This is a genomic window from Salinarchaeum sp. Harcht-Bsk1 (assembly GCF_000403645.1).
In the GTDB taxonomy this organism is placed as follows: domain Archaea; phylum Halobacteriota; class Halobacteria; order Halobacteriales; family Salinarchaeaceae; genus Salinarchaeum.
This window is the reverse complement of the sequence record NC_021313.1, coordinates 619,950-674,722: the sequence shown is the minus strand read 5'-3', so window position 1 is coordinate 674,722 and position 54,773 is coordinate 619,950. Positions and strand designations below refer to the sequence as shown.

Below are 54,773 nucleotides of genomic sequence, written 5' to 3'. Positions count from 1 at the left end.
TCGAGCAACGGCCCCTCTCCCGCTGCAGCATAGCCGTGACTCCCGACGGGCGTCGCAACGACGACGCCGTCGGCGCGCACGGTGTCGAGGTGACCGCCCCCGGCGCGGGCGATCTCGAACTCCGATATCTTGGCCGGTTCGGCGGTGATCAGCGTGACGTCGCGGTACGCGGTGGTGTGGATCGCGTCGTCGACCGCGACCTCGAGTAGCGGTGCCGCCTCGGTGGTCGCCTCCCCTGCGACGACGGCCTCGATCGCTCGATCGGCTTCGTCGGCGGGGACGCTCCGGAGTCCCGGATCCGCGTCGACCGGGAGGATCGGCACCGACGGTCGACGGGTGGCAGCAGCACGTACTCCGTCGCCGCCGACGGCGACGACGGCATCGACGCCCGACGATTCAGGATCGCTGCTGGCAGCGAGGAAGTCGCCGAGCGCCCCAACACGAGCCTCCGCGCCAGCGGCTTCCACGGCGTCCACGAGGTCCTGCCGGGCAGCCGCCTCCGTCGTCGGCACGCCGATCACGGAGACGGCCTCGTTCATGTCGATCGCTATGCTCCCCCGGGTTATATGCGCCGTGGACCGTGCCCGTCGGGCGAGGAATCGCCAGCAATCGCGGCGAATATCGCCATCGCGGACCCCTGGCCTGTGTCTGAACCTTTTTGCACCTCGCCACTGCACTCACTGGTATGCGGGAGACCCTCGCCGAGTGGCGGTCCGTGGTCGACGAGGCCATCGAGGACGTCCTCCCACGGGAGATCGACGAAGCCTACCTCGAGGAGTACTTCGGCGAGCCCACCTACAGTTACGACGCGCAGGCTATCCAGACCGCGCTCGCCGATCCCATCTGGGATCTCCTCGATCGGGGCGGCAAACGCTGGCGCGCGGTGCTCTTCCTCGTGCTCGTCGACGCCTTCGGCGAGGACCCAGAGGAGTACCTCCCCTACGCGACGATCCCCGAGATCCTCCACAACGGGACGATCATCGTCGACGACGTCGAGGACGGCGCGTCGAAGCGCCGCGGCGAACCCGCGCTCCACCACGAGTTCGGCCAGGACGTCGCACTCAACGCCGGCAACGCGATGTACTTCATCCCGCTGAAGATCATCACGCACGACCCCGGCGACCTCGGCGCCGACACGCGCCTGCGAGCCTACGAGATGCTCATGCACGAACTCAATCGGACCCACCTCGGCCAGGGGATGGACATCTGCTGGCACAACGAGCGGGAGGTACGCATGGACGAGGCAGAGTACCTCGAGATGTGTGCGTGCAAGACTGGCTGTCTCGGTCGCATCGTGGCCCGCCTCGCGGCGATCGTCACCGGCCAGGACGAACAGGTCGAGGAGGCCGTCGCCCGGTACGCGGAGCAGGTCTCGATCGCCTTCCAGATCGGCGACGACATTCTCGACGTCGAGCACTCGCTGGGCGAGGCCGGCGAGTTCGGCAAGGAGTTCGGCAACGACGTCCGCGAGGGCAAGAAGACGCTCATGGCGATCCACGCCATCGAGCACGCGCCGGCCGAGGAGGCGGAGCGACTCGCCGCGATCCTCGCGGCGGACGAGAACTCCGGCGACGAAATTCTCGAGGCGATCGAGATCCTCCAGTCGGCCGACAGCGTCGCTTTCGCTCGCGAGACGGCGCTCGACCTCGCGAGCGACGCCAGGGGGCAACTCGACGACCTCGACCTCGCGGAGGGCCCGGAGGCGGACCTCCGTGCCTTCACGAAGTTCGTCGTCGACAGGGACGTCTGATTTGGCTGCCGTCGCCCGAGGCCACCGAGTTCGCTCGCCGTCGACGGAGACGGATGCGGTTGATCGCCGTCGACGAGGACGGTTGCGTTAGATCGGCGGCGACAGCGACGTCGGATCCCTGGTGCCCGATCGCTCGGAGCCGACGTTTCGAACCGAAACCCACTTTCGGGAACTCGCCGGTGCTACCAGTAGATGCACGGCCGACCGAGTGACCGGTCCGCCCCCAACTGGAGCCACCTCCGGCTCCATGGTGTGACGTGAACGCGGATCGACGCGTGCTCGCCGCCGTCGTCGCGAGCACCTTCTTCGTCGGCTTCGGCGGCGGGGTCGTCTTCCCGATCCTGCCGAACCTCGGCACCGTCCTCGGGATCTCGCCCTTCCTGGTCGGCGTCATCCTCAGCACGAACCGCTTCGTCAGACTCGTCGCCAACGCGCCGGCCGGTGCGCTGGTCGATCGGATCGGCACCCGGACGCCGTTCGTCGCTGGGCTCGCGATCGAGGGCGTCGCGACCACGGGGTACCTCCTCGCACTCTGGATGGACGCGGCTGGCCCCGTGGGCGTCGCCGGCGTCGACGTCACCGCCGCCGAGTGGTGGTTCATCCTGGCGCGCGTGCTCTGGGGCCTCGGTAGCGCACTGGTGTTCGCGACGGCCTACACGATCGCGACCGACGTCTCCTCGGGCGGTTCCAGGGGGATGGACATGGGCATCGTTCGCGGCGGCATCCTGCTCGGTTTTCCCGCAGGGCTCGTGATGGGCGGCGTCGTCAGCGACCTGGCGAGCGTCGAAGCCGCCTTCGGGATCGCCGCGGCCTTCGCGCTGTTCGCGAGCGTCCTCGCCCACGTCTCGGTTCCCGAGACGCACGTCGCGAGCGAGCGATCGTCCGTGAAGCCCTGGGAGGTCGACACGGCGATTCCAACCCTGACCGTCGGCGCGGTGAACTTCGCCGTCCTCTTCGCCTACATCGGGGCGCTGTTCGCGACGCTGGTGCTCTTCCTGGAAGCGATCGACGTCGGCGTCTTCGGCCTGAACGCGCAGGGGTCCTCGGGAGTCTTCATGGCCGTGACAGTCCTCGCCGCTGCAGTGAGCATGCTCGGTGGCGGCAAAGCGAGTGACCTCAGCGACTCCAGGGTGCCGATCCTCCTGGGCTTCCTCGGGGTGTCCGTGATCGGGTTCCTGCTGCTCGCAGCCGTCGACGCAGGGCTCTTCGACGGCGTGGTGGATCCGGCCGTTGCGCTCGTCGTGGGCTGCGTCTTCGTCGGCGCCGGCCAGGGTGGCGTCAGCGGGCCGATGACGGCGCTCCTCGCGGATCTCACGCCCGCCGAACGGACCGGACGCGCGATGGGGACGAACAACGTCTTCGGCGACGTCGGTGGCGGCCTCGGGCCGCTGATTTCGCTCCCGCTGATCGACGTGGTCGGATTCGGTCCGATCTACGCGGCGTGTGCGTTCCTCCCGGCGATCGCTGCCGTCGTCCTCGTCGTGGGCGTCTACGCAGAAACAGGATCGGTCCGCCCTGGAACCGCGTCCGTCGCGACGCCCGGCCCGGCCGCCGAGGAGTAATCCCTGCTGGATGTCGGTACCGTCCAGAAACGGTCGGCTGCCGTCGGCATTTCGCCCACCGATCGCCGTCGATCGAACGCACTCGACCGGCCGCCTCACCCACTTCCCCCGAAGTGATCGACCGTCGCAGTCGGCCCGGATCGGGCTCGACTACGCGGTCTGGTTGCCGTCGTCGCTGGCGTTGTCGTCGTCCGTCGCCGTCGCGTTGCTGTCGTCAGTCGTGCTCGTGTTCCCAGCGTCTCCGTCGCTCGTGTTCTCGCCGTCGGAATCGGTGGTGTTTCCGCCGTCACCGTCCGTCGTATTTCCGTCGTCCGTCGAGCCGTCACTGCTGCCCGACTCGATCTCCTCGTAGCTGACCTCCGTCTCTGAGGCGACCGGCTGGAACAGGAACGAGCCGTTGCCGCGCTTGACCGGCGTGAAGTCCGCGAGGAAGGTAGTGCGGTAGCCCTCGCGCACGTCGAAGGACTCGTTGAACTTCAGGGGTGCGTTGCCGGGCGTCTCGACGCTCGCTTCGCTGCCGTCGGTGAGCGTCCCACGGATCCCGCCGATGTCGAGCTGGAGGAACTGGTAGGTTCCAACCGAGAGTTCGTGCTCGCCGACGAGCTGCTGGGCCTCGCCCTGGAGCTGGGTGAGGTCGGCTTCCTGCGACTCGTCGAACTCGTAGTAGGTCCGGCCGTTGCCGTCCGCTTCACCCGCTTCATCGTCGTCGCCCGCTTCCTCGTCTTCCGCTTCGTCCTCTTCTTCCGCTTCGGCTTCTTCCTCGTCGTCCTCGGTCTCGTTCTCGCCGTCATCGTCATCCTCTGGCGGCTCGGCGTCCGTCACGTTGCCGTCGTCCTCCGTGGTGTTCTCGGTCGTCTCCGTCTCGTCGTCCTGGGACCCGGAGGCCTCGTCGCCGCTCGACTGCTGATCGCTTCCGCCCGGGGAATCCTCGGGCGGCCCGCCATCCTCTTCCCCGGCGTCGGTCTCGTTCTCGCCGTCTTCGACCTCAGTATCGTTCTCCCCATCCTCCACCTCGGTCTCGTTCTCGCCGTCTTCGACCTCGCCGTCGCCATCGGAGCCGCTGACCTCGGGGCCGACCCAGATGCCGTCGATGGTCACGATACAGGACTCGAAGTCGCCGATGTCACCGGGGTTGTCGGAGACAGCCGTGGAGAGCAGTCCCGTCGCGGACGAGTCGCCGGTCCCGCCACCGGAGCCACTCCCGTCTCCGTCGCCGGTGCCGGGAACGCTACTCGAACACCCCGCGAGGCCGGCCGTCGCCGCGGCGGCGAGGCCGCCTGTCAGTCGCATGTATTCGCGTCGGTCGATCAACGGAGGATCTTGCTGTCCCATACCCACTCCCTTGAGCCTCGGGTACATCAACCGGGACGGCCCTCACCCGAAATTCAGCACGCTTAATCCGAATTTCACCCGGTTGAACGGTGCTGAACGGTCGCGAAAACGGTCGGCCGGCTACCTGTATATGAGTATTGTGGCCGACGGGGCGTCTGTGGAGCCGTGAGAATCGGTCGTCCGCGGTCGTTGGCTCAGGCCACGCGCTCGAGCAGGTTCATGATCGCGCCCTTCTGCTGGACGCCGACCATCTGTTCGGCCTGCTCGCCGTCGGCGAAGACGATCAGCGTCGGGACGCTCCGGACGCCGTAGGACTGGGCGACGCGCTGGAGCGCGTCGATGTCGAGCTTCGCGACCGCGGCGTCGCTCTCGGCGGCGACGTCCTCGACGATCGGCTCGAGCATGTCGCAGGGGCCACACCAGTCCGCGTAGAAGTCCACGAGGACGACGTCGTGGGTCTCGAGGAGCTCCTCGAAGTGGGCCTCGTCCTCGACGTGGATCGGCTCGTCCGGGGCGTCGCTGCCCGTCGCGGCCTCGACGAGTTCCTGGCGCTTCTGCTCGCGAATCGCTTCGACCTCGCTGTCCTCGGTGTCACTCATCGACCGGTCGTACGGCCCTGTACGGAAAAACACTGACGCACGGGTGTCGGCGCGATGCACGACCGCCACTGCGTACCACGATTGCGTCGTCCGCATCGACGGGGATGGACTGCACGCACGGTCCGAAACGCTTAGTGGGGCCGCATTCCCATCCCCGGGCATGATCGACCCGCTGTTGCTCGTTTTCGGCTTCGGTCGCGAGGACCTGATCGCGAACGCAGGGATCGCGGGCGGTATCGCGATGTCACTCGCCGTCGTCGCGATGCTCGTCGTCTCCGTGCTCCCCGCCTACTCGGAGTCCTGGGCCGAGCGACTCGGTACGTCGAACACAACGCCCGCCGGCCCGGACCCGAAGGAGGTCATCCCCGGCCGAGACGAACCAATCGAGGCGCCCGGCCAGGCCGACGTCGTAGCCCCCGACGCCGCCGGCGACGACACGCTCGAGAATACGGGTTCCTCGGCGATTCCTGAACCCCAGACCGCGGGCGCGGACGAGGAGTAGCGGTCCGTCCAGTCCGATCCGTCGTCACCTACTTTCTCTCGGTCGGTTCGACCTCTCTCGGCCACTTCGAAATCTCTCGGCCAGTTCGACCACGCTGCGTCAGTTCGGCAACTCTTGGTCAGTTCGGCCCTTGGCCAGGTCGCCCATTTTCGGTCAGTGTGACCGCTGCTGGCGCTCCGCTACGTGGCAGCGCCCTTCGCTCCCAGCAGCCGCTCAACTGAAGAACTGCAGGAGGTCCTCGCGCTTTTGGTCCCGGAGGTGTTCGCCGACGGCCTCGGTCATCGGTTCGATCGAACCGCGCTTGGCCGTGATCGGCGCGATGGTGTCCTGCCACTGCTGCCAGGGCGGGTGGAGCCCCAGTCGCTCGGCGATCGCGTCGAGCGTCTCGTCGCGGTCGTCGGCCTTGTCCATCTTGTTGACGGCGACGACGGTCGGGATGCCCAGTTCCTGGAGGAAGCCGAACAGCTCGACGTCGTGGGGCACCTCGCCGCGATCCGCGTGGCGGTCGATGATCTCGACGGCGCTATTCGCGTCGAGGACGAGGATGCCGACGAGGATCTGATCCGCGTACTCCTCGAGGTACCGAACGATCGCGGTCTTGATCTCCTCGCGACGGTCGGCCTCGACGCCCTCCATGAACCCGAACCCGGGCAGGTCGGTCAACACGAAGTCCGGGCCGGTCCAGTCGTAGTGGTTCGCCGCCTGCGTGACGCCCGGCCGCCGGCCGGTGTCGAAGCTGTGGCCGGTCAGTTCCCGCATCAGCGTCGACTTGCCGACGTTCGAGCGTCCGAGCAGGACCACTTCGGTGGATCGATCCGGACGCTCTTCGATCATGGACCGTTTTGGTACCCGTCCGGGATAGGCGACGCGGTTCGACTCCGGCGTAGCGGTGCCGTCCTGACGGAACGGCGTATCGGACTGCGTTGCGTGGCCGCACGAGGGGTCGGCCGAAACGATTACCGCCCGGAGCGTCGAGTCGGCCACCATGAACGGCACCTCCTCACGATCCATCGGCCACGTCGTCGGGCGAGCGCTGCTCGCATTTCTCGATGCGCTCGTGGCTGGTTCCGCCGCGGCGCTCGCTGCGTGGTTCGCCGTCCCCGTGGTGTGGGTGAGTACCCGCCTCGAACTCGTTGCGCTCGTCGGGGGCCTCGTCACTGGGGTCGTGCTCGCGGTCGCGCTGGCACTCGCTGGCCGCGGACAGCGGCCCTTCCCTGCGACGCGGCTCGCGAAGGGTGCGCTCGATCGCGTCCCACTCTGGATCTGATCCCCGCCTGGCACTGGCACCGTCCCGGGGCTGCCAGCCAACCACAGCTATATCAGGACACCGGGCCACGCATCCCTCGTGCGACTCGTCCAGGTAACGATCCCGACCGGCAAGCGGCAGGCGGTCACCGACGCGCTCGAGGACGAGGGCGTCGACTTCGTCCTCTCCGACGAGACGAGCGGCCGGGAGTACGCCGCCGTGGCGCACTTCCCGCTGCCCGCCAACGCGGTCGAGCCGATCCTGGAACGACTGCGCGAGGCCGGCCTCGACGAGGATGCCTACACGATCGTCGTCGACGCGAACACGGTGATCTCCCGCCGGTTCGAGGAGTTGGAGACGGAGTACGCCGAGGACGCCGACGAGGATCGGATCGCGCGGGAGGAGTTGGAGTCGGCCGCGGACGGCCTGATGCCGACGTCGCGGAACTACTACGTGCTCACCGTCGTCAGCGCGATCGTCGCGACGGCTGGCCTCCTGCTGGATTCGCCTGCGACCGTCGTCGGGTCGATGGTCATCGCGCCGCTCGTCGGCCCGGCCCTGGCGGCGAGCGTGGGGACGGTGATCGACGACCACGAGCTCAGGGTGCGGGGCGTGGCCCTGCAGGCGTCGGGGATCGCCGCGGCGATCCTCAGCGCGGGGCTGTTCGCTGCTCTCGTCCAGGCGGCGAATCTGGTCCCGCCGGGGCTCGACGTCCTCGCGATCGACCAGATCCGCGAGCGGCTCGCCCCGGATTTCCTCTCCCTCGCGATCGCTCTCGGTGCGGGAGTCGCCGGCGCGCTCTCCCTCTCGACGGGCGTCTCGGCGGCGCTCGTCGGCGTCATGATCGCGGTCGCGTTGATCCCGCCCGCTGCGGTCGTCGGGATCGGCGTCGCCTGGGGTGAACCGGCGCTCGCGACGGGCTCGGCGGTGCTCGTCCTCGTCAACGTCCTCTCGATCAACCTCTCGGCGCTCGCGGTGCTCTGGTACCAGGGGTACCGGCCGGAGTACTGGTTCCGGGAGGACGACGTGCGAACGAAGACGCTCACGCGCATCGGGGTGCTCGCCGCCGTGATCCTCGTCCTGTCGGTGTTCCTGGGCGGGGTGACCTACGCTGGCTACCAGGGCGCCGTGGCCGAGGAACAGATCAGGGAGGAGTCGGCGTCCGTCGTCGCCGAGCACGACGGACTGCGGGTGCTCGATGTGACGGTCGAGGAGGACTCGAACCCGCTCACTGGCAGGCCGGACGGGGTCGTGATCACCGTCGGAAAACCCGCGAGCACGGAGCCACCGCCGATCGCCGCGACGCTGGAGCGTCGGATCAGCGATCGGGTCGGCAGGAACGTCGACGTCGAGGTCCGGTTCGTGGACGTGCAGACCCCGCCGTGAGCGACCGTCCGGTGAGATGAGCGTCGTACAGTGGAATGAGGGATCTTTCGGTGTGACGAGCGACCGTTCGGTTGGATGAGCGACCGTTCGGTTGGATGAGCGACCGTTCGGTTGCATGAGCGATCGCCCGACAAGCTGCATCGTCGGCCGAGAGGCTGCCTGCTCGTTCGACAGGCTTCGTGATTGTTCGATAGGCTGCCTGATCGGCCGACGTACTCGGCGAACTGCCGGCTCCCGTTCGAAGCGCGCACTGCGTCGGGCTCGGCCCGCGTTCAGCCGTCGTAGGGAAGCTCGGGCTCGAAACCGATCCGCTCGACTGCGTCGTCGAGCAGCTCGTCGAGGCCCTCGTCCCCGGTCACGCTGACGTAGTGGTCGGCCTCGACGTCGGTCGAGAGATCGCTCTTGTTGCAGACGGAGACGACGGGGACCTCGAACTCCTCGGCGACGTCCTCGTAGAGTGCGACTTGGTCCTCGATGGGGTAGCCGGCGGCCTCGGAGGCGTCGAGGAAGACGAGGACGCAGTCCGCGAGGTGCTCCAGCGCGCTGACCGCCTGGGTTTCGATCTCGTTGCGCTCCTCGGCGGGCCGATCGAGAAGACCGGGGGTGTCGACGAGCTGGTAGCGGACGTGGTCGCGCTCGAAGTGACCGACGCCGATGCCGGTCGTCGTGAACGGATAGGCCGCGGTCTCGTTCCGCGCCCGCGTCACGGCGTTGACGAAGGAGGACTTGCCGACGTTGGGATAGCCGGCGACGACGATCGCCGGTTCCTCGGGGTTCAGTTCGGGCAGCGTCCGGAGGTGCTCGCGGGCGTCGCGGATCAGCGTCAGATCGTCGTCGACCTGCTCGACGACGTCGGCGAGCCGTGCGAACGCCTGCTTGCGGTGCTTCCGGGCGGTGTTGCCGCCGCCGTGGACGCGTGGCTGGTACTCGTCGCGAAGCTCGGTGGCCTTCCGGCTTGCCCAGCTCACCTGTGAGAGCGCCTGCCGGAGCGCGTCGATCCCGGTCGTCTCCTCGACGTTGCCCTCGCCGTCCCGCGTCCGGCGGACGACTCCCTCTCCGGCAAGTACGGCGTCGGCGAGTTCGTAGTAGAACGGGTCCATCAGCTCGAAGTCCGGCCAGCCCTTCACCACGTTCTCGAGATTGTCGCCGATCACGTTCGCCGCCGTCTGGAGCATCGAGAGCTGGGCGTCGACGCCCGACTTCGCCCGCCCCGCTCGGGCCGCCCGGGAGAACGCCTGGTCCTCGAGCTCCTCGGCGGTCGGCGTTCCGGGGAGCCCCTCGAATATCATGGCCGTTCGTAGTCAAGCGAGCGACAAAAGGCCACGCATCCGTCCTCGTGGGCGATGGGTATGACACCCGGACTACCGCTGCCGATGCCCAGGCCGCGTTCGAACCTCGGGCTACCCTGCCGGGGTCCAGGTCCCGGAGACCCACTGGCAGGCCGACGGACAGGTTTAGGACCGGTCGACCGATAGGACGCGCCAATGCGACGACGCGACGTGCTCGCTGGACTCGCCGGTGCTGCGGGAGCGATCGGGGTCTACGGCGCTGCCTCGGTACTGACGAGTGGGGATCCTGGCTCGTACGAGCCGCTCGGCTCCGTCGACCTCGAGGGCACGCGGGAGCTGGTGTCGAGCGACGACGGCTCGACGGCCTTCCTCGCCGTTGACGACGGCATCGCGACCGTCGATTGCTCCACGCCCAGTGACCCGACGGTCCTCGCCGAACGCCGCGGCGTCCTCGCCGACGACCCCGACGGGCCGCTCGGCCTCGTCTGGGACGTCTCGCTGTCGGGCGATCGCCTGCTCGCCGCCGGTCCCGCCCAGCCCGTTCCCGGCTCCGCCCTCCAGGCTGCCCTCCTCTTCGACGTCGCGGATCCGGCCGATCCGCAGCTTCTCGACGTCTACAGCACGGAGTTCCCGATCCACAACTGCTATCTCGAGGACGGGTACGCCTACCTCACGGCGTACGACGGGGAGGGGAACCCCCTCGTGATCTGCGATGCCGGGGATGGAGTGCTCACGGAGGTCGGTCGCTGGTCGCTGTTCGACCACGATCCCGCGTGGTCGGACGTCCACACGGCGCTCCGGCAACTCCACGACGTCACCGTCCAGGACGGCGTCGCGTACCTGCCCTACTGGGACGCGGGAACCTACCTCGTTGACGTGAGCGACCCCACCGCACCGAGCTACCTCGGACACACCAGCGTCCGCGGACGCTCGGCGATGACGGACGTCGGACTCGTCGAGATCCAGCGGGGACTCCTCGCGCCGCCGGGGAACAGTCACTTCGTCACCCCAGACGAGTCCGGCGACCTGATCGCCGTCGGTCGGGAGGCCTGGGCGGTTCCACAGGGCGATTGCTCGGTCGGCGGCCCCGCGGGGATCGACCTCTACGACGCGAGCGACCCGACCGAGATCACCCACCACGCGACGATCGACCCGCCCGAGTCCTACGCGAATACGCGGAGCGGCTGGTTCACGACCGCGCACAACGTCGACCTCCGGGACGGCCGGTGCTACTCCTCGTGGTACTTCGGCGGCGTGAAGGTCCACGACGTGAGCAATCCGGGGGCGCCCGAGGAGCTTACCTGGTGGCGAAAGCCCGAGGAAACGTCGTTCTGGACCGCCCAGCACGCCGTCCCCGGCGAGTACTTCCTCGCGAGCAGTGCCGACGACGCCGCCGGCTACGCCGATTCGATCCCCGGCCGCGTCTACGTCTTTCCGGATCGCGAGGGGCGCCAGCCGAACGCGCCCGAACTGACGGCGCCACCGGAGGGCGAGCAGCGACTTCGGGAGTGCTGAGCGCGATCCTCGCCCCCGTTCGACGCGAGCTTACACGATCCGCCGGGTTTCGGGGAATTCGGATACCCACCACGGGTGGGACTGGAAGGGGCCGACCGGTCGACCCGGCCCCGACGACGGAAGCACTGCAGTGAGCGAGCGTAGCGAGCGAACGAAGCGCTCAACGAGTCGCGGCCGGTCGAGCGGGAGGGGGCTTCCAAGCTGTCTGCTGTCGCTGTCACAATGCGGTCCATGCGTGAACAAACGACAGCGTTCGACCCTTTCCCAAACAGAACCTCTTTCCACGCCGACCACCAACCCCGATACATGAGCGAGGTCCGCGACGAGGAACTGGCCGAGCGGGTCGAGGAGTGGCTCACTCGCCAGATGCCGATCATCCAGATGCACGGCGGGACCTCGAACGTGCGAAAGGCCGACCCCGAGACCGGCGAAGTCGTCATCGAACTCGGCGGCGGCTGTGCCGGCTGTGACGTCGGTGACATCACGTCGGGCAACATCGAGCAGGAGCTGATCACCTGGGACGAGATCGAGGAGGTCACCGTCCGTGTCCCCGAGAGTGGCGAGTCCTTCGGCGTCGATCAGGAGGAGTCGATCATGGGTATCGACCGGACCGAGGGCGGCCGCGGCGACGTGAAGGGCAGCCGCTGGTCCTGAACGGGTCGATCGATTTTCGGTGTCGCTACTCGCACCAGAGGTGTCGCCGCTGCGGATCGGACGTCGATTCCAGTAGTCGAAACTGCAGGGAGAACGAGCGAAACAGCTTACCGACTGCCGAGCTTCTCGCGGCTGATCTTCACGCCCGCCGGCGTGACGATCAGCTGGTCGTCGCCCTTCTTGACGATGTCGCCGCCGACCTCGTCGGCGACCTGCCGGAGGTCCTCGACGATGTGCTCGGTCGTCTGGTCCTCGGTGCGCAGGCGGGTGATGTCGGCGACGACGAGGTGGCCGTCGTAGACGGCGTCCTTGATCTCCAGTGCGTCCTGCTGGTCGGCGATCTCCGCGACGTAGACTTGCATGGAGGCGTCCTCGACCGTGGTGTCGACGCCGCCCACGTCGAGCTCGGCGTAGTCGTCGAGCTCCCGGGAGCCCCGGCCGCCGAGGATCTTGCTCATCAGTCCCATAGGCGTCCGGACCGCCGGAACCGGTAAAGGTCTTACGTCAGACGGAGTCTCGCCGTCTCCCGCGCTCTCTCTGCGCGCATCCCTCGTCCAGACCGTGCGATATCTTCGCTCGTCCCAGCGCTCACGGTGCTCCGGTGTGAACGCAATGCTATGACATTCAGTATCTGCGTCCGGGAACCGTACACCGACCCCGACGGCGAGGAGCAGTACCGCTTCGGCGTTGCCGTCACCACCAGGCTCGCCGCGGTCGGAACGCTCTGCCCGTTCGCGAACGAATACGGCGCCGTCGCGACCCAGAGCCTGGTCAACGTCGAACTCGGCGAGCGCGGCATCGAGTACCTCGCCGACGGACTCCACGTCGAGGACGCCCTCGATGCCCTCCTCGCCGCGGACGAGGGTTCGGCTCAGCGCCAGCTCCACGGCGTCGACCGCGACGGCACCTTCACCTTCTCCGGCGAGGAGTGCAAACCCTGGTACGGCCACCGCGAGGAGGACGACTTCACCGTCGCCGGCAACCTGCTCGTCGGCGAGGACACGATCGACGCGACCGCCGAGGCATACGCCGAATCGCGCCACGACGAGCCTGCTGGCCCTGCCCGCCCCGGCACCGACGGTACGGACCCGGCGCCGCTCGCCGAACGACTGATCGACGCCCTCGAAGCAGGCCACGAGGCTGGCGGCGACAAGCGCGAAGAACTCACTGTCCAGTCCGCCGCACTCATCGTCACCCGAACGGAGGACCGCGAGTTCTCGCCCTCCTACGCGGACCTCCGCGTCGACGCCACGGAGACGCCGATCGACGACCTCCGCGAGACCTACGAACTCGCCCACGACAGCTACGTGCAGACCCTGGAACGCTATGGCGACGCCTACGAGGAGGACGATATCGACGCCTCGGGCGAGGAGTGAGGACAGCCGCCGCCACAGCGGGCGCTACCTGCGGTCGCCTACGCGATCCAACGTATCGTAGCTTCCCTCCCTAACCGTCGTCGGGTGAGTCTGGGAAAGGTCCCCGCCGTCTGCTATCGCGGTGTCGCAGCCAGAGAACGATACTACAGCAGCCCTCAGACCACGAACTGGTACAGATCGTCGCCGACGTGGTGGACCGACTTCACCACCTTCCCGCTGTCGCCGACCATGTCCTCGCCGCCGACCATCGCGCGGCCGATGCCGAGCACTTTGCCGTGTGACTCCTCGGCGATCGCGACGAGGTCACCTTCCTCGATCGATTCGTCGGCCTCGACGATCCCCGGCCGCATCACGTCCGCGCCGTCCGAGACGAACGACACAGCGCCGGCGTCGACGGTAACGACGTGGGTCTCGGGCTCGAACCGGTTCGCGCCGCGAACGGTCAGGAACGGTTCGGCCTCGCCGGCCTCGTCCTCGACGTAGAGGACGTCCGGCTCGCCGTCGACGAGCACGAGGTCGAACTCGCTGTCGGCCAGTTCGACGAGTTCGTAGCTGTCGCCGTCGACCTCGACGCCCAGTTGGTCGGCCATCGCGTCCTCGATCGCGGACACCTCGTCGCTGCGCAGGTGGTGGCGCGAGCTGATCTCCATTACCCCAGTGTCGGGCGAGGCTGGTCCTATGCCTTGCGCTTGCAGCCGGCCTGGAGAGCCTGGGAGCCTCGGGAGACAGCGGATCGCCAGGGCACTGGGTCACTCTGCGAGTGGACCGTAGTGCAGGTCGCGGGCGATCCCCGCGCCGATCGCGAGCAGTCCGAGTACCGCAACGACGCCGCCTGCGAGATGCCACCGGCCGACGAACTGTGCGGCTTCGAGTGTCCAGAGGCCGGCGAGCAGCGCGAGTCCCCCCGCGACGATCGACTCGATCGATCGCTCCATACCACGTCGTGCGTGCCCGTCCCCTTCGGTGTTCGGTGCGCTGGGTCGGCCCGGACCACTGTGTACGCTCCGGCCCGTTCCACCGGTCGCGGGCCCTCCGGATCCCGATCAGTCGTCACGTCCCTGGCCATCGGGGGTTCGTCGCCGTAACGGGCATCCGTCTTCCGTCCCAACCCGTCGAGTATGAACCCACCGACGCTGGTCTTCGACGACGACTGTGGCTTCTGTACGTACTGGGTGGAGTTCGTCGCCGAACGCTCCGACGTCACGATCGTGGGATTCTCGGAGCTCTCCGAAGACCTCCGCGAGCGGCTGCCCGAGGACTACGAGGAGTGTGCCCACCTCGTCACCGACGGCGAAATCTACTCCTGTGGCGCCGCGATGGAGCAGGCGTTCCTCATGACTGGCCTGGGCGGGCCGGTCGCCGACGCCGTCCGGTTCGCCAGCGGCTTCGAGGAGTACGACCGCGTTCGCGAGGCGGGCTACCGGTGGGTCGCGGACCACCGCGCCACGCTCGGGAAGTTCGTCTCGCGACCGCCGCCGGCGCGGAGCGGGGACTGAGTCCCGCTCGGTTCGTCGATGCAGCCTGCCTCCCAGCGTCTCACTCAACCGCGCTGGAGCTCCTCGACTGCCACCGGGGGCACGTACGTGTTGACCTGATTTCGCACCCACCAGTCGCCGGTTTCCGCCCGCTCCTCGGGCGTGGTGTACCGGTAGCGATAGCGCTCGACGCGGACGTAGGTCGGTGCATCGCCGTCGAAGGGATCCGTCTCGAGCAGCGCCAGGGTCGCCTCGTCCGCAGCGAGTAGCTTTCCGAGGAACCGGGTGAACCACGGAACCCGGCGTGGCGTCCGGCGCATCGCCGCGAACCAGAGTTGCCAGTCGAGTCGGAGGTGATACGGCGCGACCTGGCGTGGCCGCTGGCTCACGTCCGTCGGCTTGCCCTGGAATTCGTAGGTTTGCCACTCCGTGTCCTCGGTAATCCGCTCGTCGGTCGTCCCCTGGATCACGAGTTCGTGGCGATCGCGCGTGATCGAACCGAACGCGCCGTAGGTGTTCACGAGACTGAGCGGGTCGTAGGCAGTGTTCATCACCTGGCGCTCGGAGAGCATGTTCTGGACGGGCCTGACGCTCAGGAACGCGACCACCAGCGCGAGCGCCACTGCGGCGATCTGGAGGGGAATCAGCGGCGACGGCGCGGCGCCGACGGCACTCGGGCCTGCCGGTAGTGCCGCCGTGATCGTCCCCACCGGAACGAACGCCGCGGCGAGGACGCTGTCAGTGAACGCCGCGACGGCCTGGACGATCGTCAGCGCGTTGAGCCAGGAGAAGTTCCCGGTCAGCATGAGCCAGGCCTGGAAACCGACGATGGCCGCGCCGCCGAGACTCGCGTAGGGCTGGGGCGCGAACAGCAGGAAGGGCACGGCGAGTTCGACGACGTGGTTGCCGAGCACCTCGACGCGGTGGAATCGATCCGGGAGGTGGTGGGCGAACCACGAGACGGGATTCGGGATCGGCTGGGTCTCGTAGTGGTAGTCCATCGCGGTGAGGTCGCGCCAGCACTCGTCGCCGCGGAGTTTGATCAGCCCCGCTCCGAACATGTTGCGGAAGCAGACCCACTTCACGAGCCAGACGACCACGACCGGCGGGCCAGCCGGGCCCGCGCCCAGGAACACCGCGAGGAAGCCGGTTTCCAGCAACATCGACTCCCAGCCGTAGCCATAGAACAACTGCCCGGCGTTGACGAAGGAGAGGTAGAGGCCCCAGAGGAGGAGCCAGAGCGCCATCGACGCCGGAATCGCGGTCCAGCCGGGGAGCCAGACCGCGAGCCAGTACGGCCCCGCGAGCAGCGCGACCGCGGAGAGGGCGACGCCGCTCCAGGCTGCGATCCCGATGGCGCGGTCGCTGGGGACGTAGTAGAACAGGCTCGGGCGCTCGGCGAACTCGGCGTGCTCGACGTAGCGATCGAGGGGCAGGATCCCGTCTTCGCCCGCGAGCGGTCGGAACTGGGTGGCTGCGACGAGGAAGGCCAGCAGGTAGAGGAGTGCCAGCCCGCGCTGGAGGAGGAAGCGAACGAGCCAGTAGTCCTCGGGGCCGGCGAACACGGCCGGAGGGTGCGCCCGCGATCGACGTAAGCGGTGGGGTCGACGGCCACGGATAGATGCAGGAGCCCGCTGTCCATCGCGAGATACAGCCCGATGCCAGGGAGTTATCTGGCGGCGGAGCGATGGTTCGAGCGAGCATGCGATTCGTCGAAGAGATCGTCGTCGACGACTTCCTTCCCACCGTCCGGGCGATGCTCGCCGAACGGCTCCTCGAGGCCGGGCGAACCCAGCGTGAAGTCGCCGAACTCCTCGGAATCTCCCAGAGCGCCGTCTCGAAGTACGCCGGCGGCGGGGTGGAACGCACCGAACGGATCGAGTCGGACCAGCGCGTCCGCGAGACGGTCGACGAACTCGCCGACGGACTCGCGAGCGGCGAGATCACCCGCGTCCAGGCGCTGATCGAACTCGAGGTCCTGATCCGCGAACTCGAGGACGGCGACCTGCTCGCGGCGATGCACGAGGCGGTCGTCCCGGAACTCTCCGAGCACGGGGGCGCTTTCCGCGTCCACGACCCCGACAGCGAACTCCGCACGAGCGAGCGCACGCTCGCCTCGCTCCGACGCGGCCTCCGCACCCTCGAATCGACGTCGGGCTTCGCTGGCCTCCTGCCGAACGTCGGCTCGAACCTCGTGGCCTGCGTCCCGGGTGCGACGACCATCGACGACGTCGCCGCGGTGCCGGGGCGGATCGTCGACGTCAAGGGCAGAGCGACGGGCTCCGGGGATCCGGAGTTCGGCGTCAGCGAGCACGTCGCGGGCGTCCTCCTCGCCGCCAGGGAAGCTGGCAGCGACGCCCGCGCGGCGATCAACGTTCGGTACGACCCCGAGATCGTGGCGACGCTGGAGTCCCTCGGCCACGAGACCATCGAGTTCCCCGCTGAAGAGCCCACCGACGAGGCCGTCGGCGAGGTCGTTGCGTCGAACCCCGACGCGACCGTCGCCTACCAGACCGGCGGGTTCGGCGTCGAACCGAACGTCTACGTGCTCGGACCGGACCCGGAATCGCTCGCGCAGACGATCCGAGAGGTCTGCCGAGCATGAGCGACACGGGCGGTCAGAGCCGTCGTGCCTCTTCTGGGTCGCCCTCGAGGTCTGCCGCCCGATTCCACGGCTCCGATCAGCAGCGTCTCGCGCAGGATGCCGACGACGCGACACGGTTCTACGACCGCTGGGCGAGTCTGTACGATCTGCTCGCGACGTACGCGCCGTTCGTCGGCCGGCTCCGCCGTCGCGCGATCGACGCGCTCTGCCTCGAACGTGGCGACACCGTCCTCGAGATCGGCTGTGGCACCGGTGCGAACCTCCAGCTGCTCGCTCGCGAGGTCGGTCCCCGCGGGACCGTGATCGGGGTCGACCGCTCGCGCGGCGTGCTCGAACGGGCCAGGCGGAACGCGCGGGGGTACCCCCAGGTCGAGGTGCTCCGGGCCGACGGAACGCAACTGCCGCTCGCCGCGCCCGGGTCCGAGACCGGACCGGAGGACCCCGGACTCGACGGCGTGCTCGCGACCTTCGTGGTCGGGATGCTCGAGGAGCCAGCTGCGTCGGTCGACCAGTGGATCGACCACCTCGGGCCCGACGGTCACGTCGCCCTGCTTCACCTCCGGCGGAGTGAGCACGCCTTCGCGCCGCTCGCGAACTCGGCACTGTCCGTGGCGACGATACTCTCGACCCCTCCGACGACGAAGCTTCGCTACGAGCGCGACCTGTCACACGCGCTGGACGCTCGCGTGCGAGCGGCCGGGGACGTCGTCCACGAACGGACCGACCCGACGCTCACTGAGTCACACCTGTTCGATCTCGTCGAGCTTACGGCCGGCCGACGGCGCTGAACGCCACGCCGTGGAACGACTTTTCGGCAGCTACAGCCCCTCGTGTGCTTCGATGCGCGCCCGAACGTCGTCGGGGATCTGCACGGTGGACTCCCCTGCCTGGTCGAGAAACACGAGCGTGGTCTCCGCCGTCGCAGATCGTTCGCCGTCGGCGACGATCTCGTAGCGCATCGGCACGCTGCTCGTCCCGAGTTCCGGCACCTCGGCGGTCACCGTGACCGACCCGTCCGTCTCGATCGGGCGCTCGAAGTCGATCTCGATGTGTGCGATGACGAACGTGTAGTCCTCGAACCCGACGTCGAACACCCGATCGAGATACTCCAGGCGTGCCTCCTCGACGTAGGTCGCGATCACGGCGTTGTTGACGTGGGCGAGGATGTCGAGGTCACGGTAGCGAACGTCGATTTCCGTCGTGATGGCCATGCCTGGAGATCGGCGGGCCGTGGCATCAACCCGGCGGTGGGCGAGGTGCTCGCCGGCGCCAGGGGAGCGGTACAGACGATCTCGAAGCGGGAGTGAGTCAGACGACTTCCAAACGGGACGAGGGCCGACGACTTCGAAACGGGAGGAAAGCCGACGACTTCGAAACGGGAGGAAAGCCGACGACTTCGAAGCGGCGCTACCGGCCGTAGCGTTCGGCGTGCGCATCGCAGAACTCGGGCTCCCGAAGTTGCGCATCGACCAGATCGGCCTGATAATGGGCGTCGAACAGTCGGCAACCCTCGGCGTCGCAGAAAGCCTCGCCGGTATCGAGGAGGTGGAACGCTGCAAGGACGTACCCACACAGCGCCTCGGTCGTCCGTGGGTCGTCCTCGATCAGGAAGTCGCCCTCGACCTGGTTCTCGAGCACTTCCCGGGGCGGCGAATCACCAGAGAGCAGCGCGTGCCGCTGCTTTTCCTTGTAGTAGGCCTCTGGCTTGGCGGGCGCCTCGTAGAGGCCCGGTACGGAGACGATCGCCGGCTGGCCGAGCACGGCGACGCGCTTGTGCCAGCGGCCGTCGTGATCGCCCCAGGTGCCGATCGCACGATCGAGGAGTGCGACGTGGGCGTGTTCGAGTCCGGATTCCGCCGCTGGCACCGCGGCGTTGAGCGCCGACTGGACCTGGGTGCCATCGTAGAGTACGCCGCCCTCGCGTTCGGGGTCCTCGAGTGCGCGTTCCTCGTAGCGCACGATTCCGAGCATCGTGTTCCCGGTGGCGGGGTCGTGGGGATCGGCGACTCTCGCCTCGGCGAAGCGCTCGGGGAGGTCCTCGGTACGGTGCACGTCGAGGAACCGATCGCGGACCGCGACGTCGGCGTCGATGCGCGAGTCTAGCCACTCTGCGATCGGCTCGACTTCAGCGACCGTCGTCGGCGCAGCGTACAGCGACACGCGATCGACCATTACGTGGTAGTACCACCCGAAGGTTTGTGAGCGCACCGCTTCGTCGGACCGGGGTTGCCCGAGCGTCGGGTCCACATTGTTTGAGTCGGCCACGAAACCGACGGGTTCTGGAAGATTCTTACGGGACGGCGACGCAGTCCGACCAGTGCCCGGAGACCCACGACGGAACCTGACCGAGGGCAGCCTCGCGCGGCCGCTGTTCCACCTCGCGTGGCCGATCGTCACGATCCAGCTCCTCCAGGTCACCTACAACCTCGCGGACACGGTGTTCCTGGGGTGGTACGATCCGACGGCGGTCGCCGCGATCAGCCTCGGGTTCCCGATTCTCTTCCTCCTGCTCTCCGTCGCGGGCGGCTTCACGACCGCCGCGGCGATCCTCGTGGCGCAGTACACCGGCGCCGAAGGGAGCGAGGACGCTGGCCGAATCGCCGGCCAGGCGATCGCGTTCGTCGGCCTCCTCTCGATCGGGCTGGGGATCCTCGGCGTGCTGGTAACCGACCCGCTGCTCGGTGCCCTCCCGGCGGACCCGGACACCGGCGCGGAGGTGCTGCCGCTGATGAGCGACTACCTGACGATCGTCTTCCTCGGCACGCCGTTCATCTTCGGTTTCTACGTCTTCACCGCCCTGATGCGGGGCTACGGGGACACCCACACGCCGATGCGGATCATGGCGATCAGCGTCGCGATCAACGTCGTCCTCGACCCGATCGTGATCTTCGGCCTGGGGCCCGCACCGGAACTCGGCATCGAGGGCGCGGCGATGGCGTCGGTGTTCTCCCGGAGCCTCGCGACGGTCGCCGGGATGTACGTCCTCTTCCGGACGAATCGCGGCCCGGACATCGCGCTCGGGGACCTCCGACTCGAACTCCCGACCGTCCGCGAAATCGTCCGCATCGGGACGCCGACCGCGCTCGAGCAGTCGATGGTGGCAGTCGCCATGGTGCTCCTGACTGCGCTGGTCGCGCTGTTCGCACCGCCCGTCGCGGCCGCCTACGGCGTCGTCAATCGGCTCGTCTCGCTGGTCGTCCTCCCGGCGATCGGCGTCGGGCAGGCGACCGAGACCGTCGTCGGGCAGAACCTCGGCGCGGAGAAACCAGATCGAGCGGAGCGGGCAGTCTGGCTCGGGTCGGCGGTCGTCGGCGGGACGATGCTCGTCGTCGCCATCGTCGCGGCGGCGTTCCCCGAACCCATCGTCGCCGCCATCCTCGGTGCCGACTCCGAGCACACCGCCGAGTCGATCCGCCTCGGCAGTCAGTACCTCCGGATCCGCTCGATCGAGTTCGTGTTCATGGGCGTCCTGCAGGTCGTCCTCGGTGGATTCCGCGGTGCGGGCAACACCAAGCACGCCCTCGCGGTCGCACTCCTGATCCTGTGGGTCGCTCGCCTCCCCGCGACCTACGGGCTCGCGATCGTCCTCGACTGGGGATCGCTCGGCATCTGGATCGGCATGTCGGTCGGCGACGTCGTCGGTGCTCTCGTCGCAGTTCCCTGGTTCATGCGGGGCACCTGGCGGGAGTCGGTCGTCGACGCTGGTCTCACGGACTCCCCCGTGGCAATCGACCAGTGAGCCTCGCGTCGGTGTCGCCGTTTCCTCGATCGAGGTGAACCTGCTCGACTCGGCCGTCGCTGGTCAGAAGTCGTAGCTCGTCGCACGCGCCTCGACGCGGACCACGGCACCGTTCGTCTGGACGGTCCGGATTTCGAGGGGACCGACGTCTTCGCCGTGCTCCTCCATCGCGGGACCGACTTCCGCCGAGTAGGTGTTCGCGGCCTCCGCGTCTGGGAAGTGGGCGTGTCCGACGACGTCGAGTGCGTCGCCGTCCGGACTCGTGATGGCCGTCGCGAGTAACTGATAGGGCTCTCCGGAGTGCCTGCTCACGCTGCTCAGGGTTGCCGTGCCCGCATCCCTGAGCGCATCGCTCCACGCGTTGGGCCGTTCGTAGATTCGGTCGACGACGCCCTCTTTCGCGTCGATCACGTCTTCGAACGACGTACTCGAGACGATCGCGTCCTGGGAGATCGCCAACCGGATGCCGAGTACCCTGTACCCTCTGTACGCTTCGTTCTCGAAGGAGCTCTCCAGCCGCGATTGAATCGCGTCGACGTCGAAGGAGCCCGTGATGATCGTGTGGGTGGGTTGCTCCGCTTCTTCGATCTGGACGACGGTATCGAACCGGCTCTCTTCGACGCCGAGCGCCTGGGCGAAGCTCGAAACGTCGCTCCGGAACCGACTGCTGCGGGCGGCCGGAAGTTCTCGTTTGAAGCGATCCACGTCCACGGCGCTCACGCCGTACTCCCAGTTCTCCGTGCGCACCGTCGCTGGCACCCAGTCGGCGTACGCCGGGATCGACCCGCCGCTGTTTCCGCTCCCGTCACCCAGGATCCCGCTACAGCCCGCGAGCGTGGCCGCCCCGAGCCCGCCCACGCCCACGAGGAACTGTCGCCGCTGCGAATCGGTCATGGGCGAAAGTCACCGACGACTGCTCAAAATACGTTTTGGCTGATAGGATGCGAGGAGCTGTTCGACTTGTCCGCGCTGTTGCGTGCAGCGGACGCAGAACCGGATCGCAGCTGGGTACCGCTCTTCGGAGTCCGGCACGTGGATCCGCTCCCACCTTTATCGGCTCGCGGGCGCTGACGCGCCCGCTTCGCCGAAAACGTGGGCGAAAAGCCGCGCTACCCACTGTGAAGAGCAAAGAAGCGAACGCCGCCGGTTATCGCTCTTCGGAGTCCAGCACCCGGATCTGGTCGCCGCGGACGGTGACCGGAATCGGGACGGTCGCCTCGTAGAGTTCGACGGTGACCTGATCCTTGCCCTCGTCGAGGCGCTGGACCTGTGCCTTCTCGCCCTTGAACGGGCCGGCGACGAGTTCGACGATGTCGCCCTCGGCGATGCCCTCGACGTCGGGCTTCGGCGAGAGGAAGTGCTCGACCTCGGAGAACCCGCTGCCGGCTGCCTCGCCGTCGCGCTGGACGACGCCGCGTGCGTGGGGGATCTCGTCGAGGATGCGCTCGAAGACAGCGGCGCTGTCGGCCTCGACCATCACGTAGCTGGTGACCGAGTCGGGCGCGAGGACGGCGTGAATGGTCTCCTCCTCGCGGTTGACGATCATGTCCGCGACGGTCTGCTCCTGGCTGGCCGTGGTTTTGACGTGGAAGATTGGCATGGTCAGGAGGGGAGGAGGCTCATCGCCAGGAAGATCACGAAGCCGAGCATGCCGATCAGCAAGATCCCTGCCCCCGCGATCTTGGCGACCTGGGAGAACTCCTCCCAGGACGGGGTACTCGCCATCCGGAGCACCCGGACGTACGAGCTGAGGTCGGTTGGAACGCGCATGGTCTTGTCTGGGCTACTCCAGCGCGGTTTTTCTATCTGTTGATGTGGGCGGGACGCGGCAACGGCGCAATCCCGCTGCCCTGCAGGCATCCTATCGCGATCGAGTGGCTACTTCGACCGATCCGGGTCGACCAGCAGGGTGTCGATGGCGTCGGGTACGATGAGCACGTCGCTACCGGGTTCGATCGCGTCGGCGACCGTCTCCTCGGCCCGCATGAGGCAATCCTCGACGATCGCCGGCGCCTGGCTGTTCGTCACGTACACGTCGAACTCGCGGAGGACCCGCGCGAGGACGAACGCCCGCTGGGCGCCGGGTTCGTACCCGTTCGCCATCGCCTCGTAGACCGCGTCGGCGCTGGATCCGTTGGAAAGCCACTCCAGGAATCGTCGCTCGCCAGTCCCCTCGCCGGCGCCCTCGGGGAGCGCTGCGGGCACGACGATCCGTCCGCCCTCGCGGAGCGGGTTGCGATCGCCGAGCGCCACGTACGTCGCTGCCCGACTCGCCTGGTAGAGATTCGCGTCCTTCGGCGCGCCGACGCCCGCGACCACGGCGTCGTACGCCCGATCGACCGGCACGGAGAGCGCCTCCCTCGCGGAATCCGCCAGTTCCCGCACGACCGGTCGCGGCGAGCCCGCCGCGACGTCGAGGATCCCGCTCGGGCCGTGGGTCACGTTCAGGCAGAAGTCGGGCCCGGCGAGTTCCCCCGCTCGGTCCAGAAAGTCGCGGAACGGATTCCCCTCGATCCGACCGAGCCGGACGCCGTCCCGGCCGAGCAGCTCCGGCCCGTGCGTGTACCGGATCAGTGGTTCGCCGCCCGCACCGACGACGACGGTCTTCGCTCCGCCGGAGAAGCCCGCGTACTGGTGTGGCTCGACCATCCCCGTCGCGAGCACGAGGTCGGCCGAAGCCACGGCGGGGTTCACCTCGATTGGGACGCCCTGCGCTCCCAGCGCGCCTGCCGATCCTCGCTCGGCCTCGCCCGCGACGGCCGGGTCGATGTGCCCGACGGCAGTCGCTTCGTCTGGATCGTGGTTCACCACGAGGTCGGCGTACTCGCCGTAGGCCTCCGCGATCTCGTCGTCGGTGAGCGGCCGGTGCAGGCCGAGGCCCACGACGATCGTCACGTCCGATCTCTCGACGCCCGCGTTCGTCAGCCGTCCGATCAACGCGTCGAGCAGGACGTCGTCCGGCGTCGCTCGCGTCACGTCGGTCACGACGATCGCGACGTCGTCCCCCGGGAACGCGCGGTTCGCGATCGACGGGCCGAGCGGCCGATCCAGCGCTCGTTCGGCGGCCGCGGGAACGTCGACGGGCTCGCCGCCCGGCGGTTCGGCAACCGTCACGTCGCAGTCGGGCAGGTCGACGTCGATCGTTCCCTCGCCCAGCGGGAGTTCCATGCCGGTGCCTCTGCTCGGCTGCGCCAAAAGGTGTGCGACCCGTGGCGATTCCACCGACTGCTACTGGGGTCGATCAGCCCTGTGCCCACTCGACCATCCGCGCGTACACCGGATCCGACCGGAGCGCGTCGGCGTCGCCGACGAGGACGAGTTGGCGTTTCGCCCGGGTCAACGCGACGTTCACCCGGCGGTAGTCCTCGAAGATGGGGCTGTCGAGGTCGTCCGTCGCGACGAAGGAGACGACGATGACCTCCTTGCTCGAACCCTGGAACCGGTCGACCGTGTCGACGGCGATCGGACTCTCGTCTGCGACGTCGTCGCCGGGGTCGTCAGCGTCGCGGTCGGCCCGGTCGGCGAGCAGGTCCTCGAGCCGGTCGCCGATCGTCGCGACCTGGGCGCGATACGGTGCGATGACGCCGACGTCGCGCGGATCGAGGCCGGCGTCGAGGTAGGTGTCGATCAGGTCGGCGATGCGCTCGGCCTCGACGGCGTCGGTCCGCCCCGCGTCGTCGCCGCCGACGTCGAGGAAACTCACGCGGTCGCCGAGTTCGGCGGGAAGGGCGTCGGCAGCGACGCCGTCGAGGTCCGCCAGCGCGTGTGCGGCGACCTCTCCCGTCGCGGGACGGAGTGCGCCGTCGTAGAACTCCCGGGAGGAGAACGCCTGGATCGCCTGCGCCATCCGGTACTGTTCCTCCAGCGACACGCCGGCCTCGGGGGAGGTCTCGAGGAGGCGCTGGAACAGCGACCGCGAGAGATCGACCTCGAAGGGCGTGCTCGGTGCCTCCTGCGGGCCGGACTCGGCCTGGACGACGGGGGGCAGCTGCTCGTGATCGCCGACGAGGACGAACCGGTCGGCACGTTCGATGGCGGCGAGGGTGCCCGGCTCCGTCAACTGGGAGGCCTCGTCCACGACGGCGACGTCGAACGCCTGCTCGCTCATCACCGTCGAACCACAGGAGGCGGCCGTCGCGGCGACGACCGGTGCTGATTCGAGTGCGTCGACGAGTTCGTCTGGGTCGCCGCGCCGCTCGAGCCTGACGTCCTGCATGTCCTCGCGCACGCCGTTTGCGGAGCCGACTCGGATCGCGTCGTCGAAGCCCTGGTCGTGGAGGGCTTCCAGGGCGTTGTCCACCGCGCGGTTCGTGAACGCCGAGAGGAGCACCCGATCGCCTCGGTCGACGAGCGCGCGGACCAGCCGGGCGATGGTGTAGGTCTTGCCGGTCCCCGGCGGCCCGTGGATCAGGGAGAAGTCCTCCGCGGCGACGGCCCGCTGGACGGCCCCGTTCTGGGCGTCGTTGTTGGGCACGAATTGCGGCCCGTCCTCACCAAGCAGTGCGTCGTCGAACTCCGGATCGGCGCGCTCGAAGAGCACGTCCTTCCGGCGCTGGTCCCCTTTGAGGATCCCGTCCATCAGCGCGGAGAGCATCCGATCGGCCGTGATTTCGGAGGGGTACTGGTCGAGCCGGGTGAGTTCGACCGGCTCGTCTGCAGTCACGACGACCAGTTCGGGATCGAGCCGCTGGATCCGGCAGAACTCGGCGTGCCCTTCGATCGGGTCGCCGTCGCTGGCGAGCGCGAAGTCACCCTCCCGGAGCTTCGAGACGGCGGCGCTGGGCCGTCGAGCAGTGAGGCGCCAGCGCCCGCCGGGGAGCGGCTCCTTCCCCTCGAACTGGAGGTCCACGAGCGCCCGATCGTCGGCCGCTCGCTCGGCGGGAGTTTGCTCCCAGAGCTTCCGGTACTCGTCGTGGATGGCGCGACGTTCGAGTTCGATCGCGCGGTAGAACGCGTCGAAGTAATCGCGCTCGGCGTCGGGGACCTGCCGCCCGATCGCGCCGGCTTTGGACTCCTGGCCGAGGCGGCCCGCGACGACCATGCAGGTGTCCTGGACGAAGCAGCGGTCGCAGTTGGCGTCGGCCTCGTGGCCGGTGGGAACCGAGACGTCGGCCTCCATCGCGGCGAGTTCGTTGCGCGACCGGAGCGCGAAGTCGAGCAGGCCGTCGTTGAGCGCGAACTCCTTGGCCGGCGAGAGGTCCCCACCCGTCTCCGCGCGGTCCAGCGTGGCGTTCTTGGTGTAGAGGAGGATTCCGGTGTCGACCGGCACGCCGCGTTCGCGGAGCATCAGCGCGTAGAGAGCGGCCTGGATCTTGTCGTGGAATCGTGGATCCGAGCGGGTGTTCTTCCCGGTCTTGAGTTCGACTGGCATGCCCCGCCGGACGGCGTCGGCGCGTCCCTTGAGGCCCAGTCGTTCGGAGATCAGCAACTGTTCGGAGCGCCAGTCGTCGCCGTCGGTGAGGGTGCCCTGGTTCAGCCAGCCCTGGATCGCCTCGGCGTGTTTGGTCACGGTATCGGTGACGGCGTCGGGGTCGAGCCCGAGCAGGCCGAGGTTGAGCCCGGCGCCCTCGATCCGATCGTCGACGGCCGCCTCGACGTCGACGCCCCGGAGAAGGTCGCCGAACACCTCGTGGACGATGGTCCCGAGGACGAGCGGTTCGGCGAGTTCCGCGTCGTCGATCTTCGAGAGGTAGTACTGCCGGGGGCACTGGACCCACTCGCGGACGTCGGTCACGTCGACGAGGAAATCGGGCTCGACGACGACCAGGGAGTCCGGCGTCGTCGAGGCCGATTGGACGGTGTCGGTCCCCGGTTCTGCGGTGGTCCCGCCGTCGGGCGTCGGCCCGGATCCGTCGCCGCTCGCGCCCGGTCCACTCGGCACGTTTTCTCCGTCGCTGCCGGCCGATTCCGCCGCGGCGTCGGATTCGTCTGCGATCGGCTCGGGTGGCTCGCCCCAGTCGGGATCGGTCACGCCGAGTTCCATTCCGGGTTCGAGGTAGGCGGCGGTCTCCGTCCAGCGGTTCCAGAGGGTCACGGTAACGGGACCGTACTCGTCGCTGCGGAGCGTCACCTCGACGAGTTCGCTCGTCCCGCGCTGGGTGGTGACCTCCCGGACGTCGCCGATCTCGAGGACCCTGCCGCGAAGCACGGTCGAATCTCGGAGCGGCTTCGGCCTAAACGCTGTCGCACCCCGGCGGTCGACGATGGACGGTTGGCGATTGGCGGTCGACGATGGACGGTTGGCGATTGGCGGTCGACGATGGACGGTTGGCGATTGGCGGTTGGCGATGGCCAACGAGCGATTGCGGGGCAGTGAGCGGCCGGCTGTGGCCGGTCGGCGGTGGGCGGTTGGTGGTGGACGGTTGGCGATCGCTGATCGTCGACGCCCGTCGTCATCGCGCGGAGGATCAGTGCCTGTCCGAATCACTGAAGGCCTAGGCTGTGAGTGAGGAAGGTATGATCCTCTCGGACCGGGACATCCGCCGTCGGCTCAACGACGGCGACCTCTCGATCGAGCCCCTCGACGACCCCGAGATGCAGATTCAGCCGGCGAGCGTCGACATGCGCCTCGGCCGGGAGTTTCTCACCTTCGAGCAGTCGAACATCCCCTGTATCCGCCCGGATCGGGCGGCCGACGCCTCCGAGTACACGACGCGGACGACGATCCCCGATTCGAGCCAGAGCGGCGGCCAGCGGACCCTCCAGGACGTCGCCGACGACGCCGACGAGGAGACCGACACGATCGACGAGGAGTTCATCCTCCACCCCGGCGACTTCGTGCTCGCGACGACGAAGGAGCGCGTCGCCATCCCCGACGACCTCATCGCTCACGTCGAGGGACGCTCGTCGCTAGGCCGACTCGCGATCGTCGTCCACGCGACCGCGGGCATCGTCGACCCCGGCTACGAGGGTCAGATCACGCTCGAACTCTCGAATCTCGGCACTGCACCGGTCGCGCTGAAACCCGATATGCGAATCTCCCAGCTCACCTTCACGAAACTCTCCTCTGCGGCCGAGCGCCCCTACGGAGAGGAGCGCGGCTCGAAGTACCAGGGGCAGACTGGCCCGCAGGCCTCGCGGATCGGCAGCGACCGGGAGTTCGGCGGGGACCAGTAGCGCTTCGCGCGTTTCCCGGATTTTATCGACGGCAAAGGGAGCAGTCCGGGCTACCACCGACCGAGCAACTCGTTCGGTCACCGCAGGAACGACGCTCCGCCGGGATCGTCTCGGGTCAGGCTGCTGCCCGTGCCCGTTCCAGACGGTCCGTGAACGCTTCGCGGACGTTCGCGGCGAGTTCGTCGTTCGGCCGATCCACGTCGGAAGACCAGTCTTCGAAGGCCTGTGGGACGAGCATGTGCGAGATCGCCCGGTAGAGCGGGCGGTTGCGTTCCAGCCCTGTCGGAAGGTCCCCGGCCCGCTCGCGATACCCCTCGTGCAAGGCGGCCTCCAGTTCCCGCCGTTCCTCCTCGCTCACGTCCGGTTGTTCCAGGTGATGGAAGGCGGCCTCGACGAGTCCGAAGGCGGGATCGCCGACCATCGCACGCTCCCAGTCGAGCATCCCCAGTGGCTCGAAGTGGACGTTGATCCGGCTCGGATCGCAGTGCAGCAGCGTCGGCGTCCCCGCGACTGCTGGGTCGAACTCCCGGATCACCGAGACGAGGCGCTCCGGCAGGTCGTCGAAGCGATCCGGGAACCAGTCGTCGGCCCGCCACTCGACCGTTCGACAGAGGACGTCGGCCCAGTCCTCGCCCACCAGGTCGAGGCCGGTCCGGTCGCCGCCCTCGACGACGCCCGATCGATCGAACCTGGCTTCGTGGACGCCAGCGATGGCTCGGCCGACCAGCCGGAGCAGTCGCCCTCGGTCACCGTCGTCGCGCCAGGCGTCGTTGAAGATCGTTCCCGGGAGTGGTTCGGTGGCGAGGTACGGTGGCTCGCCCCCGGCGTCGGCCGCGACGATCGGTGGCGTCTCGACGCCGGAGTGGGCTGCGGCGTAGCGCGTCGCGGCGATCTCCCGTTCGAGTCGCCGACTCGTGTCGGTCGCCGTCTTGACGTAGACGGGGTCGGCGTTCTCGAAGTCGACGCGTGCTGTGTGGTTGCCGGGGCGAACCGTCTGTGGCTCGATGGTCGCGACGGTGCAACTGGGGAGCGCGCTTCCGACCGCGCGTTCGACGGGGTCCGACATGAGGCGACGTCTAGACCGAGTCTGCGACGCACTCGCCCTAAACGCTGTGATGGTGGTAAGCATCGCTGGGTTGGAACCGGTCGATACGGGATCGAACGGGCAGCGCGGTCGTCGGTTCGACAGCGAGAATGCGGGCTACCCTGGCGTCGCGCTCGCGAGCATCCCCGCCACGCCTTCGAGTTCGTCCTCGTTCACGGTGTGGCCCATGCCGGGGTAGAGCTCCACCGTCACGTCTCCACCGAGGGCTTCCAGCGACTCGGCGGTCTCGTGGACGCGCTCCGCTGGGATGTGGGGATCGACGTCGCTGCAGCCCAGGAACGCCGGCGTCCCCTCGAGGTCACGCTCTGCTGTCGCGAGCGTCGCCTCCTCGTCCCACTCGATGCCCTCGGGCCCGATGCGCCCCCCGGAGAGGGCGACCAGGCCGCCGTAGCGAGCCGGATTTCTCGCGACGAATTCGCTGGCGAGGCAGCCGCCCTGGGAGAAGCCCAGGAGGACGACCTGCTCGCGCCCGACGGCCTCGGCTGCCTCCGCGACCGTTCGCTCGACCAGCCCCAACGCACTCGAGAGGTGGGGTTCGTTGGCGTCGATCGGCGCGAGGAAGGAGTTGGGATACCAGGTGTTCCGGTGTGCCTGGGGCGCCCGGATCGCGAGGTCCGACACGTCACGTCGTGCGGCGGCTTGCTCGACGAGATCCACGACGCTCCGGGCGGTCGCGCCACGGCCGTGCATCGCGACGACGGCTGCACTGGCGTCCTCGAGGGCGGCGCCGGCAGTGACGACGGTCGCTTCGCCGTGGGGATCGCTCATACCCGGATCGACGGTCCCCGGAGTAAAATGGCGTCGGGTGGCGGCGAGGTGAGCGGGCTTCGGTCGAGGGCGGGTTACAATCGCGGGAGGATTCGATCACGGACGGGTCAGGATCGCGGGCGGGTTTCGATCGGGGAAGCCAGGATTTCCGCCCGGCGTAGCGACCTCACTCGACGGCGACGGTCCGGCGGTCCTCGATCGGCTGCAGCGGAAGCTCCGGGAAGACGACTTCGACGGCGAGTTCGAGTTCGTCGGCGTCGGCGCCAAAGAGCGCGAGTGGCACCGTCGTCGCGTCCGAGAGGTACGTCTCGTCGGCGGTCATCTCGACGCCGTTGACGGTCACTCGAACGCCGGCCTGGGCGCCATCGCCGCGATTGTGGATCGTCGCCTCCGAAAAGTCGCGGTCGCCGGCCGGAATCGAGTCGGGGAGGTCGCCCCACTCGATTTCGATCCGCGGGAGGTCGGCCGCGGCATCGACGATGCGCTCGGCGACGCCGTCGCCGACCCCCGCCGCGGCCACCGTCGCCGGCGTCGCTGCGGCGATTTCTGCCGGCGATTCGAAGCCGGCTTGGGCCAGGGACCGGGCGCGCCCTTCGCCGACGCCCTCGATCGCGGTGAGCGCGGCGGCGTCGGGGCCGACGCCGTGCTCGATTCTGGCTTCGAGCCGTCGACACTCGTTGGCTGCGGCTGGGCCGGCGAACTCCCCCAGCACGGCGCCGAGCGCGGCGAGCATCCGGAGTGCGTTCTGGCGGATGATCCAGGCGTCCGACCGGAGCGAGTTGGGCGTCGTTCCAGCCACGGCGGCCTGGAGGATCGCGAGCACCTTCCGCTGGCCGTCGGGCAGGTCCGTCGCTCGCTCGCCGAGGACTGCGTCGACGGCGTCGGCCTCGTCGCTCCGGGCGGCCACGTCGTCGAACTCGACGGCGGTCGCGACCGCGCGGAGGATCCCTGCATCGTCGATCTGCTCGCGGGTCGCGAGGTCGTGGAAGCCCCGGGCGGTGTCGAGTCTGAGGTAGAACCTGGAGGCGAGGCGGCCCAGTGCGGTGGGTGCGACGCCGTCGGTCCCGCCCGGCCCGTCGAGATCCAGGAAGCCGTCGCCGGCGAGGGACGCGAGGGTGTCGTCGACGCGGGCCTCGAGTTGCTCGTCGTCGTCGCCCGCCGCGCGCACCGCGTAGAACGTCGTCTGGAGCCAGGCGATCGCGTCGTCGCGGGACTCGATCGTGCCCACGCAACACTCCGCGAGACAGTGCTCGGGCAGGTCGTCCGCGAGATTCGAGTCGATCTCGGTCCCCTCGCGAAGGAGTCGGCGGTAGCGATCGGCGTCGGCGCGGTCGGTGATCACCCAGCCGTAGCCCACGTCGTCGTAGCCCGGCCTGCCTGCGCGGCCGAGCATCTGGAGCACGTCGAGGGGACTCATCTCGACCTCGCCCTCCAGCGGATCGTGGTACTTCGTGTCGCGGATGATCACGCAGCGCGCGGGGAGGTTGACGCCCCAGGCGAGCGTCGAGGTCGAGAAGAGCAGTTCGATCTTCCCCTGCTTGAACCACTCCTCGATCAGGTCGCGATCGTTCTTCGAGAGGCCGGCGTGGTGGAAGGCGACGCCGTCGAGGACGCCCTGTCTGAGTTCGTCGTTCTCCAGGCGCTCGGTCTCGGTGTGGAAGTCGTAGTCGCCGCGGGCGCCGATCCGGATGTCCCGTTCGGCGAGTTCGTCCCTCGTCTTCGCCGCGGCGCGCTGAGTGTCCTGTCGCGATGCGACGAAGACGAGCGCCTGGCCGTCCTCCTCGAGGTGGGGCTGGGCGAGGTCGAGCGCGCGGTAGAGCCGGCGGTACTTGTCGGCGAAGGAGTTCTCGCCGTGGCTGTAGGTCTTGACGTCGGCGTTGAGTTCGACTGGGCGGTGATCGTCGTCGAAGTCGAACGTGGTCGCGTCGGGCGCGTCGAGCCATGCGGCGACCTCCTCCACGTTGGGCATCGTCGCCGAGAGCGCGACGATCCGGGGGTCACAGAGCCGGCGGAGCCGTGAGATCGTGACCTCCAGCGCGGAGCCCCGGCGCTCGGAATCGAGCAGGTGGACCTCGTCGACGACGACGGTGTCGACGTCGGTCACGAAGTCGTAGCGGTGGGTGTCGTGCTTCCGCGTCGCCGAGTCGAGCTTCTCCGGCGTCATCACGAGGATGTCCGCCCTGCGTGCGCGCCGGGGATTCAGGTCCCGCTCGCCCGTGACGACGTACACCGAGTAGCCGAGTTCCTCGAAGCGGTCCCACTCCGCTTCCTTCTCGTTCGTCAGCGCGCGCATCGGCGCGACGAACAGGGCGGTCCCGCTGCGATCGAGGGTCTTGCAGATCGCCAGTTCGGCGATCGCAGTCTTGCCGCTCGCCGTCGGCGCGCTCGCGACCACGTTCTCGTCGGACTCGAGAATCCCCGGGATCGCGGCGCGCTGCATCGCGTTGAACTCGTCGAAGGCGAACGCGTCGGCAAAGGACGGCAGCACTTCGGCGACTTCCATCTACCCCTTTCGGGGACGGGGTCGCTCATAGGCGTTTCCGTCCCTGCACCGTGCGGAGTGAATGTGGAAGTTGAATTCGAGAGTTTTTGTTCCTGTAGCAGCCGCAGCAGCCCCTCACGGAAGCCCCCTCCCGCTCGACCGGCCGCGACTCGCCGAGAGACGTTCCGGGTCACTCGCATCGCTCGTTCCCGGGCTGCGACTCTCGAGCCACTCGCTCGACTTCGTCTCGCGAGGACGCTGCGCGCTTCGTTCGCTCGCTACGCTCGCTCACTGCAGTGCTTACTTCGCCGGGGCCGGATCGACCGGTCGGCCCCTTCCGAAGCCCCGCCCGGTTGGTTCCCGAGATCCGCGAAACCCCGGTGGTCCACGTCGGCGCGCGCTGGCGTGGCGGCGAGCCCCGAAGCGGGCGAGCCGCCGTCGCCAGCCAGCGTGCGAGGGATGAGCAGCGAAGTGGTGAGCGGAGCGAACCCGAGCAGCGCAATCGGTTGGGGAGGACGTGGCTACCGGGTGGGGCTATCGGAAGTCGCAGCAGCTGCTAAGTATCTATCAAAGGCGGAAGCAAAAATATTCAGCCGAGAATTCAGGCGTAGCGCTCGAGGTCGGGGCGGTCGAGCTCCTCCATGACCGCGTCGGCAGTCTCGTCCAGCAGCGCGCTGCCCTCGTCGGAGACGATCCGACCCTCGGAGCCGGCCTGCTCGACGAGGCCCTCCTCCTCGAGGTCCTGCAGGATCGTCCGGATGACGTTCTTGGAGCCGTCCTCGCGGCTCGGCGGCGAGACGACGTAGCGGTTGGAGCCGCGCTTGGTGCCGCCGTAGGCCGTGGAGAGGCGCTCGACGCCGACCGGGCCGTCGGTGGCGACCTTGCGCAGGACGCTGGCGGCGCGGTGGCTCCAGAACTCCTCCTGTTCCGGCGGCAGTTCGTTGTCGGCGCCCGTCTTGGCGAACTGGGCCCACTCCGGTGCCTCGAGTCGGTCCGCGAGTTCCTCGGCGACCGCCTCGTTGAGGTCCTCGGCGGGGACGTCGTAGAGCGTCGTCATGGCGTCTGCTTCCCCGGCGCGGCATTAAAGGGCATCGGATTCGGGGTGGGGAGCAGTCCGCGTGAGATACCACTCACGTCGACCGCGGCTTAAAAACTCCCTCACAGACTGGGGACACCGTTTTGGACGTTCCAGCCGTCGATTCGCGTATCGAGCCATGTCCCAGGACTCTGCCTACTCCCGGTCGAGCACCCTCGGGCACGTCCGTGACGTCTACGCCGACCAGGCGTCGACGTTCGCCCGGTTCGCGTTCCTGAACCGTCTCCTCAGCGGCCGGTATCGCCGGCGGGCGTTCGAATCCGCCGAGGGTGCAGTCCTCGACGTCGCCTGCGGTCTCGGGACGAATCGCGGCTTCGTCCCGAACGCTACGGAGTACACCGGCATCGACGTCAGCCCCGAGATGATCGAGCAGGCCGCGAAGCGCCACGACGACCTCGAACGCGGCGAGGACCTGTACGAGATGGACGCCCAGGACCTCGATTTCCCCGACGACAGCTTCGACACGGTGATCTCCTCGCTCTCGACGTGCACCTTCCCCGACCCCCACGCCGCGCTCTCGGAGATGCACCGCGTCTGTCGGCCCGACGGCCAGGTGCTTCTGCTCGAACACGGCCGGAGCAGCGTCTGGCCGATCGCGAAGTTCCAGGACTGGCGTGCCGAGGCGCACTTCGAGAAGCACGCCTGCCGCTGGACGCAGGAGCCACTGGAAATCGTGGAGGACTCGCCGCTGACGGTGGAATCGCACTGGACGGCGCTCTTCGGGATTCTGACCGGGGTCGAGGCGCGGACCGGGTGACGACGATGGATCGACACGATCCCGCTCCTACCCGGGCCGAACCGTCCGTCTCGGCGGTTCTCGGATCAATCACTCTCGGGCGGGCTCCAGCGCCGAATCGCAGTACGTGCAGTTCGCCCGATTCGACGGGTTTGGCGATCCACAGTCCGGACAGTTGATGGAACGGTCCGTCGCTTGACTCTCGTCGGCGTCCGCCCCGTTCGCTGCGACCTGGTGGTCGTAGAGCACGCCGCAGCCGTCGCAGCGGGCGACGTTTCGACCGCCCCACGTGCTCCCAACCAGCTTGCTGACGTCGCTCTCCTTCGATACGCGGACGTTGATCGTCGAGGTCTCCGTGCTATCACAGACCGGACAGGCCATTGCTATCGGGTGTATCCCACGGAGAGTGGCTTCAGTGTACCGTCGCATTGGACGGGGATCGGACGGAGCCCGCGACCGCACCCTTTTACCAGCCGCCGTCCCCACCACGAACCGAGACACATGGACGAGCGCGCAGCCCTCCGGATGCTCGATACGGCGCTGCCCAGCGCCGGCGACGACGCGGCGGTCGTGGACGGGCAGGTCGTGACGACCGACATGCTCCACGACGCGACGGACTTTCCGGACGGCACCACGCGCTACACCGCCGGCTGGCGATCCGTCGGGGCTTCGCTCTCCGACGTCGCGGCGATGGGCGCGGAGGCCACCTCAGCCGTCGCGGTCTACGCCGCCCCAGAGTTCGACGAGTCCGAACTGCTGGACTTCGTGGCGGGCGCGAGCGACGTCTGCGAGTCCGTCGACGCCGCCTACGTCGGCGGCGACCTCGACCAGCACGTCGAGTTCACCGTCGCGACCACTGCGCTCGGCGAGACCGAGGATCCGGTCCTCCGGAGCGGTGCGGAACCGGGCGACGCCGTCTGCGTCACCGGTGCTCTCGGGCGCTCTGGTGCGGGCTTCCGGTACTTCCAGCGCTGGCAGGACGACGGCGACGAGGCGGCGCTCGAGCGAGCGAACGACCTGTTCCAGTTCCCGCCACGCGTCGCCGCCGGTGGGGCGCTCGCCGAGTACGCCTCCTCGATGATGGATTCCAGCGACGGCCTCGCCCGGTCGCTCCACCAGATCGCAGAAGCGAGCGACTGCGGCGTGGCGATCGATTCCGACCGACTCCCGGTCCACGACGGTATCGAAGCCGTCGCGATGGACGCCGAGGACCGCCTGGAACTGACCACCTTCTTCGGCGAGGACTTCGAACTCGTCCTGACCGTTCCGGCGGCGGATCTGGACGCGGCGCAGGCTGCCTGTCCGATCCCGCTCACGAAGGTCGGCGACGTCACGGAGCCGGGACCCGCCGACGCGACGGAGCAACCGGCGCTGACGATGGACGGTGCGGCGCTTCCGGACCGTGGCTACACCCACGGTGGGGACTGAGCGCTCGACGAGCGACTGCCGCGTCGGGGTCGTCGGCGGCTGCTTCCTCAACTCACGATCGCGATCGGCACCGGCGCGAAACAGGTCATCCCGACGACGAACGTCGCGATACCGACGACCGTCCGTTTCCAGCCGATGTCGGTGCTGTCGTCCGTCGGCGTCGCTGGGCCGACGAACGCCAGTGCGAGTGCGATCGTGCCCCAGACGATCCAGAGCGTGACGTTCCGCGGCGCGAGGTCGCGCACGAGCAGGAGGTACCCCGCCAGCGCGTAGAGCACCCCCGGCACCACCGCTGCGATCGTCGCCTGGTACTCGGGTGCGATCGCGCGGACGACGTGGCCCCCGTCGAGTTGGCCGACGGGAATGAGGTTCAGGAACGTGACGAACATCCCGACCCAGCCGGCGACGACGACCGGGTGGACCGTGGTCAGCGGATCGTCGTAGTACAGTGGCTGCCCGGTGAGCCAGGAGAGGAAGTGCAACAGCGGCGGGAACCCGATCGCGATCTCCTGGGCGTTCTCGGAGGTCGCGAGTTCCGCGGGCGCGGTGACCGGATCGAGGTAGAGCCCGACGACTGTCACCGCGACCGTGGCGATCAGGCCAGCGATCGGCCCAGCGACGCCGATGTCGAACAGGGCCTTCCGATCGGGCATGGACCCTTTCATCCGGATCACCGCACCCATCGTGCCGATGAGCGTCGGGACGGGGATGAAGTAGGGCAGGGTCGCGTCGACGTCGTGGCGGCGCGTCATCACGTAGTGGCCCATCTCGTGCACCCCGAGGACGGTCATGATCCCGACGGAGAAGGGCCATCCCTTCCAGATCTGGGTGGGCTCCTGGATCGGATTGACGAAGAACCACATCGACCCCGCGATCAGCGTCGACCCGATCGTGAGCACGAACAACAGCAGGTGCGTCCAGGGGACGCCGTCGACGCCCGAGGCAGCCGGTCGCGCGACGACGACGTCCTCGCCAGCCCGTTCGACGTGGGAGATGGCGTACCCGGCGTTCCGGAAGGCCGGCGTGATCGCTGCTTCGAGATCGTCGCCGACGAGCGCGTGGCCGAAGTAGTAGACGCGGTCGCCCTCGGTCCGCACCTCCGTCACGTGGAAGGCGTGATCGATCGCAGACGGTGGTGGCGGTCGATTGGCGTCGGTCCCCGGACCACCAGGCTGCTCGGCGTCGAGGGAGCCGGGCCCGAGGTCCGCCGTACCGCCGTTGGCCGACGCCGCTCCCCATCGCGACTGACGCTCCGACCGATCCCGACGGTCCGAGGGCTCTCGATCGCGTTCGGTGCCGTCCCGGCCGTCGCGGTCACGCGGACCGACTCCCCGACCGGGGTCCTCGGAGGGCATCGGTGCCTCGTAGCGGCTCCCGCCTGATAAACCCTGTACGCCTTCCGGAATCCGGGCGAGGGCGATTCCCGGGTGCGCTCGGGAGGGGTGATCAGCCCTCGAGCGTGAACGTCTCGTCGCCGTCGAGGACGTGGACCTCGGCGTCGCTGCCGGTGCCCCGGACCTCGTTGACGAAGTCCTGCACCTCGATCTCGATCGGCGGGAAGGTGTCGTAGTGCATCGGGAACGCGTGATCGACGTCGAGCCAGTCGATCGCGATGGCGGCCTGCTGTGGCCCCATCGTGAAGTGATCGCCGCAGGGGACTGCCGCGGCGTCGGGCTGGAGGTAGGGGCCGAAGACGTCGCGCATCTCGGTCATGAGCGCGGTGTCGCCGGCGTGGTAGAACGTCTCGCTCTCCTCGTCCGCGAGCTGGGTCGGCTTGGTGTCGCTGATCACGTATCCGGCGGGAATCCCGGCGTCCATGCCGTAGCCAGTCTCGATGCCGTTGGTGTGCATCGCCTGAACCATCGTCACGAACGCGTCGCCGGCCTCGACCGTCCCGCCGATGTTCATCCCGATCGTCTCCTGGGTCTCGTGCTCGTCGTCGAGATACCCGGTGATCTCGGGGGTGCCACAGACGACGGCCGAGTCAGCGAACTCGGCGGCGTGAGCGATGTGGTCGGCGTGGCCGTGCGTGAGCAGGAGGTAGTCCGGCGCGTCGAGGTCGTCCGGCGACAGGTCTGTGTGGGGGTTGTCGAAGAACGGGTCGATCAGGATCGACGTGTCGCCGACGGTGACGTGCCAGGTCGAGTGACCGTGCCAGGTGAGCTCCATAGCCACGAGGAAATTCGGCAGAGAGGCCCTTAACCGTGTGTGGTCGTGGCAGGGGGATCGAGTGGGGGACCGTTGCCAGCGACCGACAGCGCCCGCCGCGTCTCTCGACAGTCAGGACAGCTCGGCGCGGATCAGGATCGTCTCGTTCGCCGTTCCGCGCGCCCAGACGACGTCCACGACGCTGCCGGCGTCGGGCGCTTCGCTCGTCTCGAACCGGTCCTCCGACGAGACGGGTCCCTGCCAATCCTCGCGCACCCGCTCGCCATCGACGGTGTAGGCGACGGTGATGCCCTCGACGTCGGGACCGCCCCCGTGGACGACCGCGACCCGGCCGTCGTCGAGCATGGAGAGCTCCCACGCGACTCTCGGTGGTGCGTCCCTGCCGAGTTCCCGGGGATCCACCGGCGTCGGCAAACCGTCGTACGCGGGGACAGGGACGCCGCGACGGAGCAGCTCCGGCGCGTCGGCCAGCGTGGCGGTCGAGACCGACCCCTCGATTCGAACGGAGCGACCGCTGGCGCTGACGGTCCACTCGACGTCAGTGAGGTATCCGGCAGCGACGGCTTCGTCGACCGCAGCGCGGACCGAGTCGACGGACGCGACCCGTCCGCGGCGGTATCGCAGTACTCGCGTGATGGCGGTCGTCTCGTCGCCGACGTTCGCGGACAGGCCCGCGGCCAGCAACGAGGACGCAGTGCCGTCGTAGGCCTCGCTTCCCGTATCGGGACGCTCGGCGACGAGGTCGAAGGCGGTCGCGATCGTTGCACTGCCACTGGGGAGTTCGTCGACCGTCGCCGCGAGGGTGGGCGTGGTCTCAGCAGCGGCGGCCGCGTCGCTCTGTAGCCCCTCGATCGCAGCAGCGGTCACGTCGGCTGCGGAGAGCGAGGTCGCCCGCCGATTCCCGAACGTCATGGCGTCTTCGTCGACGGCGAACCCCTCGACGGTCGCTCCACCGTTGCCGAAGCGCCGATAGCCCCGCGACCGACCGAGGTTCTCGAGTTGCTCGCGCGTGGCGAGCCAGTCGACGGCGCCGTCGACGTCGATCGACCCCTCGGCAACGAGATCCGTTCCGTCCGACGCAACCACGCCCAGGTCGCTCCCCGGGTGGCCGACCTGCCGCACGGTCTGGCCGGAGAGCCGATCGACGTCCTCCACCGCCGTGCCCCGTAGCTGATCGACCACGGTCACGAACTGCCCGGCGAGGCTGGGCATTGCGTCCGTCCCGCCGAGGGTTCGCTGGATCGCTGCCGGGTCGTACCCGTACGCGCAGTGGAAGTTCGGGGCGACCCCCGGTAGCGGATTCGGGAGCGGCGTCAGGAAGGTACTGGACGCAGAGCTACTGGAAGAGCCGACAGTGAAGAAACACCCCGCCGAACTCGCGAGCGTCGCCGTCGTGAGGGCTCCGCCGGCGCGGCGCAGGACCGATCTACGATCGAGCACGCTCGGGAGTCGCGCTCCCCAGGGTAAAACCTCCACCGGCCGGCGGACCGCCGGGCGTACAGGGTGAACGTGGACACGACCCCCACAAATCGGATTTCCACAATCTTGGAACGATGGGACAATACTAATGTGGGGGCTGCGTAGATCCACCTGTGACAATGCCAAGTACCGATATCGATCCGGCGAAAACTGTCGACTCGCGAGGCGCTAGCTGCCCGGGACCGCTCATGGACCTCATCGGGGCGATCCGTGGTCTCGACTCCGGCGCCGTCGTGCGGCTCCTGAGCGACAACGAGCAGTCGCTGACCGACGTGCCCGAGTGGGCCGAGGAGTCGGGCAACGAGGTGCTCGAGGTCGAGGAGACCGAGGACCACTACGCGATCTACGTCCAGAAGGCATGACCGAGCACGTCGTCATCGTCGGCGCGGGGACCGGTGGGACCGTCCTCGCCAACGACCTCGCGGACCGACTGGAACGGGAGATCGACGCGGGTGACATCGAGGTCACCCTCTACAACGACGATCCAGACCACGTCTACAAACCGGTCTGGCTGTACGTTCCCTTCGGACTCCGGGAACCCGAGGACGGCCGCCGGCCCCTCTCGGACCTCGTCGACGACCGGGTCGACCTCCGGATCGATCGGATCACCGATATCGACACCGACGCAAAGGAACTGCGGACCCGCGACGCCGCCGGCACTGTGTCGTACGACCACCTCGTGCTGGCGACCGGTTCCACGCTCGCGCCCGAGGTCGTCCCCGGCCTCGCGGAGGCGGGCCACAACTTCTACAGCCAGGACGGGGCCGAGGCGCTCCGCGAGGACCTCCTCTCCTTCGAGGAGGGGCGGGTCGTCCTCAGCGTCGTCGGAACGCCCCACATGTGCCCCGCGGCGCCCCTGGAGTTCGCGTTCATGGTCGACGACTGGTTCCGCGAGCGCGGGATGCGCGACGACGTCGAGGTCGTCTACACCTACCCGATCCAGCGCGTTCACGGTAACCCCCACATCGCGGAGTGGGCGGAGCCGCTCATGCACGAACGCGACATCGAGGTGCAGACGTTCGTCAACGCCGAGTCCGTCGATCCCGACGCGGAGACGATCGAGACGATGGAGGGCGACTCCATCGACTACGACCTCCTCGTCACGATTCCGCCCCACGAGGGCGTTGACCTGATCACCGAGGCCGGCCTCGGTGACGAGGGGTGGGTCGACGTCGATAGCAATACGCTCGAGGCGACCGAGGCCGAGGACGTCTACGCGCTCGGCGACACCGCAGACACCGGCGTCCCGAAGGCCGGCAGCGTCGCGCACTACCAGGCCGGCGTCGTCGCCCAGCGGATCGCCAGCGAGGTGCGCGGGCGACCGGCGACGGCGACCTACGACGGCAAGACGCTGTGCTTCATCGAGACCGGGATGGACGAGGCCAGCTTCGTCGAGTTCGACTACGAGAACCCGCCGTCGCCCGCGCCGCCGTCCCAGGCGCTGCACTGGTCGAAGCTGTCGTACAACGAGTCCTACTGGCTCACCGCACGGGGGCTGCTCTAAGCATGACCGACGAACCTAGAGCGGCCGACGACCGAGACGCTGTGGAGGAGCAGGCGGCGGACGGCGGGGTCGCCGAGAGCGCCGAGGCCGATCCCCTCGAGGCCGCCATCGAGGAGAACCCCGAGGCGGTCGCCGAGTTCGTCCGCCGACTGGACGCCGTCAACGAACTGCTGGACGTCGTCGCGCTCGGCGAGAGCGCGATGACCGACGAGATGGTCACGGAACTCGCCGGGACGGGGGCCACCCTCGCGGAGTCCGCCGACGGTCTCGCGACCGACGAGACGGTGGCGCTCGCGGAGACCGTCGGTGACAACGGCGAGGAGCTCCAGGCGGCCCTCGAGACGATGCTCGAACTCCAGCGCACCGGAACGCTCGACGACCTCGCGGAGCTGGCGTCGGTCGGCTCGCTGGCCACGGCCGCCCTCGACGACGAGATGGTCCGCTCGCTCGCGGCGATGGGCGGTTCGCTCGGCGAGGTCGCCGACACGGCGGCGGCGCCCGAGACGCGGGACGGCATCGAGACCATGCTCGAGGGGATCGGCGAAGCCCAGCGCGCCGAACCCGAGCCCGTCGGCGCGATCGGGATGGCGAGGGCCATCCGCGACCCCGAAGTGAAGTACGGGCTGGGCTACGTGCTAGCTATGGCACGAGCGATCGGTCGAGCACGAGCCGAGGACGCATCGTCGCAATGACGCCTTCGGACACCAGACACGCCGACGACGCGATGACGCCGCTGGAACTTCGCGCCGACGTGCCCGCCCTGCAGGAGGGCGCGTACTTCAACTTCGGCGCGCACGGCCCCAGTCCGCGGTTCGTCGTCGAGGCCGCCGAGGCGTTCCTCGAGAGTCACGAGTACGAGTCGCCGATCCTCGACGACCCGTACGAAACGGCCTTCGACACGTTCGAGATGGTCCGCGAGGCGGTCGCGGACTTCGTCGGTGCCGAGGCCGAGGAGATCGCGCTCACGGAGAGCACCACCGCCGGTATCAACGCGATCGCCGGGGCGATCGACTGGGAGCCATGGGACGTGGTCGTCCGCACCGACCTCGAACATCCCGCCGGCATCCTCGCCTGGCAGCGCCTCGAACGCGAGGGCGTGGAGGTACGGGTCGTCGAGACCACCGACGGCCGCGTCGATCCAGAGGAGTTCGCCGAGGCCGTCGACGGCGCCGACCTCGCCTGCTTCAGCGCGCTCACCTGGACCCACGGGACCCGCCTGCCGGTCGCCGACCTCGTCGACATCGCCAACGACGCCGGCGCGTTCACGCTGGTCGACGCGGTGCAGATCCCCGGCCAGGCAGAACTGGACGTCTCCGAGTGGGGCGCCGACGCCGTCGCAGCCGCGGGCCACAAGTGGCTCCTCGGGCTCTGGGGCGGCGGCTTCCTCCACGTGGATCGCGAGGCTGCAGAGGAACTCGAACCGCGCACCGTCGGGTATCGGAGCGTCGAGAAACCGACGGCCGACGTGTTCGAATTCGAACCCGGCGCGAAGCGCTTCGAGGTCGGCTCCGCGAACCCGGCGTCCCACGTCGCGCTCGCCGAGGCGATCGAGGCGATTGACGAGGTCGGCGTCGATCGGATGGAGGAGCGCACGCTCGACCTGGCAGGCCGGCTCGCGGGTGGGGTGCCGGAGGAGCGGCTGCTGAGCCCCGCAGAGCCGGAGTCCGGGCTCGTCACGATCGACGTGCCCGATCCCGAAGCGACGGTCGAGCGGCTGCGCGAGGACGGGATCGTCGTTCGGCCGCTGCCGTTCCCGGATGCGATTCGGGCGTCTGTGCACGCGGTGAACACGGCGGAAGAGGTGGATCGGTTGTTGGCTGGGCTCGAAGACGAGTTCTGAGTTTTACGCGTCGTTTTGAGCGACTATATCGAAATTATTGGTTGCTGGCGGTTCTAAGAAGTCGTGCTGCAGAGAAGGCGCATAGTCACCACTCGAAGGAGTCCGTTGTGAGCGATGAAGAATTTGATTGGGTCGTCGAGTCTGGCGTTATGAGCGGCGTCTCGCGTAGAAACCCCGTTTGATCCCTACTCTTACGCCCGCTTCTCGCAGTGAATTGTAGTATTCGTCCGTCTGGCGTAGCGACGACTCGCTCCACGCCTATCTCACCCGGTTGCCTCGATGGCCTGGACCTCGCCAGTCTCGTGGAGGTCTGCAGAGAGCTGCGACAGCTGCCGCCAGATCGACATTTTTCAGTCCCTGTATCCGCCATCAGACGGTGGTTAATTCGGGATGATTGATCCGTTCTATGTCTAGAATTCGACTGACTCTCGGCATCTCGTACTGCCCGTCCAGTAGCCGCCGGTACAGAAGATCGAGATACGTTTTGAGGCCGTCAATCGAGATATAGACTCAGTGGGCATAGCCGCGTTCGTCGCGCCGAAACGCAGGTCTCGAGTTTCCGTCGACGTCTTATTGAGCGAGCGAAATGGACCGACTGGTTAAGCGGGCTAGTTTCGTCTGTACCAACCGTACCCGCCCGCTTCACTTTCTAGTAATTTTGATATTTAGCGACAGCTACTGGGAAGGCGATACATATTCCTGAGTCGTTAAGCAGTCCGGTTTTGACATCTATACGTGCCCGAGTGATGTATATTGATAATATAATATTGGTGTATTACCATTGACACTAGCCAACAATTATTACCATTACTTTCTACTGTGTTCGTATGCCTTAAGACGCAACTAAGGAATCATCATCCGAAAGGAAAGGGAAAGGGAACGTAGACAGGTCAGATGTCGTTGATGGACTCAATCGACGTCATCTGTTGAAATCAGCCGGCGTCGGCGCAGGTCTGAGTACGCTGGGCCAACAGGTAGCTGGATCGTCCCCTGACGATACAGTCCGATTCTCAACCGTTGGACTCGTGTATCGGATTGAGGACGATGTCGAAATCGAAACTGTGACTGACTGTTCAGCCAGAAGCTGGATGCAACGACGTGATGAAGTCTTCCTGTTTCAAAATAACCTCAGTGAGGCAGAACGATCGAGAGTTCGTGAGCGAGAGAATGTGGTTGCTACTGACCGGTTCCACTCGCTACCTGTTCGAGAGCTGAGACTTGCGAACAAGCCATATCTGCCGACTAATCTTGGGAGTGATCTCAGGCCCTCCAAAGGCGTCACTGTCCAGGGCGATCACTCGCAACCGACGGCCCGAGTTGTTACAGCTGGTCGCGACATCAAAATCATCACTTCCGGAAACGTTCGTCGTCTGTCACCCGAATCCGAAATGAGTGTGGAACTGGAACCTCGGTCAGTGACGGTGAAGCGGAGAAAGGTCGTTCCATTGGGCCGAGAAACGAATGGCCCTCGAGAGGGTCAGGAAGCGATGAGAGTTGGGTATGAATCTGAGGAAGTGATAGCTACACCTATAATAGCTGTTCAGAATCGCGGTGAGCTACCGTATCAAATCGTCGAGAACCCAAGTGAGGTGATCTGATATGGGGGCTACTCTCGAAGATGTCCGGCTTGGGGGCGATATGTCCAGCGGCGAATTACTTGTCATCAATATCATGCGTACGCCTAACACGGGTTCCGGCGCCTGGGACATAATGTTTGATTATGTGAGTATTGAGTTGGAGCGCATATATAATAATTCATCAATCGATGGATATATTGCTAGAAAGTATGATACTACTTACGACCCTGGCTGTGCGACACGGGAATTAATGGGAGAAGATGCGTTAAATTGGCTGGACGATGAAAATTTGAATGCGCCAGGAAGCTACGTATTTCTAAATGACGTCTGTACATATGGCGATTCAGACATGTTCGCCTGGGGTGGATCTTCATGGAAAGAACCAACTGTAGCTTTCGTTGCTGAGCACGCTCGCCAACCACACGGCTTAGGTGTACAAGCCATACATGAAGGACTCCATAATTACCTACACACTGACGAGTGTTCCGTTGTGATCAACCAGATATTAGATGGTGACACTGGTTGTTCAAGTTCGGAGGATCACAATCTTGGAACGGCTCATACGAGTTATTGGGGTGACGAAGCGACACCGATGCTGGGGTGGTACGGTCAATGCGAGGCTACAGCCGGAAATTGCAGTGACTGGGCTTGGACCACCGATAAAATTACTGAGTGCTCGTCATGCACAGTCGAGGCGCTGGAAGCCTCTGCAGCCCATGATGCGGGGCAACATTAGGAGTACCACCAACCGATGAATTCGAAGGCACTATTCGGAGGGCTTGTCGCTGTTCTCTTATGTCTGGGACTGGTCATGATGTTTATCGCACCTATATTCGACGACGACGCGGACTGCCGGCGCACAACACATGTCTACGAGGATCCGGACGAGGTCGAAGGTATCTCCTTCTCAAGCGGCCACTCCACTCACTACGACTACGCGAACATGAGTTCCGACGCCCAGTCAATCTTCGATCGTGCGCGAGAGGACGGAGACTATCAATTCTACGATGCAAGTGACGACCCGCCAGAGTTCGAATACAGCGACGAGGTGCAGTTCTATACGGTTTCCTACCGTAATGACACGTATTATCTCTGGACGGGTGGTTGCGGCGCATAGCTGGGCCTACCGGGTCGGTCGACCTCGTTGGATCACGCTGGACGACCACTGGATCACCCCAGGCCGTTGCCTCCTTCTGGCCGTCATCGCACAGCCGGACACGGTAGGACTGGTGCTCGCCAGTCCCCGGGCAACAATTTAGACGCTTGCCCGCCCATCCGGATCATACCATCGCGGACGAACTCGTCGTCAGTTCGTAGCGCGTCGACCTGCATCCCGGCGCAAAGCGCTTCGAGGTCGGCGTCGATCGGATGGAGGAGCGCACGCTCGATCTGGCAGGCCGGCTCGCGGGTGGGGTGCCGGAGGAGCGGCTGCTGAGTCCCAGCGAACCGGAGTCCGGGCTCGTGACGATCGACGTGCCCGATCCCGAGGCGACGGTCGAGCGGCTGCGAGAGGACGGGATCGTCGTCCGGCCGCTGCCCTTCCCGGATGCGATCCGGGCGTCGGTTCACGCTGTTAATACGGCGGAGGAGGTGGATCGGTTGCTGGAGGGGCTGGAAGGCGAGATCTGAGACAGTCTAGTTCCGTCCGAATCGTTCTGTTGGATTTACAGTTTTTGACTACTCTATTCGCCCCTGCTGAATGGAGTGCGCATCCCATCAACACCAACCGAATTACTCGGGTTCTCAATCATTGACTACTGGGCTGGGAGTTAATGGCTGTATTACTAGACATTTCTACGAATACAATGCGTCAATAAGCGACTCAGTTTCATTTGGTCGATCTCTGAAATATTGTTCGGCTTCCTGTTTTTTCTTACTGAACGGCGCTCCATAAGACATGCCCGTAGCCGTTTCCATATCGTTGAAAAATGTGATGACAATGGGCTCATCAAAAATTTCCCCATTGCCCCCCAAAGTACATTCTTTAATTATAAAATCAGAGGTAATGTCTATATGTCTATTTGCGGATAACGAAATTCGGTTCCTCCATTCTTTCCACAAAGAACTGTTCAGGCTATCTAATACATCGCTAAAACTACTATCATCGTCCATGTCGAACATTAGTACCGTTCGTAAGCCTTTTTCGCCAATTGAGGGTCCTTCACGAGCATAAATTTTCTCAACTTCTGACCGTCCTCCCTCACACTTGTATAAATATGTAATCGAAGTCCCTATTCGATGCTGACGTATTCGCTGTGTTTGTGTTTCATCACTTTCTTGATTATTGAACCGGTCACAATATTCTCCCACACCAGATCGAGAGTGAAGCTGCTCAAGAAAGGCCAAGTCATTGATTCCTTCAGTGAGGACAATGGTGTCCCCCTGCATTATGGACCTCTCAAGTCCAAGTTGAGGTTATTCATATCCTCTTTTGCATCCTCGTAGGATAATGACCGGTTGATGGGTTCTGTTAGTTGGAATAGTTGGAACTCCTTTTGCAGATACTCTCCGTGCTGATTCTCAACTTCTTTGGAAATAAATGATTCCAGGAAGTCTGTATTATGTGTTGTGATGAATAATTGCAATTTCTCTTCTTTCGATATTTGTATTAGAACACGTGTTAATTGTTCTATGTATCCGGGATGCATATGCTGCTCCGGCTCTTCGATTAAGAGAACATCACCGTCGTTGGACTCATCAAACAGCTCCCAAAGTATGCCAACTATAGTTTTGAACCCATCTCCCATGAATTCAAAGGGGACATCATATGGTGGCTCCTCATCCTTTTGAAACACAAGGTCTGTGAAGGAGAAATCTTCTAATGGGCCTGCAATATCGTGTTTTTGCAGGTAATTTTCGACCTTATTTACTCTGATTGGATTGTCTTCGAAATCGATTTCCCCTGCCTTTGTGGGAATTTCATCGAGATAATGAATACCACTCACCGTGGTTGGAGATCCGCCAAAAAGCTGTGCTCTTTTTCGACGTTTTGGAGAAAGTACAGACCTGATTAGACGGTGAATGGCTTGCGATTTGGACTCCCTCTTAGATGCTTCACTGATAATTCGATTATCGTCAACTAGCGTCTCTGTGGCACTATCAACAATCTGGAGAATGATTTCCCGATAACCTTCAGTAGAAGAAAAAAGATACAGCTGTTGGTCTTGAACCTTGACAGCCAGAACGTCATCCGATAGAACCTCAATAATATCTTCCTCAGGTATCGATAGTAGTGAATCTGAAAGTGTCTCGTTCAGAATCTTTGCGAGAGCTGCCTCATCTGATTGGTTATTACTACGTTTATCTTGGCGTAGATGCAAATCTCCGCGGTGTAATGGGAATAGGCTTACTTGGGCCGTTTCTTTTGGAATATTTTGATTGAATTTCTGTATTGCAATTTCATATACTTCTTTATCGGTAGCCTGTCGAATCTTGACTGACTTGGTAAGCGGATCGCTTGGGTTTCCTTCTGCATCATATTGTTTAAGTGATAGTTGTTCCCGCCAATATTTGCCATGTAGAGATGTCTCCTCTCTTTGTTTGTTGATGACTGATGTAGCTCGGTCTCCGAAGTCTTCAAGCGTAGTAGGATCAGAAAGCACTGCGATAGCTTCAAGAAGCGATGTTTTCCCTGCGTTATTCCGGCCCGTAATAATATTTAGTTGACCCGGCTCTATCGAGGTTGACTGAATCCCTTTGAACCCCTTGACATCAATATTTGTGAGCCGGACCATTGAGTATAGGCAGTTTCTCCGGCACGGGCTTTATTCCTGTCCCTCCATTCATGCCTTGCAGATTCAACTGGCAGATGACCCAATCAGAATAGTATGGAATAATGGCGTCCGATATGCTAAATCAATCATCGATTATTGGCACCACATCTTTCTTATTTTCTAAGTTATAGAGGGTGATGAATGGCTGTCCATCAATGGGCTACAGCGATCGCACGCCGCTGTTTTTGAGCAGAATACGCGCCACGGCTCAGCGGTCAACTGTTCCTGAGAAGTGAACGGTGGGGCTGGTCAGGCCGGATTTACAGCGCGATTCAGACGAGGAGCTGCACGTCCGACTCGGCCATGTGCTCGAGTGCGGTCGCCGCGCCGACGCCGACGGTGACGTCGTCGTAGAACGCGTCCTCGTCGTAGTCCATCAGCTCGATGGTCATCTGGCAGGCCTGCATCTCGACGCCCTGCTCGAGGGAGACTTCGATGAGTTCCTCGATCGTCGCGGTGTTGTTGTCGTCGATCTTCTTCTCCATCATCTTCGTCGTGACCTTGTCCATGCCCGGGAGCGCGGCGAGCGCGTTCGGAACGGGCATATTCGGGTTGCCGACGGAGGACAGCTGGAGGTTCGAGGACTTCTCCTCGTGGAGGATGTCCAGGCCCCAGAACGTGTGGAAGACCACGACGTCCCAGCCGAAGGCGGCCGCGGTGCTCGCGAGGATCAGCGGCGGGTAGGCCATGTCGAGCGTGCCCTTCGTCGCGATGATCGTCATCTTCTTCGGACCGTCGTCGACCTCGCTCTCGAGCGTCGCGACCGTATCCTCCAGTTCCTCGATGCGGGCCTGTAGCTCCGCCTCGGTCTCTGGGACGTCCGCAGTCGCTGCGGCCTCCTCGTCGGGCGCCTCCTCCGTTTCGGCTGCGTCGGTGCTCATCTATGCGGTCTTCTCCACGTAGTGTTTGTAGAGGTCGCCGTCCTCGATCTGGTCGAGGAGCGAGACGCCGTCCGTCCCGCTCGCCCACCCGTCGATGTCGCTCATGCTGCCGGAGTCCGTCGCGAGTACCTCGAGGACCTCACCTTCGGCGAGGTCGTCGATCGCGGACTTCGTCTTGACGACCGGCATTGGACACGATGCTCCCTTCACGTCGAGCGTCTCCGTAACGTCGATTGCGTCTGTCATCGGTGTATCACTCCGTTGGTTTGTATTGGAGTTAACGCACAATACCAAGGCCGATCACTAAAGGATATCGGTTCTTGTGCGGTCGGTGAATTACTGAGATGTCGCTTGTTTCTATAATTCATACGTATGGGCGTGTTGCTCGGTACTCTCGCGGTTGGCGGCACCTCTGCACGGTGGGTTCCGAACACTGTATTGTGCGATTGACGAACTACTATGCAAACCCTTATGTGCCCGGCTCTGGAAACTGGGGGTACACGACACATGAACGCTGACGACTTCCCCACGCCCGACGTGGCGGTGGAATCGGTCGAACCAGCACAGCTCAAGGAACGCGTCGACGCCGGTGAGGACCTCACCATCCTCGACGCTCGGATGACCTCCGACTACGAGGAGTGGCGCATCGACGGCGAGAACGTCGAATCGATCAACGTTCCGTACTTCGAGTTCCTCGAGGACGAGATCGACGAGGACGTCTTCGAGCAGCTCCCCGAGGACGAGGAGATCGTCGCCCTGTGTGCGAAGGGCGGCGCCAGCGAGTACGTCGCGGGCCGACTCATCGAGGAAGGCTACGACGTCGTTCACCTGGAGGACGGGATGAACGGCTGGGCGCGCATCTACGAGTCCGTCGAGGTCAGCGACTACGACGGCGCCGGCACGCTCTACCAGTACCAGCGGCCCTCCTCGGGCTGTCTCGGTTATCTCCTCGTCGAGGGCGACGAGGCCGCGGTGATCGACCCCCTGCGGGCGTTCACCGATCGGTACCTCGACGACGCCGAGAACTACAGTGCTGAGCTCCAGTATGCGATCGACACCCACATCCACGCCGACCACATTTCCGGCGTTCGCGACCTCGACGCAGCGGGCGTCGAGGGCGTCATTCCCGCCGCAGCGGTCGACCGCGGGGTCACCTACGCCGACGATCTGACGCTCGCCGACGACGGCGACGAGTTCACCGTCGGCGACGCCACGATCGAGACGGTCTACACTCCCGGCCACACGACCGGGATGACCTCGTACCTCGTCGACGACAGTCTGCTTGCTACCGGCGACGGCCTGTTCATCGAGAGCGTCGCGCGCCCCGACCTCGAAGAGGGCGACGACGGCGCACCCGACGCGGCCCGGATGCTCTACGAGTCGCTCCAGGAGCGCGTCCTCACGCTGCCCGACGAGACGCTCGTCGGCGGCGCGCACTTCAGCGACGCGGCAGTTCCGGCCGACGACGACACCTACACGGCGCCGATCGGCGACCTGAAGGAGCGCATGGACGCGCTCTCGATGGAGGAAGCGGACTTCGTCGAGCTGATCCTCTCGGACATGCCGCCCCGCCCGGCGAACTACGAGGACATCATCGCGACGAACCTCGGCCAGAACGCGGTCGACGACGAGGAAGCGTTCACCCTCGAACTCGGCCCGAACAACTGCGCGGCGAGCCAGGAGTCGCTCGCGGGGGACTAAGCGCGTAGCCAATGCTGTCCGACCTCATCACCGTAGCGCTCGCGGCCGACCTGGTCGCCGCCACCAGTGCGGTCGACATCGCGCCCGCCTCGATCGCGTCCGACCCGTTCCCCAACGGGATCAGTCGGTACGCCGTCGGCGGGCTGCTGGTCGGCCTCGGGACCGCGGTGATCTACCTCGGGACCGGCATCAGCGCCGGCGCGAGCACGTTCCTCGAGTCGACGCTGTCCTACGTCTCGGGGCAGTCCCGCTTCCAGCGGTACGTCGCCTCGCGTGACTGGCGGCTCCTGTTCACGGGCAGCATCGTCCTGGGCGCGGCCGTATACGCCGTGACGATCCAGGGCGGCGCGTGGACGACCGACGTCCACCCGTGGCGGCTCCTGGTCGGCGGCATCTTCGTCGGCGTGGGCACCCGCGTCGGCAAGGGCTGTACCTCCGGGCACGGCGTCTGCGGGGTCGGCTCCGCGTCGAAGACGTCGATCGCCGGGGTCGTGACCTTCCTCTTGGTCGCGATCGTGACCGCACAGCTAGTCGCAGCAGCGGGGGTGACGCCGTGATGGCGGGGAGCGCCTCGCAGCGGCACCCGCTGTTCGCGCCGCTGGTGATCCTCGGCGGCCTGATCTTCGGCTTCGGGCTCGCCTACAGCCACATGGCGCGACCGGAGGTCGTGCTCGACTTCCTCCAGTTCGAGGACTTCGGGCTGGTGTTCGTGATGTTCGGTGGCGCGGCCGTCACCGGCGTCACGTACTTCCTGGCGCCGCGACTGCTCGGCCAGGCGGTCCTGTCCGGCGACGACTTCGAGCGCCGGCTCAAGCCCTTCGACCGGAACGTGCTCGTCGGCGGCGCCATCTTCGGCGTCGGCTGGGGGCTCTCCGGCATCTGCCCGGGCGCCGCCTACGCCAGCGTCGGCATCGGTAACTTCACGATCCTCTGGGCGATCGCCGGGATGTTCATCGGCGCCTACGCCCAGGGCGTGTTCCGCAGCCGATCGCCCAGCGACGAGGCCACACCGGCCAGCGCCGACTGACGATTACCCCACCAACGCTGTTTCCCAGTTTCTCCAGCAGGTCACCGCACTTCCACCAGTCATAGATGGATCCCACGATCGTCGCCCTGTTCCTGATCGCGGCCCTCGCCAGCACGTTCATGGCGTGGGTCATCGGCGCGGGATCCAGCGGCGCCACGCCGTTCGCGCCAGCCGTCGGCGCCAACGCCATCTCCACGATGCGTGCCGCGTTCGTCGTCGGCATCTTCGGCTTCGTTGGCGCGATCACGCAGGGCGCGAACGTCTCCGAGACGCTCGGGAGCGGGCTGGTCGGCGGCGTTTCGCTGCCCGCGACGGGCGTGATCGTCGCGCTGGGCATCGGTGCAGGCCTGATGGCTGTCGGGATCAAGACCGGCTATCCGATCGCGACGGCGTTCACGGTCACCGGCGCCGTCGTGGGCGTCGGCCTCGCACTCGGCGGTACGCCCGAATGGGCGACCTACCGGCAGATCGGAGCGGTCTGGTTGCTCACGCCGTTCGTGGGCGGTGGCATCGCGTTCACCATCGCGAGTGTGCTGCCACGATCGGACGTCCCCGAGCGACTGAGCATTCCGTTCCTCGCCGGTCTCGTCGCCGCGGTCGTGGTCAACCTGCAGTTCGCGTTCGTCGGTCCGGGCACGTCCGCCGGCTCGATCGTCGGTGCGATCCAGCGCACCGTCGGGGTCGACGGGGCCGCCCCGTTGCTGGCCGCGACGCTAGCGGCCGCGCTGGCCGTCGCAGCACTCGTTCGCTGGGACGTCGCCCGCGATGAGGCCGGCGGGCTCCGACGAGTGCTGCTCTCGCTGGGCTCGCTCGTCGCGTTTTCCGCGGGTGGTAGCCAGGTCGGCCTCGCGGTCGGACCCTTGCTCCCGTTGCTCGACGAGGTCGGCGCGATATCGCCGATCGTCGTCCTGTTCGGCGGCGGCCTCGGGATGCTCGTGGGCTCCTGGACCGGTGCGCCGCGGATGATCAAGTCGCTCGCGCAGGACTACTCCTCGCTCGGTCCCAGACGATCGATCGCCGCGCTGGTCCCCTCATTCCTGATCGCCCAACTCGCCGTCGTGCTCGGCGTGCCGGTCTCGTTCAACGAGATCGTCGTCAGCGCGATCATCGGGAGCGGCGCCGCGGTCGGCGGCGGCGCCGCGGTCGATCCGCGGAAGATCGGGATGACGCTCGCCGCGTGGGCTGGCTCGTTCGTGCTGGCGTTCGTCGTCGGGTACGTCGCGATCGTGGTGCTCTCGCTGGTCTAACTGCCGATCGCTCCCGGTCGGCCACCGGGCACACGTCCGCACATCTTCGGGACCCGTTTTAAACGACTGCCCCGTTCTCGCGCTGGAGGAACCCGGCTGACTGGTTTTGAAACAGGACGTCCGACCGGGAGGTATGAACCCGGAGGAGGTCTTCGGCCGCGGGGGATTGAACGCGAACGTCGACGCCGACCAGTTGACCGACGACATCGGGCTGGATCGCGACGAGATCGCGTGGCGAAAGGAGTTCATCGGCTTCGATGCCGAGGACGAGCGCCGCCTCGCGTCGATGGAACCCTTGCTCCGCGAGCATCGCGAGGAGATCGCGGAGCGGTTCTACGAGAATCTCACGCAGTACGAGCAGACGACCGACGTGATCGGCCGCTCCGAGAAATCCGTCGAGCAACTCAAGCAGACCCAGCAGGCCTACATGGTGACGCTCGCGACCGGCGAGTACGACGAGGCCTACTTCCGGAATCGGGCGCGGATCGGGAAGCTCCACGAGCTGCTGGACATGCCGCTCAAACACTACATCGGACAGTACGGCGTCTACTACGACCTGCTGTTCGAGCGACTCGACGATCGGATCCAGAATCAGGTGGTCGCGGCCATCGAAGACTGGGCGGTCGAGCGGGCCGAGGCAGAGCGCTCGGACGGGCTCTTCGGGAGCGTTCTGGGGGCGCTCGGCGACGACGCGGACGATCCGGGCGACCTGGACGAGGACTTCGAGTCGACGGTCAGAGACGCGATCCACGACGGCGTCGCGGACCTGCTGGCGCTGCTCCGGATCATCAACCTCGACGTGCAGGTGGCCTGTGACACCTACGTCGACTCCTACAGCAACCGGCTCGAAGCGGAGATCCAGCGACGACAGCGGCTCGCCAGCGAGGTCGAGACCGACGTCCAGGAACCGATCGGCGACCTCCACGACGCGGCAGGAACCGTGGCGGAGGGCGCGGAGACGATCCACGAACTGACGACCGACCAGTCACAGGGCGTGCGGACCGCCGCCGAGGAGGCCGAGGACCTGAGCGCGACCGTCGAGGAGATCGCCGGCACCGCGGGGAACGTTCGGACGCTCGGCGAGCGCACCGAGGAGGTCGCCAGCGAGGGCGTTGCTGAGGCCGAGGAGACCGTCGCCGCGATGGACGACCTCCGGGAAGAGACGCAGGCCGCCGTGGCGGCGACCGAGCGCCTCGAACAGCAGGCCGATCGCATCGACGACGTCGTCGAGACGATCGAGGAGGTCACGAACCAGACGAAGATCCTCGCCGCGAACGCCCGGGTCGAGGCGAGCCGAAGCGACGCCTCGAGCGAGGCGCTCGACGTCCTCGGCGAGGAGGTGCGGTCGTTCGCCGAGGAAACCAGCGAGCAACTCCAGGCGCTTCCGGAGACGGTCGAGGAGCTCCGAGGGATCGCCCGGGAGGTCTCGGACGCGATCGACGCCGCCGCCGCCCAGCTCGAGGACAGTTCCGAGCAGGTCGAATCCCTCGGCGAGCGGCTCGACACCGTCCACGGTGCGGCCGACGAGACCGCCGACGGCATGGCGGAAATCGAGCAGGCGACCGAGCAACAGGCCCGAAGCGCCGAGGCGATCGCGGCGGAGATGGACGGCCTCGCCGACGCGGCCGACCGCGTCGCCAGCGAGACCGAATCACTCGCTGCATCTGCGGAGGAACAGACCGCTGCACTCGGCGACGTCGCCGAGTCGGTCGAGCGGCTCACCGACACGTCTGACCTTGCGTCGAACGCCGAAGAACGTCGCCCGGCGCGGTAGGCCCACCTTTCTCCGCCGATCCGGAACCGTTATCGACCGG

The 54,773-nt window shown here is 66.4% G+C and carries 54 protein-coding genes and 1 pseudogene (1 of these 55 only partly in view); 27 read left to right on the top strand and 28 right to left on the bottom strand.

Going from position 1 to position 54,773, the window contains the following annotated elements; all coding sequences use genetic code 11:
* A protein-coding gene (locus L593_RS03250; RefSeq protein ID WP_020445497.1) for an NAD(+)/NADH kinase crosses the window boundary here: on the bottom strand, positions 1-539 show its 5' portion. Its footprint begins 235 nt before the window's first position; only the first 539 of its 774 coding nucleotides appear in the window; it begins with the start codon at positions 537-539; the stop codon falls past the left edge of the window.
* Between the two features lie 146 nt (positions 540-685).
* Here L593_RS03250 and L593_RS03245 point away from each other — a divergent pair, with 146 nt between their 5' ends.
* Together L593_RS03245 and L593_RS03240 are read left to right on the top strand one after the other, a co-directional pair.
* The gene (locus L593_RS03245) at positions 686-1,750 is read left to right on the top strand and encodes a polyprenyl synthetase family protein (protein ID WP_020445496.1); all 1,065 of its coding nucleotides are present in this window, start codon (positions 686-688) and stop codon (positions 1,748-1,750) included.
* 257 nt (positions 1,751-2,007) lie between these two features.
* Positions 2,008-3,312, top strand: a complete 1,305-nt coding sequence (locus L593_RS03240) for an MFS transporter (RefSeq protein WP_020445495.1) — start codon at positions 2,008-2,010, stop codon at positions 3,310-3,312.
* A gap of 150 nt (positions 3,313-3,462) precedes the next feature.
* Here L593_RS03240 and L593_RS03235 read toward each other — a convergent pair whose 3' ends face one another.
* Positions 3,463-4,602 carry a DUF4382 domain-containing protein gene (locus L593_RS03235; RefSeq protein WP_020445494.1) on the bottom strand — a complete coding sequence of 380 codons (1,140 nt, stop codon included), beginning with the start codon at positions 4,600-4,602 and terminating at the stop codon, positions 3,463-3,465.
* A gap of 236 nt (positions 4,603-4,838) precedes the next feature.
* Positions 4,839-5,243, bottom strand: coding sequence for a thioredoxin (gene trxA / locus L593_RS03230; RefSeq protein ID WP_020445493.1), 405 nt, complete (start codon positions 5,241-5,243; stop codon positions 4,839-4,841).
* 160 nt (positions 5,244-5,403) lie between these two features.
* Here trxA and L593_RS03225 point away from each other — a divergent pair, with 160 nt between their 5' ends.
* Positions 5,404-5,745 (top strand): hypothetical protein, encoded by a 342-nt coding sequence (locus L593_RS03225; protein WP_020445492.1) that lies wholly within the window; start codon positions 5,404-5,406, stop codon positions 5,743-5,745.
* Positions 5,746-5,958: 213 nt separating this feature from the next.
* On the opposite strand, the gene engB is transcribed toward L593_RS03225, so the two are convergent.
* A complete protein-coding gene (gene engB, locus L593_RS03220) occupies positions 5,959-6,579 on the bottom strand; it encodes a GTP-binding protein EngB (RefSeq protein ID WP_020445491.1) in 621 nt (206 codons plus the stop codon).
* Positions 6,580-6,730: 151 nt separating this feature from the next.
* On the opposite strand from engB, the gene L593_RS03215 reads away from it, so the two are divergent.
* Entirely contained in the window at positions 6,731-7,012 is a 282-nt protein-coding gene (locus L593_RS03215; RefSeq protein ID WP_020445490.1) for a hypothetical protein, read from the top strand.
* A gap of 78 nt (positions 7,013-7,090) precedes the next feature.
* Positions 7,091-8,377, top strand: coding sequence for a TIGR00341 family protein (locus L593_RS03210; RefSeq protein WP_020445489.1), 1,287 nt, complete (start codon positions 7,091-7,093; stop codon positions 8,375-8,377).
* 272 nt (positions 8,378-8,649) lie between these two features.
* Here L593_RS03210 and L593_RS03205 read toward each other — a convergent pair whose 3' ends face one another.
* Complete coding sequence (locus tag L593_RS03205; protein ID WP_020445488.1) at positions 8,650-9,666, bottom strand: GTPase; 1,017 nt, start codon at positions 9,664-9,666, stop codon at positions 8,650-8,652.
* A 195-nt stretch (positions 9,667-9,861) separates the two neighbouring features.
* Between L593_RS03205 and L593_RS03200 the strand changes: the two genes are divergently transcribed.
* Together L593_RS03200 and L593_RS03195 are read left to right on the top strand one after the other, a co-directional pair.
* Positions 9,862-11,181, top strand: a complete 1,320-nt coding sequence (locus L593_RS03200) for an LVIVD repeat-containing protein (protein ID WP_020445487.1) — start codon at positions 9,862-9,864, stop codon at positions 11,179-11,181.
* 306 nt (positions 11,182-11,487) lie between these two features.
* Positions 11,488-11,835, top strand: a complete 348-nt coding sequence (locus tag L593_RS03195) for a NifU family protein (protein ID WP_020445486.1) — start codon at positions 11,488-11,490, stop codon at positions 11,833-11,835.
* A gap of 107 nt (positions 11,836-11,942) precedes the next feature.
* Here L593_RS03195 and sepF read toward each other — a convergent pair whose 3' ends face one another.
* On the bottom strand, positions 11,943-12,302 hold the full coding sequence (gene sepF / locus L593_RS03190; protein ID WP_020445485.1) for a cell division protein SepF: 360 nt from the start codon (positions 12,300-12,302) through the stop codon (positions 11,943-11,945).
* Positions 12,303-12,452: 150 nt separating this feature from the next.
* Here sepF and L593_RS03185 point away from each other — a divergent pair, with 150 nt between their 5' ends.
* Positions 12,453-13,211 carry a DUF1028 domain-containing protein gene (locus L593_RS03185; protein WP_020445484.1) on the top strand — a complete coding sequence of 253 codons (759 nt, stop codon included), beginning with the start codon at positions 12,453-12,455 and terminating at the stop codon, positions 13,209-13,211.
* A gap of 155 nt (positions 13,212-13,366) precedes the next feature.
* Here L593_RS03185 and L593_RS03180 read toward each other — a convergent pair whose 3' ends face one another.
* Together L593_RS03180 and L593_RS03175 are read right to left on the bottom strand one after the other, a co-directional pair.
* Positions 13,367-13,861 (bottom strand): RNA-binding protein, encoded by a 495-nt coding sequence (locus tag L593_RS03180; RefSeq protein WP_020445483.1) that lies wholly within the window; start codon positions 13,859-13,861, stop codon positions 13,367-13,369.
* A 99-nt stretch (positions 13,862-13,960) separates the two neighbouring features.
* Positions 13,961-14,146 carry a hypothetical protein gene (locus L593_RS03175; RefSeq protein ID WP_020445482.1) on the bottom strand — a complete coding sequence of 62 codons (186 nt, stop codon included), beginning with the start codon at positions 14,144-14,146 and terminating at the stop codon, positions 13,961-13,963.
* 183 nt (positions 14,147-14,329) lie between these two features.
* On the opposite strand from L593_RS03175, the gene L593_RS03170 reads away from it, so the two are divergent.
* Positions 14,330-14,707 (top strand): thiol-disulfide oxidoreductase DCC family protein, encoded by a 378-nt coding sequence (locus L593_RS03170; RefSeq protein WP_020445481.1) that lies wholly within the window; start codon positions 14,330-14,332, stop codon positions 14,705-14,707.
* Between the two features lie 44 nt (positions 14,708-14,751).
* Here L593_RS03170 and L593_RS03165 read toward each other — a convergent pair whose 3' ends face one another.
* Positions 14,752-16,251, bottom strand: coding sequence for a lipase maturation factor family protein (locus L593_RS03165; protein WP_020445480.1), 1,500 nt, complete (start codon positions 16,249-16,251; stop codon positions 14,752-14,754).
* Between the two features lie 137 nt (positions 16,252-16,388).
* Between L593_RS03165 and L593_RS03160 the strand changes: the two genes are divergently transcribed.
* The gene (locus tag L593_RS03160; RefSeq protein WP_020445479.1) at positions 16,389-17,291 is read left to right on the top strand and encodes a thiamine-phosphate synthase family protein; all 903 of its coding nucleotides are present in this window, start codon (positions 16,389-16,391) and stop codon (positions 17,289-17,291) included.
* On the top strand, positions 17,288-18,079 hold the full coding sequence (locus L593_RS03155; RefSeq protein ID WP_020445478.1) for a class I SAM-dependent methyltransferase: 792 nt from the start codon (positions 17,288-17,290) through the stop codon (positions 18,077-18,079). The genes L593_RS03160 and L593_RS03155 overlap by 4 nt, the downstream gene beginning before the upstream one ends.
* A gap of 30 nt (positions 18,080-18,109) precedes the next feature.
* Here the strand turns inward: L593_RS03155 and L593_RS03150 are convergent, their stop codons facing one another.
* Both L593_RS03150 and L593_RS03145 read right to left on the bottom strand, forming a co-directional pair.
* Positions 18,110-18,502, bottom strand: a complete 393-nt coding sequence (locus tag L593_RS03150; protein WP_020445477.1) for a thioesterase family protein — start codon at positions 18,500-18,502, stop codon at positions 18,110-18,112.
* 196 nt (positions 18,503-18,698) lie between these two features.
* Positions 18,699-19,463, bottom strand: coding sequence for a DUF7001 family protein (locus L593_RS03145; protein ID WP_020445476.1), 765 nt, complete (start codon positions 19,461-19,463; stop codon positions 18,699-18,701).
* A gap of 145 nt (positions 19,464-19,608) precedes the next feature.
* On the opposite strand from L593_RS03145, the gene L593_RS03140 reads away from it, so the two are divergent.
* Positions 19,609-21,030: an MATE family efflux transporter gene (locus tag L593_RS03140; RefSeq protein ID WP_020445475.1), complete on the top strand. Its 1,422-nt coding sequence runs from the start codon at positions 19,609-19,611 to the stop codon at positions 21,028-21,030.
* 63 nt (positions 21,031-21,093) lie between these two features.
* On the opposite strand, the gene L593_RS03135 is transcribed toward L593_RS03140, so the two are convergent.
* From L593_RS03135 to L593_RS03115, 5 genes are all read right to left on the bottom strand, one after another.
* On the bottom strand, positions 21,094-21,924 hold the full coding sequence (locus L593_RS03135) for a hypothetical protein (RefSeq protein ID WP_020445474.1): 831 nt from the start codon (positions 21,922-21,924) through the stop codon (positions 21,094-21,096).
* 253 nt (positions 21,925-22,177) lie between these two features.
* Positions 22,178-22,630 carry a transcription elongation factor Spt5 gene (locus tag L593_RS03130; RefSeq protein ID WP_020445473.1) on the bottom strand — a complete coding sequence of 151 codons (453 nt, stop codon included), beginning with the start codon at positions 22,628-22,630 and terminating at the stop codon, positions 22,178-22,180.
* Positions 22,631-22,632: 2 nt separating this feature from the next.
* A complete protein-coding gene (locus L593_RS03125) occupies positions 22,633-22,800 on the bottom strand; it encodes a protein translocase SEC61 complex subunit gamma (protein WP_020445472.1) in 168 nt (55 codons plus the stop codon).
* Positions 22,801-22,908: 108 nt separating this feature from the next.
* A complete protein-coding gene (locus L593_RS03120; RefSeq protein WP_020445471.1) occupies positions 22,909-24,198 on the bottom strand; it encodes a lactate racemase domain-containing protein in 1,290 nt (429 codons plus the stop codon).
* Between the two features lie 73 nt (positions 24,199-24,271).
* Positions 24,272-27,178: an AAA domain-containing protein gene (locus L593_RS03115; RefSeq protein ID WP_020445470.1), complete on the bottom strand. Its 2,907-nt coding sequence runs from the start codon at positions 27,176-27,178 to the stop codon at positions 24,272-24,274.
* Between the two features lie 308 nt (positions 27,179-27,486).
* Between L593_RS03115 and dcd the strand changes: the two genes are divergently transcribed.
* Positions 27,487-28,146 carry a dCTP deaminase gene (dcd, locus tag L593_RS03110; RefSeq protein WP_020445469.1) on the top strand — a complete coding sequence of 220 codons (660 nt, stop codon included), beginning with the start codon at positions 27,487-27,489 and terminating at the stop codon, positions 28,144-28,146.
* Between the two features lie 115 nt (positions 28,147-28,261).
* Here dcd and L593_RS03105 read toward each other — a convergent pair whose 3' ends face one another.
* The 4 genes from L593_RS03105 to L593_RS03090 all read right to left on the bottom strand — a co-directional run bounded on the left by L593_RS03105 (position 28,262) and on the right by L593_RS03090 (position 33,558).
* Positions 28,262-29,212, bottom strand: coding sequence for a phosphotransferase family protein (locus L593_RS03105; RefSeq protein WP_020445468.1), 951 nt, complete (start codon positions 29,210-29,212; stop codon positions 28,262-28,264).
* Positions 29,213-29,347: 135 nt separating this feature from the next.
* Positions 29,348-30,019 carry an alpha/beta hydrolase gene (locus L593_RS03100; RefSeq protein WP_020445467.1) on the bottom strand — a complete coding sequence of 224 codons (672 nt, stop codon included), beginning with the start codon at positions 30,017-30,019 and terminating at the stop codon, positions 29,348-29,350.
* 166 nt (positions 30,020-30,185) lie between these two features.
* Positions 30,186-32,522 (bottom strand): DEAD/DEAH box helicase, encoded by a 2,337-nt coding sequence (locus tag L593_RS03095; protein ID WP_020445466.1) that lies wholly within the window; start codon positions 32,520-32,522, stop codon positions 30,186-30,188.
* 580 nt (positions 32,523-33,102) lie between these two features.
* Positions 33,103-33,558 (bottom strand): 30S ribosomal protein S19e, encoded by a 456-nt coding sequence (locus L593_RS03090; protein ID WP_020445465.1) that lies wholly within the window; start codon positions 33,556-33,558, stop codon positions 33,103-33,105.
* 157 nt (positions 33,559-33,715) lie between these two features.
* On the opposite strand from L593_RS03090, the gene L593_RS03085 reads away from it, so the two are divergent.
* Complete coding sequence (locus L593_RS03085) at positions 33,716-34,354, top strand: class I SAM-dependent methyltransferase (RefSeq protein ID WP_020445464.1); 639 nt, start codon at positions 33,716-33,718, stop codon at positions 34,352-34,354.
* A 69-nt stretch (positions 34,355-34,423) separates the two neighbouring features.
* Here the strand turns inward: L593_RS03085 and L593_RS03080 are convergent, their stop codons facing one another.
* Entirely contained in the window at positions 34,424-34,714 is a 291-nt protein-coding gene (locus tag L593_RS03080) for a hypothetical protein (protein WP_020445463.1), read from the bottom strand.
* 120 nt (positions 34,715-34,834) lie between these two features.
* Between L593_RS03080 and thiL the strand changes: the two genes are divergently transcribed.
* Positions 34,835-35,761, top strand: coding sequence for a thiamine-phosphate kinase (gene thiL, locus L593_RS03075; RefSeq protein ID WP_020445462.1), 927 nt, complete (start codon positions 34,835-34,837; stop codon positions 35,759-35,761).
* A gap of 47 nt (positions 35,762-35,808) precedes the next feature.
* Here thiL and L593_RS03070 read toward each other — a convergent pair whose 3' ends face one another.
* From L593_RS03070 to L593_RS15860, 3 genes are all read right to left on the bottom strand, one after another.
* Positions 35,809-37,116 (bottom strand): site-2 protease family protein, encoded by a 1,308-nt coding sequence (locus L593_RS03070; protein WP_020445461.1) that lies wholly within the window; start codon positions 37,114-37,116, stop codon positions 35,809-35,811.
* 91 nt (positions 37,117-37,207) lie between these two features.
* Positions 37,208-37,930: a metal-dependent hydrolase gene (locus tag L593_RS03065; protein ID WP_020445460.1), complete on the bottom strand. Its 723-nt coding sequence runs from the start codon at positions 37,928-37,930 to the stop codon at positions 37,208-37,210.
* A gap of 111 nt (positions 37,931-38,041) precedes the next feature.
* Positions 38,042-39,370, bottom strand: coding sequence for a hypothetical protein (locus tag L593_RS15860; RefSeq protein WP_020445459.1), 1,329 nt, complete (start codon positions 39,368-39,370; stop codon positions 38,042-38,044).
* A 158-nt stretch (positions 39,371-39,528) separates the two neighbouring features.
* Here L593_RS15860 and L593_RS03055 point away from each other — a divergent pair, with 158 nt between their 5' ends.
* The 7 genes and pseudogenes from L593_RS03055 to L593_RS03030 form a co-directional block, all read left to right on the top strand.
* Positions 39,529-39,771, top strand: a complete 243-nt coding sequence (locus L593_RS03055) for a sulfurtransferase TusA family protein (protein WP_049893814.1) — start codon at positions 39,529-39,531, stop codon at positions 39,769-39,771.
* Positions 39,768-40,913, top strand: a complete 1,146-nt coding sequence (locus L593_RS03050; RefSeq protein WP_020445457.1) for an NAD(P)/FAD-dependent oxidoreductase — start codon at positions 39,768-39,770, stop codon at positions 40,911-40,913. Before L593_RS03055 ends, L593_RS03050 begins: the two co-directional genes overlap by 4 nt.
* Before the next feature lie 2 nt (positions 40,914-40,915).
* A complete protein-coding gene (locus L593_RS03045) occupies positions 40,916-41,605 on the top strand; it encodes a DUF1641 domain-containing protein (protein ID WP_020445456.1) in 690 nt (229 codons plus the stop codon).
* A gap of 32 nt (positions 41,606-41,637) precedes the next feature.
* The gene (locus tag L593_RS03040) at positions 41,638-42,753 is read left to right on the top strand and encodes an aminotransferase class V-fold PLP-dependent enzyme (protein ID WP_049894268.1); all 1,116 of its coding nucleotides are present in this window, start codon (positions 41,638-41,640) and stop codon (positions 42,751-42,753) included.
* 1,638 nt (positions 42,754-44,391) lie between these two features.
* On the top strand, positions 44,392-45,066 hold the full coding sequence (locus tag L593_RS15500; RefSeq protein ID WP_144060690.1) for a hypothetical protein: 675 nt from the start codon (positions 44,392-44,394) through the stop codon (positions 45,064-45,066).
* A gap of 75 nt (positions 45,067-45,141) precedes the next feature.
* Positions 45,142-45,447: a hypothetical protein gene (locus tag L593_RS03035; protein ID WP_049893813.1), complete on the top strand. Its 306-nt coding sequence runs from the start codon at positions 45,142-45,144 to the stop codon at positions 45,445-45,447.
* Positions 45,448-45,680: 233 nt separating this feature from the next.
* Positions 45,681-45,959: pseudogene (locus L593_RS03030) on the top strand (aminotransferase class V-fold PLP-dependent enzyme); the annotation flags it as partial.
* A gap of 165 nt (positions 45,960-46,124) precedes the next feature.
* On the opposite strand, the gene L593_RS15495 reads toward L593_RS03030, so the two are convergent.
* The 4 genes from L593_RS15495 to L593_RS03020 all read right to left on the bottom strand — a co-directional run bounded on the left by L593_RS15495 (position 46,125) and on the right by L593_RS03020 (position 49,230).
* Positions 46,125-46,718: a hypothetical protein gene (locus L593_RS15495; RefSeq protein WP_144060689.1), complete on the bottom strand. Its 594-nt coding sequence runs from the start codon at positions 46,716-46,718 to the stop codon at positions 46,125-46,127.
* Positions 46,718-48,064: an AAA family ATPase gene (locus tag L593_RS15225; RefSeq protein ID WP_081638633.1), complete on the bottom strand. Its 1,347-nt coding sequence runs from the start codon at positions 48,062-48,064 to the stop codon at positions 46,718-46,720. Before L593_RS15225 ends, L593_RS15495 begins: the two co-directional genes overlap by 1 nt.
* 311 nt (positions 48,065-48,375) lie before the next feature.
* Positions 48,376-48,984, bottom strand: a complete 609-nt coding sequence (locus L593_RS03025; RefSeq protein ID WP_020445452.1) for a DsrE/DsrF/DrsH-like family protein — start codon at positions 48,982-48,984, stop codon at positions 48,376-48,378.
* Positions 48,985-49,230, bottom strand: a complete 246-nt coding sequence (locus L593_RS03020) for a sulfurtransferase TusA family protein (RefSeq protein ID WP_020445451.1) — start codon at positions 49,228-49,230, stop codon at positions 48,985-48,987.
* Positions 49,231-49,491: 261 nt separating this feature from the next.
* Here L593_RS03020 and L593_RS03015 point away from each other — a divergent pair, with 261 nt between their 5' ends.
* The 5 genes from L593_RS03015 (at position 49,492) to L593_RS02995 (ending at position 54,733) form a co-directional block, all read left to right on the top strand.
* The gene (locus tag L593_RS03015; RefSeq protein WP_020445450.1) at positions 49,492-50,685 is read left to right on the top strand and encodes an MBL fold metallo-hydrolase; all 1,194 of its coding nucleotides are present in this window, start codon (positions 49,492-49,494) and stop codon (positions 50,683-50,685) included.
* Between the two features lie 11 nt (positions 50,686-50,696).
* Positions 50,697-51,242, top strand: coding sequence for a YeeE/YedE family protein (locus tag L593_RS03010; protein ID WP_020445449.1), 546 nt, complete (start codon positions 50,697-50,699; stop codon positions 51,240-51,242).
* The gene (locus L593_RS03005) at positions 51,242-51,712 is read left to right on the top strand and encodes a YeeE/YedE family protein (RefSeq protein WP_020445448.1); all 471 of its coding nucleotides are present in this window, start codon (positions 51,242-51,244) and stop codon (positions 51,710-51,712) included. The genes L593_RS03010 and L593_RS03005 overlap by 1 nt, the downstream gene beginning before the upstream one ends.
* A gap of 65 nt (positions 51,713-51,777) precedes the next feature.
* Complete coding sequence (locus tag L593_RS03000) at positions 51,778-52,959, top strand: inorganic phosphate transporter (protein WP_020445447.1); 1,182 nt, start codon at positions 51,778-51,780, stop codon at positions 52,957-52,959.
* Between the two features lie 133 nt (positions 52,960-53,092).
* Positions 53,093-54,733 carry a globin-coupled sensor protein gene (locus L593_RS02995; RefSeq protein WP_020445446.1) on the top strand — a complete coding sequence of 547 codons (1,641 nt, stop codon included), beginning with the start codon at positions 53,093-53,095 and terminating at the stop codon, positions 54,731-54,733.
* Positions 54,734-54,773: the final 40 nt, after the last annotated feature.

What these genes read in the sequence shown, in the direction of transcription:
- dcd (WP_020445469.1), top strand. Translation starts at nt 27,487, where the DNA reads ATGATCCTCTCGGACCGGGACATCCGCCGTCGGCTCAACGACGGCGAC.
- L593_RS03105 (WP_020445468.1), bottom strand. Translation starts at nt 29,212, where the DNA reads ATGTCGGACCCCGTCGAACGCGCGGTCGGAAGCGCGCTCCCCAGTTGC.
- trxA (WP_020445493.1), bottom strand. Translation starts at nt 5,243, where the DNA reads ATGAGTGACACCGAGGACAGCGAGGTCGAAGCGATTCGCGAGCAGAAG.
- L593_RS03135 (WP_020445474.1), bottom strand. Translation starts at nt 21,924, where the DNA reads ATGACCGATTCGCAGCGGCGACAGTTCCTCGTGGGCGTGGGCGGGCTC.
- sepF (WP_020445485.1), bottom strand. Translation starts at nt 12,302, where the DNA reads ATGGGACTGATGAGCAAGATCCTCGGCGGCCGGGGCTCCCGGGAGCTC.
- thiL (WP_020445462.1), top strand. Translation starts at nt 34,835, where the DNA reads ATGGACGAGCGCGCAGCCCTCCGGATGCTCGATACGGCGCTGCCCAGC.
- L593_RS03040 (WP_049894268.1), top strand. Translation starts at nt 41,638, where the DNA reads ATGACGCCGCTGGAACTTCGCGCCGACGTGCCCGCCCTGCAGGAGGGC.
- L593_RS03180 (WP_020445483.1), bottom strand. Translation starts at nt 13,861, where the DNA reads ATGGAGATCAGCTCGCGCCACCACCTGCGCAGCGACGAGGTGTCCGCG.
- L593_RS03130 (WP_020445473.1), bottom strand. Translation starts at nt 22,630, where the DNA reads ATGCCAATCTTCCACGTCAAAACCACGGCCAGCCAGGAGCAGACCGTC.
- L593_RS03145 (WP_020445476.1), bottom strand. Translation starts at nt 19,463, where the DNA reads ATGGTCGATCGCGTGTCGCTGTACGCTGCGCCGACGACGGTCGCTGAA.
- L593_RS03150 (WP_020445477.1), bottom strand. Translation starts at nt 18,502, where the DNA reads ATGGCCATCACGACGGAAATCGACGTTCGCTACCGTGACCTCGACATC.
- L593_RS03055 (WP_049893814.1), top strand. Translation starts at nt 39,529, where the DNA reads ATGCCAAGTACCGATATCGATCCGGCGAAAACTGTCGACTCGCGAGGC.
- L593_RS03200 (WP_020445487.1), top strand. Translation starts at nt 9,862, where the DNA reads ATGCGACGACGCGACGTGCTCGCTGGACTCGCCGGTGCTGCGGGAGCG.
- L593_RS15500 (WP_144060690.1), top strand. Translation starts at nt 44,392, where the DNA reads ATGTCCAGCGGCGAATTACTTGTCATCAATATCATGCGTACGCCTAAC.
- L593_RS03035 (WP_049893813.1), top strand. Translation starts at nt 45,142, where the DNA reads ATGATGTTTATCGCACCTATATTCGACGACGACGCGGACTGCCGGCGC.
- L593_RS03120 (WP_020445471.1), bottom strand. Translation starts at nt 24,198, where the DNA reads ATGGAACTCCCGCTGGGCGAGGGAACGATCGACGTCGACCTGCCCGAC.
- L593_RS03245 (WP_020445496.1), top strand. Translation starts at nt 686, where the DNA reads ATGCGGGAGACCCTCGCCGAGTGGCGGTCCGTGGTCGACGAGGCCATC.
- L593_RS03205 (WP_020445488.1), bottom strand. Translation starts at nt 9,666, where the DNA reads ATGATATTCGAGGGGCTCCCCGGAACGCCGACCGCCGAGGAGCTCGAG.
- L593_RS03005 (WP_020445448.1), top strand. Translation starts at nt 51,242, where the DNA reads ATGGCGGGGAGCGCCTCGCAGCGGCACCCGCTGTTCGCGCCGCTGGTG.
- L593_RS02995 (WP_020445446.1), top strand. Translation starts at nt 53,093, where the DNA reads ATGAACCCGGAGGAGGTCTTCGGCCGCGGGGGATTGAACGCGAACGTC.
- L593_RS03160 (WP_020445479.1), top strand. Translation starts at nt 16,389, where the DNA reads ATGCGATTCGTCGAAGAGATCGTCGTCGACGACTTCCTTCCCACCGTC.
- L593_RS03000 (WP_020445447.1), top strand. Translation starts at nt 51,778, where the DNA reads ATGGATCCCACGATCGTCGCCCTGTTCCTGATCGCGGCCCTCGCCAGC.
- L593_RS03215 (WP_020445490.1), top strand. Translation starts at nt 6,731, where the DNA reads ATGAACGGCACCTCCTCACGATCCATCGGCCACGTCGTCGGGCGAGCG.
- L593_RS03195 (WP_020445486.1), top strand. Translation starts at nt 11,488, where the DNA reads ATGAGCGAGGTCCGCGACGAGGAACTGGCCGAGCGGGTCGAGGAGTGG.
- L593_RS03045 (WP_020445456.1), top strand. Translation starts at nt 40,916, where the DNA reads ATGACCGACGAACCTAGAGCGGCCGACGACCGAGACGCTGTGGAGGAG.
- L593_RS03185 (WP_020445484.1), top strand. Translation starts at nt 12,453, where the DNA reads ATGACATTCAGTATCTGCGTCCGGGAACCGTACACCGACCCCGACGGC.
- L593_RS03225 (WP_020445492.1), top strand. Translation starts at nt 5,404, where the DNA reads ATGATCGACCCGCTGTTGCTCGTTTTCGGCTTCGGTCGCGAGGACCTG.
- L593_RS03095 (WP_020445466.1), bottom strand. Translation starts at nt 32,522, where the DNA reads ATGGAAGTCGCCGAAGTGCTGCCGTCCTTTGCCGACGCGTTCGCCTTC.
- L593_RS03070 (WP_020445461.1), bottom strand. Translation starts at nt 37,116, where the DNA reads ATGCCCTCCGAGGACCCCGGTCGGGGAGTCGGTCCGCGTGACCGCGAC.
- engB (WP_020445491.1), bottom strand. Translation starts at nt 6,579, where the DNA reads ATGATCGAAGAGCGTCCGGATCGATCCACCGAAGTGGTCCTGCTCGGA.
- L593_RS03125 (WP_020445472.1), bottom strand. Translation starts at nt 22,800, where the DNA reads ATGCGCGTTCCAACCGACCTCAGCTCGTACGTCCGGGTGCTCCGGATG.
- L593_RS03015 (WP_020445450.1), top strand. Translation starts at nt 49,492, where the DNA reads ATGAACGCTGACGACTTCCCCACGCCCGACGTGGCGGTGGAATCGGTC.
- L593_RS03025 (WP_020445452.1), bottom strand. Translation starts at nt 48,984, where the DNA reads ATGAGCACCGACGCAGCCGAAACGGAGGAGGCGCCCGACGAGGAGGCC.
- L593_RS03175 (WP_020445482.1), bottom strand. Translation starts at nt 14,146, where the DNA reads ATGGAGCGATCGATCGAGTCGATCGTCGCGGGGGGACTCGCGCTGCTC.
- L593_RS03235 (WP_020445494.1), bottom strand. Translation starts at nt 4,602, where the DNA reads ATGCGACTGACAGGCGGCCTCGCCGCCGCGGCGACGGCCGGCCTCGCG.
- L593_RS03050 (WP_020445457.1), top strand. Translation starts at nt 39,768, where the DNA reads ATGACCGAGCACGTCGTCATCGTCGGCGCGGGGACCGGTGGGACCGTC.
- L593_RS03100 (WP_020445467.1), bottom strand. Translation starts at nt 30,019, where the DNA reads ATGAGCGATCCCCACGGCGAAGCGACCGTCGTCACTGCCGGCGCCGCC.
- L593_RS03155 (WP_020445478.1), top strand. Translation starts at nt 17,288, where the DNA reads ATGAGCGACACGGGCGGTCAGAGCCGTCGTGCCTCTTCTGGGTCGCCC.
- L593_RS03020 (WP_020445451.1), bottom strand. Translation starts at nt 49,230, where the DNA reads ATGACAGACGCAATCGACGTTACGGAGACGCTCGACGTGAAGGGAGCA.
- L593_RS03010 (WP_020445449.1), top strand. Translation starts at nt 50,697, where the DNA reads ATGCTGTCCGACCTCATCACCGTAGCGCTCGCGGCCGACCTGGTCGCC.
- L593_RS03085 (WP_020445464.1), top strand. Translation starts at nt 33,716, where the DNA reads ATGTCCCAGGACTCTGCCTACTCCCGGTCGAGCACCCTCGGGCACGTC.
- L593_RS03090 (WP_020445465.1), bottom strand. Translation starts at nt 33,558, where the DNA reads ATGACGACGCTCTACGACGTCCCCGCCGAGGACCTCAACGAGGCGGTC.
- L593_RS15495 (WP_144060689.1), bottom strand. Translation starts at nt 46,718, where the DNA reads ATGCAGGGGGACACCATTGTCCTCACTGAAGGAATCAATGACTTGGCC.
- L593_RS03065 (WP_020445460.1), bottom strand. Translation starts at nt 37,930, where the DNA reads ATGGAGCTCACCTGGCACGGTCACTCGACCTGGCACGTCACCGTCGGC.
- L593_RS15225 (WP_081638633.1), bottom strand. Translation starts at nt 48,064, where the DNA reads ATGGTCCGGCTCACAAATATTGATGTCAAGGGGTTCAAAGGGATTCAG.
- L593_RS03080 (WP_020445463.1), bottom strand. Translation starts at nt 34,714, where the DNA reads ATGGCCTGTCCGGTCTGTGATAGCACGGAGACCTCGACGATCAACGTC.
- L593_RS03170 (WP_020445481.1), top strand. Translation starts at nt 14,330, where the DNA reads ATGAACCCACCGACGCTGGTCTTCGACGACGACTGTGGCTTCTGTACG.